Here is a 56,510-nt window from a genome sequence, read left to right on the forward strand (position 1 = left end):
GGCGGCTTTGAGATGCAGCGCGAGCTGCGTGAACAGATACTCCATCGCGTAGGGCGACGCGCCCGGCAGATGTCGCATGACGCCCACCGTCGCGTCGGTGTTCAGATCGGTCGTCATGAAGGTGACGAAGGCGAGCGGCGCGCCGTTCTGGCGCACCAGCAGCACGTTCTGCGCAGCGAGGTAATCGTCCTCGAAAGCGGCCACCGAAAAGCTCTTCTCGCGCGCTTCGCGGTCTTCGAGCCACGCGTCCGAAATCGCGCGCAGTACCGGCAGGCTGTCGGCCATCTGCGCCGGCTCGATGTTCTCGAACGAGAAGCCGTCGCGTTCGCCGCGCTTGAGCGCATAGCGCAGATGCGCGCGCTGCGGGCCCTTCAGATCGAATTCCTGCAGCATCACGCGCGCTTCCTCGCCGAGCTTCATCAGCGTGAGGCCCGCGTCGAGATAGAGCGGCAGGGCGTCGGCGCGCACCTGGTAGAACGCGGCGCGGCCGCCGTGCGTGTGCGCGAGCGAGACGAACTCGCGGATCAGCGCGGGCCATTCGTCGCGCGGGCCGACCGGATCGTGCAGCGCGGCCCACGTGCGGCCGCGTTTGGCGTACATCAGGAAGGCGTTGCGCGACTGCGAGAACAGGAAGCTCTTGTCGCCCATCAGCGCGAGGCCCGCGTCGCTGCGCTCCTGCGCGCGCACGATGCGCGCGGCTTCGGCCAGATCTTCGCTCGGCGGCATCACGAAGCGGCCCGCCGCCGGGCGCAGCAGCTGCCACGACGCCAGTGCCGCGGCGAACACGCCCGCGCCGAGCGTCGCGCGCAGCGCACGCGGCGCGCGTCCGTCGAAGGCAAACTGCCACCACAGATGCTGCGAGTATTCGACATCGCGAAACGCGAACAGCAGCACCCACACGGCCAGCGCGATCACGCAGCCGACCGAGGCGAGCCACGCGGGCGTGAAGCGTTCCGCGAACAGCGACGAATGGCGATTGAAGCGCCCGCGCGTGGCGATGAGCAGCGCGATCAGCACGCACAGCACGCCCGCTTCGACGAAGGCCAGGCCTTTGGTGAGCGAGAGCGCGAGATTGGCGACGGCGAGTATGAGCGCGAGCCACCAGGCAGCGTCGAGGCGGCGCAGCAGGCCGCGCGCGACGAACAGCAACAGCACGCCGAACAGGCTGCCGAGCAGTTGCGAGCTTTCCAGCACCCAGAGCGGCAGGAAGGTCTGCAAAAGCGCGATGCGCTTGGCGAACGCAGGCGTCGCGCCCGAAATCACGAGCATGCTGCCCGTCACGAAGGTGACGATGGCGAGGAACAGCGGCGCGAGTTGCGAGACGCCGTCGGCGCCGCGCCGGGCGAACGTGGTGTTGAGCGGATTCTTGAGCGCACGGCCTTCGAACGCGGCGAGCAGCGCGGCCGACAACGCGAGCGGCGCGCCGAAGTAGATCGCGCGATAGGCCAGCAGCGCGGCGAACACTTTCGAGCCGGGCACGCTTGCGCCGAGCGCGAATACCATCGCTGCCTCGAACACGCCGATGCCGCCGGGCGTATGGCCGATCAGGCCGAGCAGCATGGCGGCGGTGTAGACGGTCAGGAAATCGGCGAAATTCAGGTTGGCGTGCGGCATCACCGACCAGAGCGCGAGGCCCGCGCCCACCACGTCGAGCGCGGCGAGCAGCAACTGCGCGACGAGGTCGCGGCGCGCAGGCACCGTGAAGCTCAGCCAGGCGCGCTTGAAGGGCGCGATCTCGCGCGCGCGGGCGGGGCAGGCGGCGATCATCGCGGCGCCGAGCGCGAGCACACTGCCGCCGATCCAGCGCAGGGCGTCGGGCGTGAGGTGCAGCAGGCCCGAAAGCGTGTCGGCGGAAGCGACCATGCCGATCGCGGTCATCAGCGCAAGCGCGATGGCGAGCGTGACGCTCGTGAACACCGTCATGCGGCCGATCTGTGCGGGCGTGACGCCAGCGGGGCCGTACACGCGGCAGCGCACGGCGCCGCCAGTGAGTGCGCCGAAGCCCGTCACGTTGCCGAGCGCCGAGCCGGCGATCGCGCCCACCCACAGCGCGCCACGCGAGACGCGCGCGCCGAGATAGCGCAGGCCGACGGCGTCGCGCCCGACAAGCGCGACGAAGCTAAGCGCCGTGGCGCCGAGCGCGCCGGTCCATTGTCTTGGGGACAGATGCCAGAGCTGGCGGATGACCGAACGATAGTCCACCGACTTCGACAGGTGCTGGAACACGATCAGCAGCAGCGCGCAGATGCCGAGCGCCAGAGCCGGCGCCGCGAAACGCTGCAGGCGCAGGACGCGGGCACGGCGGCGCAGCGCCACGACGGCGGCGCGCGCGAGGCGCGATGGAGGCGATTGGAGCATGGGTCGGTCCGGCGATTCCCGGATGCCGCCCAGGCGCCGTGCTGGCGTCCCCGGGGGCGGCATCGCATGTTTGGACGTTACGTTCCGGGCGGCGGACCAGGCTGGCGGCCCGCTGCATCGAGCGAAAACGTAAACGTTTGGTAAATGACTGGTAAAGCAGCAAACGCGCGGGGCGTCCGGATGGTTGACTAAGTGGCTAAAGAAAACGCCCAACGGGTCGAATGAAAATTCGCCAGATTGGCGTGTTCGGACGGCATTTTACGCATTGACGTTCGTTGATCGGCGATTTCGGCGCAACTTATCGGAATTTCCTGGTTTGCAAACCCAATAGATATTGATCGCGAAAATCGGCGGCTAATAGCAAGGGCGAACAAGGGCGGGAGTCGGCCGCCATGCTACACGCGTCGCAATTAACGTGACGTTTCCAACAAAGGGCACCCTGGCTGCGGCGCATTGCTTCGTCGCGCGACTTAATGCATTACGGCAGGCGGCAACCCTTTCTGAATCCGCTGTTACCAAATCGAGACACGCTTTTTAATTCTTTTACTTCGCGTCGCGGTGGAGTTAGTCTGATTCAGTCAATTGATGTGAACTGCACCGGGATCTTGTGGCTTGAGATTCCGCATAGGGTCTTGCATCGGATCGGGGCGCCGCCTCCGGTCGACAAGGAGAATGACGTGAAGAGACTCGCGTTGACTTCGCTTTCGCTCGTCGCGCTCGGCGCCGCCGGCGCGGCGCAGGCCCAGACCAGTGTCACGCTCTACGGCACCATCGACACTTCGATTACCTATGTCAATCATGCCGACGGCAGCAAGAATCTCTGGACGCTCGGCAACAGCAGCTACGGGAATCTGTCCGGCTCGCGCTGGGGCCTGAAAGGCGCCGAGGATCTGGGCGGCGGCCTCAAGGCAATCTTCCAGTTGGAGAGCGGCTTCAATCCTTCGACGGGCTCCTCGGCGCAAGGCGGGCGGCTGTTTGGCCGCCAGGCTTACGTCGGCCTGACCGCCGAGCAATACGGCTCGCTCACGCTGGGCCGCCAGTACGATCCGCTGATCGATCTCGTGCAGGGCATCACCGAGGATAACTACTTCGGCTCGGTGTTCGCGACCGCTGGCGACGTCGACAACTACGACAACAGCTTCCGCGTGAATAACGCGGTCAAATACACCACGCCCGTCTGGAATGGATTGCAGGCCGCCGCCATGTATTCGTTCGGCGGGATCGCGGGCACGACCGGCTCCGAGCAGTCGTACTCGGCGGCCGTCGCCTACAACAACGGGCCGATCGCGCTCGCGGGCGGCTACTTCTACGCGGCCAACAGCCCGGCGGGTCTGGGCGTGCGCACGGACGGCTGGAGCAGCACCTCGGACGGCACCTTCGACGGCCCGATCAACACTGGGTATGCGAGCGCTCACTCACTTTCGATCGCACGCGTGGCGGCGCAGTACTCGCTGAACCTGTTTACCTTCGGGCTGGGTTACAGCAACGCGCAGTACGCTCCGGACGCGGCTTCGGTGTTCCGCGATACCGAGAAGTACAACACGGGCCAGGGCTTCATGAATTACCAGTTGAGCCCGGCGCTGCTGCTGGGCCTGGGCTACAGCTACACGCATGCCAATGGCGACACCAATGCGACTTACCATCAGGTGTCGATCGGCGCGGACTACAGCCTGTCCAAGCGTACCGATCTCTATATGACGGCGGCCTGGCAGCACGCGAGCGGCGATCAGGGCGACGGCTCGGGCGGGTCGATGCCGGCTGAGGCGTCGATTGGCTCTTATGGTTACAACGGGACGTCGTCGCAGACCATGATCAATCTGGGCCTGCGTCACAAGTTCTGACGACGGCGTGAGAAGTACCGACGCCGGGCGCGCCGATTCGAGGTGCGTCCGGCGTTTTTCCGTGGCTAGCGCACCCGGCGCGGCATCAGCGATGAGAGCCGGGCGATGCAGCGCTCGACGAATCGACGCGCACCGGCCAGCGGCGGCCGCCAGGCACTGGTGATCGTGATGCGCGCGGTGTGGAATTCGTTATCGAAGGCGAATCCGGCTGACGGATCGCTGCTCATCCAGAGCCGCTCGCCGCGCAGGACGCGCAGCGTGTCGCCGGGGTTCAGCCAGTGATCGTAGGGCGAGCGGGCGCGCGTGAGCCAGATGCGCGCGCCGTGGACGCGCACGATGCTGTCGGCGGCCACGCGCCAGGTCAGCGTCTGTCCGGCGGGCACGGCGAAGTGGATCGACTGCGCGGGCAACGCCGCGTCGGGCAGGATGCGGTCGAAAAGATCGCGACGGTCGAAACCATCGAGACTCAAGGCGGCAGGACAGGCGCCGGCGGCGTCCTGCTGTGAAGCTTGATCCATCGTGTTCTCCATTTCTAGAGCCGACGGACGGAGCGTTACTTCTGCCACCCACAAATCAAAAAGCCCCGTCGATTCGGCGGGGCTTGTGGTTTGCGTAACGACAGACTGCCTGGATTGCCTATACGCACACATTCCCCCGTGCCATGCCGTGTTTCGGCATATGCCACGGGCGATTAGTCGCGGTCGTGTGGGGAAGGGCGGCAAAGGTGTGCATGAATCGAATGTACGGGGACTTTATTTGCGCTGTCAACCGTATTTGCTCCGGCGTTGGTGGTTTTCAGGCAAGACGCCGAAGAGGGATCGCCACGAACCGGTATGACCCTCTTGCCGTGCCAGCGAGTTTGGTTCAGCATGATTTTTTGCCGCTTTGCGCCGGGTTGTATCGAAGAGACCACAAAGCGAATCTTTGTTTGTGATATATCACATACAGAATATTGATTTTTGTCGCGACGCAGCATATGATTCAGTCATTCGATGACTCAATTATGCGGAGCTTCAAATGGATTTCGTCTCTCTCGCTCTCTTCAGCGCGGCTGTGGTGGGTCTTGGCGCGGCTGCAACGGTTATGATCGCCAAATGGCTGCCGCAGTCGGTGATCGATCAGGCGGGCCAGCATGGCCGTTTCGCAGAATTGAGCGAAGCGTCACGCGTTCAGCCGGTTCGTCAGCAAGTCCGTTCGCACGTCGGCGCAAAGATCGGGCCGCAGGTAGGTCGCATTGGTTAAAGGGCATTGAATGTCGTCAGAACACACCGAAGCCGTCGCCACCCGGGACGCCGCGCCGCTTACGCTGGCGCTGCAACCCATCAATGCCTCGCTGAGCCTGCGCGATCAGGCCTACGCGATGTTGCGCCAGGCCATCGCCGACGCCGACATCTACCAGTCGCGTGAGGAAATCCGCCTGGACGAGCGTGTGCTGAGCGAAACACTCGGCGTGAGCCGCACGCCCGTGCGCGAGGCTATGACGCTGCTGGAGCAGGAAGGTTTTCTGCGCATGGTGCCGCGCCGCGGCATCTACATCGTGCGCAAGAACAAGCGCGAGATCGTCGAGATGATCCAGATGTGGGCCGCGCTCGAAAGCATGGCCGCGCGTCTCGCGACGCAGCACGCGAGCGACGAGGAAATCGCCCGGCTGCGCCATATGTTTGACGCCTTCCGCGACAGTACGCCGGCCGAGCATATCGCCGAGTACTCGGACGCCAATATCGCCTTCCATCAGGCGATCGTCGAGCTGTCGAAGTCGCAGATCATCCTCGACACCATCAAGAACATCTTCGTGCACGTGCGCGCGATTCGCCGCATGACGATCTCGCAGAGCGACCGCGCATCGCGCTCGATCGTCGATCACCTGCGTATCATCGAAGCGCTTGAAAAGCGCGACACCGAGCTTGCCGAGCGGCTCGTGCGCCAGCATTCGCTTGATCTTGCCGTTTTCGTCGAGAAGAATTGCGACTTTCTGGATTGAGCGGCGCGCGGCGGACTTTCCGCCAAGGCGTACAGCGTTGCCAGCGGGAGACCTTCGGGTCTCCCGTTTTCGTTGAGGCGCCGTCTGTGTACAGGCGGCTCCGACGCGATTCCATCAAAACTTTATGCGCATCAAGGCTCGGCCACAGTCCTTGCATCCCGCGCACCGAATCTGAAATATCTGCACGACAAGGCGTCGGGGTTTTCCCGTTCATGCGCCGCAGCAATTCCTCTATTTTCGCGACAAAGCCATACCGGAGAAGGCAGACAGCCGGATCGACGCGTTGTTCCGGCGGATAAACCCGCTCTTGCTTCGTTGTGATATATCACATACCGTATTGAAAACGGACACCCCGAAGGCTTCTCACCGATTTCGTTTCTCTCGCCCGGCCACGACTAATCAAGGAGACATGACATGGGCAAGGCACTGGATGGCGTGCGCATTCTCGACTTCACTCACGTGCAGTCAGGCCCGACCTGCACACAGCTGCTCGCATGGTTCGGCGCCGATGTCATCAAGGTGGAGCGCGCGGGCGCGGGCGATATCACGCGCGAGCAACTGCGCGATCTCCCGGACGCGGACAGCCTCTACTTCACGATGCTCAACGGCAACAAGCGCTCGCTCACGCTGGACACGAAGAATCCGCAGGGCAAGCGCGTGCTGGAGCGCATGATTCGCGAATGCGACGTGCTGGTCGAGAATTTCGCGCCTGGCGCGCTCGATCGCATGGGCTTTAGCTGGGAGCACATCCAGTCGCTCAATCCGCGCATGATCGTGGCCTCGGTGAAGGGCTTTGGTCCGGGGCCGTACGAGGACTGCAAGGTCTATGAAAACGTTGCGCAGTGCGTGGGCGGCGCGGCCTCCACGACCGGTTTCGATGATGGTCCGCCCGTGGTGTCGGGCGCGCAGATCGGCGATAGCGGCACGGGGTTGCACCTGGCGCTCGGCATCGTCACGGCGCTCTTTCAGCGCACGCATACGGGGCGCGGCCAGAAGGTGCTGGCGGCCATGCAGGACGGCGTGCTCAATCTCTGCCGCGTGAAGCTGCGAGACCAGCAGCGGCTGGAGCGTACCGGCGTCATGAAGGAGTACCCACAATTTCCCAATGCGCTCTTCGGCGATGCCGTGCCGCGTGCGGGCAATGCGTCGGGCGGCGGCCAACCGGGCTGGATCCTCAAATGCAAAGGCTGGGAGACCGACCCGAACGCGTACATCTATTTCATCGCCCAGGCGCCGGTCTGGGATCGCATCTGCAAGCTGATCGGCCGCGAGGAGTGGATCGATGATCCGCGCTACGCCACGCCGAGCGCGCGCCTGCCGCATCTGAAAGAGATCTTCGCGGAAATCGAGCACTGGACCATGCATCGCACCAAGTTCGAGGCGATGGCCGTGCTCAATCGCCACGACATTCCCTGCGGCCCGATTCTCTCGATGAAGGAAATTGCCAACGATGCGTCGCTGCGCGCGAGCGGCACGATCGTCGAAGTCGAGCATCCGGTGCGCGGCAAGTACCTCACGGTCGGCAATCCGATCAAGCTTTCGGATAGTCCCACCGACGTCACGCGCTCGCCGATGCTGGGCGAACACACCGACGAAGTGCTCGCCGAATTCGGCTATAGCGAAACCGAGATCCGTTCGCTGCGGGCTTCCGGCGCGATCTAGATGCACGCACAACGAATACACGAACCGATGGAGCAGAGCATGGATACATGGATGCGCTTGATGGCGAACGACGGCAGCATCGTGTTCGGTCGCGTCGAAAACGGTTATCTGCACGAATACGAAGGGCTGGATCAGCCGGTGCCGACGGGGGCGGTGCTCTCGCTGCGCGCGCTGACGCCGCTCGCGCCTTGTGCGCCTGGCAAGGTCGTTGCGCTCTGGAACAACTTCCACGCGCTCGCCCGCAAGCTTGAGAAGCCGGTGCCGGATCATCCGCTCTTTCTGATCAAGCCTGCGGAATCGGTGATCGGCTCGGGTGAAACGATTCTGAGGCCGGCCCACTATGCGGGAAAAATCGTCTTCGAAGGCGAACTCGGCATCGTGATCGGCAAGCGCTGCCGCAATGCGAGCCTGGAAGAGGCGCAGGCTGCGATCTTCGGCTACACCGTCGTCAACGATGTGACCGCTGCGGGACTGCTGGCCGAAAATCCGCACTTCCCGCAATGGTGCCGCGCAAAGGGATTCGATACGTTCTGCTGTCTGGGACCGGCCATTGTTTCGGGCTTCGACTGGCGTGATGCGAGCGTCGTGACCTTGCTCGATGGTGTCGAGCGACAGAACTATCCGCTCGATGACATGGTATTCACGCCCGCGCAGCAGGTCAGCCTGATTTCGCAGGATCTCACGCTGGAGGCGGGCGACGTGATCGCGTGCGGGACGTCGCTGGGCGTGGGCTCGATCGGCGAGGGCGCGACGGTGGAAGTCACGATCGAAGGCATCGGTACGCTTGCGAACACGCTGCACTCGCCCGTGGCCGCACGGCAGACGCAAAGCGAAGACGCGCGCGTGGTCTGAGCGCGGCGGCAGCGCCCACGACGTGACACACGAGGAGACGAGATGCCGGAGCACCTGGCCGACGCAGCGCTATCTCTGGGCGGTGCAATGCTGTTCGCCTGGTTTGCCTGTGCATTTGCACAATTGGCGGCGCTTGCGCCGGAATGGGCGCGACATGCACCGGTTCGTGTGAAGCCATGCTGCACACGCAAAGCCGAGCCGTCACGGCATGTATTGATCTCGATTTTATTCGGACTACTAGTGATTGTCGCGCCGGGCGTGCTGGCGGCGCTTTTTACCGGCAAAGCCGTTGCCGTAGCGGCGGCGGAATCGGGGGCGCTCGTTGGCCTCTGGCTGACTGCGCGCAGCGATCTGACGCGGCGATCACGTGCGATTCCTGCATTGGGTTGCGCGCTGGGCTTCGCGGCCACAAGCGCGAGCGTTACATGCAGGCTGCTGCCGCTACACGGCGATGGCACACGCATGGCGCTATATATGACCGCGATGCTGGGCGCGCTGGCGTTCGGCGCGGGCGTCACGGCTTTGCGCCAGGCGTGCAACACGCGAACGATTCCACGCAAGCGATTCCCGTTGAGTCGAGGCGAGCGCACATTGCATTTCACGGCGCTCGCGTTGATCGTCGTGCTTGGCGTGGGCATCGCTTCAGAGCCGGTTTCTATGGAGTTCACTGTTTCCGCGCTGGGGGCGTCATGCGTGCTAGCCGCAGCGCTGGGCGCGCGCGTGATGAACCGCGCGCGGCGCTATTCCAGCACACGCGTCGTACACGCCGCGCACGACGTATTGAAGCGATCCGCGCCAGAGCGCTTCGTCTGCGTGCCCGATGCGTGGCTGGTGGCCGCATCCGGCCCGGCCGCTTACGAACCGGCGGGCTTCGATGACTGGATTCCCATGTACGAGCCGCCCACGCAGACATTGCATAAAATCCACCACGCCTCGCGCGATTCTCCCCGCCGAAGGCGGCGATCACGCAGAATTGCGTCAATCATTAATCAAGCGTAAACGTTACGCCCGTAACCATAGTGCCTTACTTATGAAGTGAGGCCTGTGAGACTTGTGTAATGTTTTCGATCAGTTGCGCGCCTTCCTCCGTGAGGAAGCGCTTGAACGCGAGCGCAACGGGCGGCAGACGCTTGTTTTTGCGGTGCACGACATACCAGTTGAGCATGACGGGAAAGCCCTCGACATCGAGCACGGCGAGGTGGCCGACCTGCAGTTCCAGGCTGATCGTATGCGCCGATAGAAACGCGATGCCCATGCCTGCGATCACGGCCTGTTTGATCGTTTCCGTGCTGTGAATTTCCATCGCGATCTTCAGGTTCGTGAGCTTGCCCGCGAAACCTTCTTCCATCGAATTCCATGTATCCGAGCCGCGCTCGCGCACGATGAACGCCTCGTTGGCGAGCGTGCTGAGCTTGATGCCGCGTTTGTGCGCAAGCGGATGCGTAGGCGCGGCGACGATCACATAGGGATGAGGCGCAAACGTTTCGTTGACCGCGTCCGTCGCGTGCGGAGGCCGCACCATGATCGCGAGATCGGTTTGATTGGTCGAAAGCTGATGCAGCAATTGCTCACGGTTGTGCACGGAGAGATTGAGTTCGACGCCCTTGTAACGCCGCGTGAATTCGGCGAGCAGGCGCGGAAAGAAGTAGTCGCCCGCGCTGATCACCGCCACATTGAGCTTGCCGCCGGAGACGCCCTTTAGCTGACTCATGGCTTCGTCGACTTCATGGAACTGCTGCATGATCGCGCGGCTGTAATGAAGCATCTCCGTGCCAGCAGGCGTGAGGTAGATCTTCTTGCCGAGTTGTTCGAAGAGCGGCAGTCCAGCGTGCTCCTCAAGCTGCTTGACCTGGGTGGAAACGGCTGGCTGAGTGAGGTGCAACTCTTCCGCGGCACGCGAAAAACTGAGGTGGCGCGCCACGGTCTCGAAGACCTTCAACTGGCGCAGCGTGGCGTTCCGCATGGTCATGGCCGATCCATAAAGGATGGTGAATCCACATACTAACAAACTTTAATTGTGAGTAATTGAGCATTCACCCTAGCATGAGTTGAAAGGAGTCAGAATGCCTCGTGTATTGCTTGCGGGTTAACGCGTAAATCGACATTAAACCCGTGTTTATAGCGGGAAAACCCGGATCAGGCGACTGCCTTTTAAGCCATTTCACGCTTCAGGTGATAGCAGCGAATCAAAGCGGCCACACGCGTTTCCATTTGAATTGTCGTGTGACGAATTGAATAAGACCAGGGATCAGATTCAGAACCATAAGCTGAAGACTATACAGGCCGGCAGAAGCACCGGCTCCCATGAATGGATAGCGGAGACAAGCGAGATGAATGCAATCGGTCAGAGGAGCGAAGGCGGTCCGTTCTGGACGAACCGCTGGTGTCAACTGGTAGTCGGCATGCTATGCATGGCGCTCGTCGCCAATCTGCAATACGCGTGGACGTTGTTCGTCGCGCCGATGAATGCGCGCCATCACTGGGGCGAAGCCTCGATTCAACTGGCGTTCTCGATCTTCATCCTCACCGAAACCTGGCTCGTGCCGGTCGAAGGCTGGTTGGTCGACAAGTTCGGCCCGCGCCCGGTCGTTGCGGTTGGCGCGATCTGCGCGGGCCTTGCCTGGGTGCTCAATTCATACGCGACCACTTTGCCGATGCTCTACGCGTCGTCGGTGATCGCGGGTATTGGCGCGGGCGGCGTGTATGGCACCTGCGTGGGCAACGCGCTCAAGCTGTTTCCGGATCGGCGCGGGCTGGCGGCGGGTCTCACGGCGGCGGGTTTTGGCGCGGGGGCGGCTGTCACCGTGATTCCGATTGCCAACATGATCACGCGCTCGGGCTACGAGCACACGTTTCTTTTCTTCGGCATCCTGCAAGGCGCGTCCATTCTCGTGCTGGCCTTCCTGCTCGTGAAGCCGGTGCCGCGTGCTGCCGGCGCTGCGCGGCGGCTCGTTTCGCGCGTCGACTACACGCCTGCGCAGATGGTGCGGCAGCCCGTATTCTGGATTATCTATGTGTCGTTCGTGGCGGTTGCGGCCGGCGGTTTGATGGCGACGGCGCAGATCGGGCCGATTGCGAAGGACTGGGGGCTCGCGCGCATTCCCATGACCGTGTTCGGCGCGACGCTGCCGCTGCTCACGCTCACGTTGTCGATCGACAATATCTGCAACGGCTTCACGCGTCCGCTGTGCGGCTTCATCTCCGACAAGATCGGCCGCGAAAACACCATGTTCATCATCTTCGTGGGCGAGGGCCTCGCGCTGCTCGGCATGATGCAGTACGGCACGAACCCCTATGCGTTCATGACTTTCGCCGCGCTGATCTTCCTGTTCTGGGGCGAGATCTTTTCGATTTTCCCGGCCATTTGCGCCGATACTTTCGGCAGCAAGTTCGCCGCGGCCAACGCGGGCACGCTCTATACGGCCAAGGGCACGGCAGCGCTGCTTGTGCCGGTGGCCTCCGTGCTCTCGGCTACGGGCGGCTGGAGCGCGGTGTTTATCGTCGCGGCGATTGTCACGATTGCCGCGGGCGTAAGCGCGAAATTCATTCTCGCCCCAATGCGCCAACGTCTGATCGAGCAGAACGGCGAAAAGCAGAGCGGCGAAACGCCATCGACCACGCTCGCGACGAACTCCGGCGCGCTCCAGCACTGGCCCAATCAGACCGGCGAATAAAGCATTGAGAACGAACTGATCCGCCGATGTCGATGAACGTTTCGCTCCAGCAGCTCAAGGTCTTCGTCGCGGTCGCGCGTTCGCGCAGCTTCACGCGCGCGGCGCGCGAGTTCGGTCTCACGCAATCGGCGGTGAGCCGCTGCGTGCGCGAACTCGAAGAGGCCGTCGATCTTAAGCTCTTCGATCGCACTACACGACAGGTCGAACTCACGCTGGCGGGCAGCGGCTTCGAGCGGCGCATCGCACACCTGCTCGACGAAATCGACATGGCCTTGAGCGAGGGCCGAGATGCCCATCAGGCGTATCGCGGCGTCGTGACGGTGGCGAGCAATCCGGCCTTGTCGTCGGGCTGGGTGCCTGGCGCGATCGCACGTTGCACCGCGGCATTGCCGGCCGTCACGCTGCAGTTGCAGGACATGCCGCAGGAAGCGGTCTTGCAGGCCGTCGAGCAGGGCGAAGTGGACTTTGGTGTCATCGCTGAGGTTGTGCCTGCCGCGCGGCTCGCAGGCGGCCAGTTCGATGTGCAAACGATAGCGGCGACGCCTTTGTGCGCATTGTTGCGCGCACAACATCATATTGCATTATGTGGCCCGCTGCATTGGAGCGCACTCGCCGATGAAGCGCTCATCACGCTCAATCGCGACTCGGGTTATCGCAACGCGGTGATGCGTGTGCTCGATGAGGTGCGTGCGCCAGGGTATCGTGTGCAGGAACTCGCCCAAATAGCTGGGGTATCTCGCATGTCGGCGCTGGGAATGGGCGTCGGCATTCTGCCAGTGTGCAGCGATCCTGCCGATGATGAAGTCTGCCACTGGCCCGCGCCGGCGGGGTCGCTTGTCGTGCGTGTGCTGCATCCGGTCGTGCCGGTGAGCACGCTGATCGTGCGGCGGCGTCATCGCTCCTTGCGTCCGTGTGCCCAGGCCGCGTGGTCGGAGTTTATCGCCGCGAGGCGCGCCGATCATTCCGATACGCCAGAACGGCAACTCATCGATTCGATCGCGCAATGAATGCAATGGGCACAATAAAAAAGCCGCGCTTTCGCGCGGCCTTCTGATTTCAGCGCTGCATTTCAAGCCGCAAGTTTCATCATCTGTTCGCGCTGCTTGACGAGTGCGAGCACCGTATCGATAGCGGGCGTCGCCTCGCCCACCAGCATTCCCATTTCCTGCACGACGGTCAGCAGCGGATCGATCTCCATCGGTCTGCGCTGCTCCAGATCGACCAGCATCGACGTCTTATGCGCGCCCACCGCGCCGGCACCATCGATGCGCCGCTCGATATCCACACGAAAATGCACGCCGAAATGCTCGGCGATGCGCTGCGCCTCCAGCATCATCGTGCGCGCGACCGCACGCGTGGCCGGATCCTGCGTGATGACGTCGAGCGTCGCGTGCGTGAGCGCGCTGATCGGGTTGAAGCAGAGATTGCCCCACAGCTTGAGCCAGATTTCGTCGCGGATGTTGTCGCGGATCGGCGCGTCGAAGCCCGCCGCCGTCATGGCTTCCTGCAACTGCACGACGCGCGACGTCCGCTCGCCCGACGGCTCGCCGATGGGAAACTTCTTGCCGTACACGTGACGGATCACGCCCGGCGCATCGATCTCGGCGGCGGGATAGAGCACGCAGCCAATCGCGCGCTCGGGGCCGAGGCGCGTCCACTGCGCGCCATCGGGATCGATGCTTTCGAGCCGCGTACCTTCGAACTTGCCGCCGTGCCGATGGAAATACCAGTAGGGAATGCCGTTGGTGCCCGTGACGATGGCGGTATGTTTGCCGATCAGCGGCAGCATCGAGTCGATCACGCCCGCGACCGAATGCGCCTTGAGCGTGACGATCACGACATCCTGCACGCCCAGCTCACGCGGATCGTTCGTGCAACGAACCTTTGCGACGTATTCCTCGCCGTCCATCAAGAGGCGCGCGCCGTGTTCGCGCATGGCGGCCAGATGCGGACCGCGCGCGACGAAGCTCACGTCGGCGCCTGCGCGGGCAAGCTGCACGCCCATCATGCCGCCGATCGCGCCCGCTCCGAAGATGCAGATTTTCATGTGATTCCCCAATGACGTTGAAAACCGCTTGTCCGTTTGTCCAGTGCGTCGCGCAGACGGACGATGGTTCGAGCATAGGGGCAGCCATCGATTAACGACAGTTAAAGTTTATCCGCCGAATCATCAGGAATGACTTATGGGATTCGCGGCGCTTACTGGCTGTGCGGCACGCGCTTGCGTAAAAGAGGGCCACACGATTAAATACGGCAGGCGCGCACTTCTGTCAGACGAACGCGCGACGATGCGGAACGAATCACGGCATCCACGAACACCCTCAGAAACGGGAGCAGTTCATGAATGGAAGGACCGTTGCGGAACGCGAAGCGGCCGGACGCGCCGCGCGCGAGAAGGCGAAGCGTTCGAGCCACCGCATGGTGGGCGAGCTCAAGCGCGATCCGCTCGCGCTGCTCAAGCAAAGCGGCGAGGGCCGTGTGCCCAATCTCTTGCCGCTGCGTTACGGGCGCATGATTGTTTCGCCGTTCACGTTCTTTCGCGGCAGCGCCGTGTTGCAGGCGCACGACCTCGCTCAGGTGCCGAACACCGGCATGGCGATGCAGATTTGCGGCGACGGCCATCTGCTGAATTTCGGCGGCTTTGCGACGCCCGAGCGCCAGCTCGTGTTCGATCTCAACGATTTCGACGAAGTCGCGCCCGGTCCGTGGGAGTGGGATCTCAAGCGCCTGGTGGCGAGCTTCGTCGTGGCGGCGCGGCACATGCGCTACTCGCGCGGCGTGGCGGAGGATCTGGTCATGACGGTCGTGAATACCTATCGCGACCGCATGCGCCAGTACTCGGAATACGGCGCGCTCGAACTCTGGTACGACAAGATTACCTTCGACCGCATGGCGGAAAGCGCGCTCACGCCGGAGGGCCGCAGACTGATCCGGCGCGGCATGGAGAAGGCCGCGGGCCGCACGCACGAAAGCATGCTGGAAAAGCTGGCGTATCGCGATGGCACGCACTGGACCATTCGCGACGCGCCGCCCGCGCTCTTTCATGTCCACGGCCCGAATTCGCTTTATGAATCGGAGGACAACTGGCTCACGCTCGGCGACTGGCGCGCGCTCATCATGCCCACTTACGATGCCTATCTGAAGACGCTCGCGCCTGACCGCCGCGAACTGCTGGAGCACTTCGAGATTCAGGACCTCGTTTTCAAGGTGGTGGGCGTGGGCAGCGTGGGCACGCGCTGCCTCGTGATGCTGCTCGTCGATCATCATGACAAGCCGCTGTTCCTGCAGATCAAAGAGGCGCGCCGCTCCGTGATTTCGCAGTATTTCAAGTCGCCCGCGTTCAAGCACGAAGGCGCGCGCGTCGTGCAGGGGCAGCGTCTGCTGCAGGCGGCGAGCGATCTGTTTCTCGGCTGGTCGACGGGGCCGTCGGGGCGGCACTTCTATTTCCGCCAGTTGCGCGACATGAAGCTCTCGGTCGAACTCGATCTGCTCGACAGCACGCTGCTCGCGGGCTATGCGCGTCTTTGCGGCTGGGCGATGGCGCGCGCGCATGCGAAGTCGGGCAACTCGGCCATTGAAATCGCCGCGTATATTGGCCGCAGCGACCAGTTTGCGGAAGCGCTTAGCGGTTATGGCGCGGCGTACGCGGACCAGGTGGAGCGTGACTACGACGTGTTCCTGAAAGCGGCGCGCAACGGCGAGATCTCCGCGCGCGGCGACGAGGACATGGCCGCCGATTTCCGCGTCTGATTGCTGCGCGTGGCTTTTCGTGCTCCGGCGTATGCGTCGAACGACGTGAACGCGCTATCCTTGCGCTTTTGTTTCGCCGTATGCGGGCCGCGCTTGCGCGCCCGCTCGCATACGGCTCGCGCCTCATGCGTCTACGTCACATCGAAGTCTTCCACGCGATCATGCGCACGGGCTCGCTCTCGAAGGCCGCCGAGTTGTTGTGCGTTTCGCAGCCCGCCGTGAGCAAGGTGCTCGCGCATGCCGAGCGCAGCGCGGGCCTCAAGCTGTTTGCGCGCACGCACGGCCGCCTGCAACCGACACGCGAAGCCGAACTGCTGTTCGCCGAAACCCAAAAGCTGCAATCGAATCTCGATAGCATCCGCGATCTCGCGCGCAATCTTTCGTTGCGTCCGCAAGGATTGTTGCGTATCGGCTGCCTGCCGAGCCTCGGGATGAGCTTGATTCCGCAGGCCGTCGAGGCGTTTCGCGCGAGCTATCCGGATGTCTCGCTCAAGATCCAGACGCGCCACACGGCCGAGCTGCTCAACGCCTTGCTCACGCGCGAGCTGGACGTGGGCGTCGCGCTCAACCCGCCGGCGCGGCCCGGCATCGAAGCGTTCGAACTCGGGCGCACGGTCGTGGTGTGCGTGGCGCCGCCCGACGATCCCTCGCCGGAGGATAGGCCGCTCGCGCTTGCGGATTGCGTCGCGGGCGAATGGATCAGCATCGGCAATGTCGATCCGCTGGGCGAGGCCATCGGGCATCTGCTCGAAACGCAGGGCGTGGATGGACAGCTCGCCGCCGTCGAGGCGCAGACGTGGTATGTGGCGCGCTCGCTCGCGGCGCGTGGCGTCGGGCGCGTGCTGCTCGACGAGATCACGGCGCGCAGCGCGGGCGAGCCGGTGGCGATCCGTCGGGTGGAGCCGGAATTGACGGTCGGCGTGTTCGCGGTGTGGCGCGATGGCGGCATGGATTCGCAGGCGGGCAGGGCGTTCGTGGAAGTGTTGCGCGCGCGGCTCGCGGCATGAGCGAACGGATGATTTCGAACGGAGGCAAGGACGATGACTGAAGCGGAGCAAACCACGCGACAAACCACGCAAGCCGCGCGCAAGATCGCGCTCGTGACCGGCGCGGGAAGCGGGATTGGGCGTGCCTGTGCGCGCAAGCTGCTGGCGAACGGCTATGCGGTCGTGCTGGTGGGGCGGCGCGCGGAACCGCTCGAAACGCTTGCCGCCGAGGCACGCGCGGCAGGCCAGGAAGGGCTGGCCGCGCCTTGCGACGTGACGGACGCCGCCGCCGTCGAAGCGCTCTTCGAGACCGTGCGCGCGCGTTATGGCCGTCTCGATCTGCTGTTCAACAACGCAGGCCGCAACGCCAAGGCAGTGGAGATCGACGAACTGTCGGTCGAGGACTGGCGCGCGGTGGTCGATACCAATCTGACCGGCGTGTTCCTGTGCACGCGCGCGGCGTTTGCGCTGATGAAGCGCCAGAGCCCGATGGGCGGGCGCATCATCAACAACGGCTCGATTTCGGCGCATGCGCCGCGACCGTTCAGCATCGCGTATACGGCCACCAAGCACGCGATCACCGGCCTCACGAAATCGGTCTCGCTCGACGGGCGGCGCTACGACATCGCCTGCGGGCAGATCGACATCGGCAACGCGGCCACTGAAATGGCCGAGCGGATGGCGCGCGGCGTGCCGCAAGCGAACGGCGAGATCGCGGTCGAGCCGCTGATGGACGTCGAACTGGTCGCCGATGCGGTGCTGCACATGGCGCAATTGCCGCTCGCCGCCAACGTGCAGTTCATGACGATCATGGCAACGAAGATGCCGTTCGTGGGGCGGGGATAGTGTCGGGGCGCTGGGGCGTCATCGGGGCGCCCAACGCGCCTGCGCGCGCTCCCGTATACTGGAGCGCGTTCAGCCCCAAAACGCTTCTCCCCAATGTCTTTACCTTCGAGTCCCGAGGACGATCCGCGTCCGCAGCCGCCCGAACGGCCCGACGACAACGCCTGTTGCCAAAGCGGCTGCGACCCGTGCATCTTCGATCTGTACAACGACGAAGTGACCCGCTGGCGCGCCGAACTGGCGGCCTGGGAAAGGCGGCAAGCGGAACGCGAGGCAGCAAAGCCGCCCGCAAAAGCCACCGGCTGACACGCATCCCGATCCCCACGCCGAGCCGAGTCATGTCCGAAACCGATACCGCCCCGCTCATCGCCGTCAATCCCGCCGATCTCGACGCGCTGCAGGTCTTCGTCGAGCGTCATCCGCGCCTGTTCGTGCTGACTGGCGCGGGGATCAGCACCGACTCGGGCATCCCCGGCTATCGCGACGATAACGGTGCCTGGAAGCGTTCGCCGCCCATCACGCTGCAAGAATTCCTCGGTTCGGAAAGCTGGCGCCGCCGTTACTGGGCGCGCAGCATGATCGGCTGGCCGACCGTGGGCCTTGCCCAGCCCAACGGCGCGCATCGCGCGCTCGCGCAACTCGATGCGGCGCAGCGCGTGGGCGCGCTCGTTACCCAGAACGTCGATGGCCTGCATCAGCGCGCGGGCAGCCGCGACGTGATCGAACTGCACGGCAGCATCGGCCACGTGCATTGTCTCGATTGCGGCGCGCAGTACTCGCGCGCGTCGATCCAGCCGCAGCTCGTGGCGCGCAATCCCGCGATTGCGGGCGCATTCGCCGAACCGGCCGCCGACGGCGATGCCCATCTCGACTTCGACGGCGCCCACGCCTTCGACATTCCCGCGTGCGCGGCCTGCGGCGGCATGCTCAAGCCATCCGTGGTGTTTTTCGGCGAGAACGTGCCGCGCGAGCGCGTGGCCGCGGCGTCGGCGGCGCTCGACGCGGCGGACGCGGTGCTGGTGGTCGGCTCGTCGCTGATGGTGTATTCGGGCTATCGCTTCTGCGCGTGGGCGCAGCAGCGCGGCAAGCCCATCGCGGCCATCAACCTCGGCAAAACGCGCGCCGATCCGCTGCTTGCGCTCAAGGTGGCGGCGCCCTGCGCGGCCACGCTCGAAGCGCTGGTGGCGCGCCTCGCGGTCTGAGCCGCGTTTCACCTGCATCGTCTTACGGCCGCAAATCACGGCCGATCAGCGCCGATCAGCGCCAATCGATCCGCTCAATCCGCCAATCGACGAGGATGTGCTCCATGCTGAACACGACCGCCGCACTCGAAGCCCACTACGGCGCGCCGAACGAACGCTCGCTGCGCAAGGAAATCGACCACCTCAACGCCGACTATCGCCGTTTCATCGAGCTGTCGCCGTTCGTGGTGCTGGCCTCGGGCGGCCCCGACGGGCTCGACTGCTCGCCGCGCGGCGATGCGCCCGGCTTCGTGCGCATCCTCGATTCGCGCACGCTCGCGCTGCCCGACCGGCCCGGCAACAATCGCGTGGACAGCCTGCGCAACGTCGTGGCCGCGCCGCAGGTCGGCCTGCTGTTCATGGTGCCGGGCGTCGGCGAGACGCTGCGCGTGAATGGCCGCGCGCGCGTGAGCCTCGACGCCGCACTGCTCGAAAGCTGCGCCGTGGACGGCAAGGCGCCGCGCTCGGTGCTGCTGATCGAGGTCGAAAGCGTGTACTTTCACTGCGCCAAGGCGATCGCGCGCTCGAATCTCTGGGACCCGGCGCGTCATGTGGCGCGCTCGCAATTGCCGAGCGCGGGCGAGATGCTGCGCCGCGTGAGCGACGAGCAATACGGCGAGGGCTTCGACGTCGAGCGCTACGAAGCCGATCTCGCCGAGCGCATGAAAAAGAGCCTGTACTGAAACTCTCCGGAACACCATGAACGACCCTCAAGCCAGCCTGCGCCTCACCGCACCCGCCGCCGCGCGCAACGCCGCACCGATCCTCGACGTTCTGCGCACGGCGCTGCCCGCGCATGGCACGGTGCTGGAGATTGCGAGCGGCACGGGCCAGCACGCCGTGCATTTCGCGGCGGCGCTGCCCGGCCTCGACTGGCAGCCGAGCGACGCCGATCCGCGTGCCCGCGCCTCCATTGCCGCCTGGCGCGAGCACGCGGGCCTGGCGAATCTGCGCGCACCGCTCGACCTGGACGTACGCAACGAGCCTTGGCCGATCGACGCGGTCGATGCCATCGTCTGCATCAACATGATTCACATCGCGCCGTGGGAGGCGACGATTGCGCTGATGAAAGGCGCGGGCGCGCGCGTCGCGCCGGGCGGCGCGCTGGTGCTGTACGGACCGTACCGGCGCGACGGCGCGCATACGGCGCCGTCCAACGACGCCTTCGACGCCGATCTGCGTGCGCGCGACGCGGCATGGGGCGTGCGCGATCTCGAAGCCGTGGAGGCGCTCGCGCGCGCCGAAGGCTTCGTCTGCGAGGCCGTCGTGCCCATGCCGGCGAATAATTTCACGGTGGTTTTTCGCAAGGAGAAGGCGGCGGCGAGCGCGCATCGAGCGTCAACTGAGCGATAATCGCGGCCCCCGATAAGCGGCGCGCGCTCACGAAGCGCACGCCGGACGCGACAACGTATGCCAGGCGAAAGCGCAATCCAGCCCGTGCGCGCAATCACGCATCGTTGTAGCGTTTCCCTTATCCTTGCACGATCGACGTCTCTCGCAAGACCTGCGCGGGCGTCACCCCAATCGATCGAAGTGGAGAGTCAACATGAGCAAACAGGCAATCGGCGTGGTGGGTCTGGCCGTGATGGGGCGCAATCTTGCGCTCAACATCGAGAGCCGCGGCCATGCGGTGTCGGTGTTCAACCGCAGCCGCGAGAAAACCGATGAGCTGATCGCTGAGTTCCCCGAGCGCAAGCTGGTGCCGGCATTCACGCTCGAAGAGTTCGTGGAATCGCTCGAAAAGCCGCGCCGCATTCTGCTGATGGTCAAGGCGGGCGAGCCCACCGACGCCACCATCGAAGCCCTCAAGCCGCTGCTGGACAAAGGCGACATCCTGATCGACGGCGGCAACACGCATTTCACCGACACGATCCGCCGTAATCAGGAACTCGCCAAGGCGGGCCTGCATTTCATCGGCACGGGCGTGTCGGGCGGCGAGGAAGGCGCGCTCAAAGGCCCGTCGATCATGCCGGGCGGCCAGCGCGATGCTTACGATCTGGTTGCGCCGATCCTCACCGAGATCGCCGCGAAGGCGCCGGCGGACGGCGAGCCGTGCGTGGCCTACATGGGTCCGGACGGCGCGGGCCATTACGTGAAGATGGTGCATAACGGCATCGAGTACGGCGACATGCAGCTGATCGCCGAAAGCTACGCGGTGCTCAAGCAGGTGGTCGGCCTCTCGAACGAAGAACTGGGCAAGGTCTACACCGAGTGGAACCAGGGCGAGCTCGACAGTTACCTGATCGAAATCACCTCGAAGATCTTCGACAAGAAGGACGACGAGACGGGCCAGTACCTCGTGGACGTGATTCTCGACCGCGCCGCGCAGAAGGGCACCGGCAAGTGGACGAGCCAGAACGCGCTGGACCTTGGCGCGCCGCTGCCGCTCATCACCGAAGCCGTGTTCGCACGCGTGCTTTCGTCGCTCAAGACGCAGCGCGTCGCCGCGAGCAAGGTGCTCTCCGGACCGGATGCCAAGCCGTTCGCGGGCGACCGCACGGCCTTCATCGAGTCGGTGCGCCGCGCGCTGTACTTCTCGAAGGTGATTTCGTACGCGCAGGGCTTCGCGCAACTGCGTGCCGCCTCGGACGAGTACAAGTGGGATCTGCAATACGGCACCATTGCCAAGATCTTCCGCGCGGGCTGCATCATCCGCGCGCGCTTCCTGCAGAAGATCACGGACGCGTACGCCAAGGACGCGCAACTGGCCAACCTGCTGCTCGATCCGTACTTCAGCGATATCGCCGCGAACTACCAGGCAGCGCTGCGCGATGTGGTGATCGAAGCCGTGAAGGCGGGCGTGCCGGTGCCGGCGTTCTCGTCGGCGATTGCGTACTTTGACGCCTATCGCTCGGAGCGCGTGCCCGCGAACCTCGTGCAGGCGCAACGCGACTTCTTCGGCGCGCATACGTTCGAGCGCATCGACAAGCCGGGTAGCTTCCACGCCGACTGGTCGTAATCGGCGGGCCGCAGTGAGCGGGAGGTAAGTGCTCACTGCGGCTATTACCCGCATTGTCGTTGCGGGTATTTGTCGAATGAATGGGGGAACCTCGTGAGGTTCCCCTTTTTTATTACCGTTTTCGCAACAGTGTATTTTGTAATAAGGGTTTTCCCTAGAGCGGATAAGAGTCTAGACTTCAGTCAATCGCAGACGGACATGAACACCGGCCCGAAAGCGCTAATAAAACAGATGGAGGTCGAATCATGAAGAAGCTTATCCCCGCGGTCGTCGTGGCAGCCGCTCTTGTTGTTCCGGCGCTTTCGTTTGCCCAGTCGAGCCAGCAAGGCTTGACCCGCGCCCAGGTGCGCGCAGAGCTCGTCGAGCTTGAACAGGCTGGCTATAACCCGTCGGCTGATCGTGTGAATTACCCCGAAAATCTTCAAGCCGCCCAGGCTCGCGTGACCCAGGAAAAGCTGGCGAGCGGTGATACGAGCGGCTATGGCGCGCCGGCAGTCGGCACGTCGCAAGCGGGCGGCCCGGCTGTGCAACCGGCGCATGTCACGCCGTCGCAGGCAGTGTATTTCGGCCACTAAGCAGAATGTGGTCGTGAGTTGAAGCAGGCGGTTGGAAATGTAGTGCGAGAAGTTGAAGTGAGCAGTGCAGTAGTTGCAGGTCGTTGTGAACACAGAGGTGTGGTCAGCAATTGTAGTGAGCAGTTGTTGTTGTGTTGTTGCTTGAGTAGTTAGTCGTCGCTGTAAGTAGTTCGTAGTGGAAGTTGCGGTACGCAGTAGCAGGTCGAAGCAAGCACAGAGGTGTAGTACCCAGTTGAAGTTGCAGTGCGCAGTAAGCAGTTGCAGTACGCAGTAGATGTTGTAGTTGTTGCGTGAGAAAGAGGCAGTTGCAATAAGCAGTGCGTAGTAGAAGTGGCAGTAGCAGTAAGCAAAGAGGTTGCATGAGTTGTTGCAGCAGGCAGTACTCGCAGGTGTATGAAGCAGTAGAGGTAAAAAGTGAAGTACGAAGTAGCAGCATGCAGTCCAGCGCGGCCCGGTTCTTACCGGCCCGCGCTTTTCTTTTTTGGGGCGTCGGGTTCTGCTTCGCTCACCGTCCCGGCAAATGCGGCACGCCCTCGTTGCTCGTCACGCTCAACTGGTGAATCGTCCGGTGTGCCTTGTTCAACTGCGCCTGGGCGGAGATGCGTTGAGCCTCCAGTTGCGCCACGTCGCGGCGCACCTGATGCTGGCGTGCGCCCACCCGATGCTCCTGTTCCGCGTGACGTTGCAGGTTTACGCGCAGCCGCTCGGCATGCGCTTCCGATTCCTCGATCTGCTTCGTGAGCATCGCGTTTTGCGCGGCCAGTTGCGCAAGGCGCGTTTCACCGTCGGCGAGGCGCGTCGCCTGCTCTTCGAGGTGATGAAACACGGCGCCCGCCGAGTCAAGATCGGCGGCCCTGAAGACATACCAGAGCGTGTTGTCCTGGTGCATGGCGACGAAGTACGAGAGCGTGCCGGCGTGAAACAGCAGCGTCACCGAATAATCGAAACTGTGGAACACGCGGAAGGTGCTCAGTTCGTTCGCGGCGGCGAGCGCGGCGAACGACGCGCCGTCCGCGAGCTGGACCGGGCGATTGGCCAGGTGCGCGGGCACGGCTGGCACCGCATGGAGCGTGGAGACGGCGCGTGCCGTCGTGGGCAAATCGGCGGACGAATCTCCTGGCCCCGCCAGTTGGGCGCTCACTTCGGTATTGCCTGTGTCGGGCCCGCGGCTTGCTGACGGCGATCCGTCGGACGCGGCTTCGGCTTGCCGGGCATTCGCGCCATCCGGTGAAGGCTCGGCGCTCACGGCGACGAGGTGCGATGCGCCGCCCGACAGCACGGCATTACGGCGATGCAAAATGGATTTCACGGGCTGTCCCCTGAAAGATCCCGCCGGGCAGCCTGGCCATTCCATCAATCGGATGGCGGAGGGCGTCCGGCGGGCGGTCAGGCGCAGCGGGCGCTCGCGCTGCCCGCTTCGGCGTGGCCGATGATGGGCCTGTGCTCAGTGCAGCAGGCGCGGGCGGCGTGCGATATCGTCGAAGAGTGCGCGGCCGGGTTCGAGCGCGAAGAGCCACGTTTCGTCGTAGCCGCTCAGGGTGTCCAGCGCATCGCGCAGTCGTTCGAGGACGATGGCGGGTATTTCGACGGTCGCCTGCAGGCCTCCGGACAGGCGTGCGACGCTGGCATGCTGGACGAGTTCGTCGGCGGCTTCGGCCACGTCGGCGGCGAACACGAGGTGGTTGTTCAACAATTCGACGAGGCCCGGCGATGCCGCGACATCTTCGACGTTGATCTGCACGGAAAGAAAGGTGGCTTTGTTCATCCTTGGTTCCCTCAGGGACGTACGTTGCACCACGGCGAGAGGCGGGCGTCGATTTTTGTCTGATTATCGGCAGGCGGTAGAACCCAGTATAGGCGAGGGTGCGATCAGGGCCATCGAGTTTGCACGAGGAAGTCAGAACAACGTGCGCGCCGCAGCGCAGCGGCCGGACGCCAGAGCGTGCGCGTTAAAAAAGCCGCCACGCCCGGGACGATATAATGGGGGCCGTTCGCCAATTCCGGCTTGATCAACGGAGAGGGTTTCGCGGGCGAACGCCGGCGGCCCCACGCGCATCCAACAATACGTATTCCCGTCGTACGTAGCGAGGAACCAGCGAGGAACAGCAACATGAATCGACAACGGCGAATTCCAGGCGCGTATGCGGCGCTGGCCGCACTCACGCTTGCCTGCAGCGCCTGCACGCTCACGCCGTGGGAGAGCAGTCCGTCCGCGCCGCCCACCCCCACGTCCAACGGCGTGCCCGCTGGTTACTACCGCGTCAATCCGGGCGACACGCTTTCACGCATCGCGTCGGCCTACGGTCAGCGCACCCAGGACCTCGCGAGCTGGAACCAGTTGCCGCCGAACGCTCAGGTGCTGCCTGGCCAGGTGCTGCGTGTCGCGCCGCCGGCGGGCTATAGCTCAGGCGCCGCCGCGCCTCAGCCGCCCGCGTTCACGAGCAGCGCGCCCGCCGCGAACGGCGTCGCCGTGCCCAACCCGGTCGGCTCTTCGCTCACGCTCATGTGGCCGGCGCGCGGTCCTATTCTGCAGCGCTTCGTGCCGGGCAAGTCAACGGGCATCGTGATCGGCGGCGCGCCCGGCGAGCCGGTCAAGGCCGCCGCCGCGGGCCGCGTGGTCTATGCGGGCTCGGGCATCGAGGCCTATGGACCGCTCGTCATCATCAAGCACAACGATCAGACCGTGACGGCCTATGGCCATAACGGCCGCCTGCTCGTGAAGGAAGACGACGCCGTCTCGCAAGGCCAGCCGATCGCCGAAATGGGTGTCGACAACAATGGCGTCGCGGGCGTGCAGTTCGAGGTGCGCAGCGACGGCAAGCCGGTCGATCCGTTGCCGCTACTTTCGCGCTGATCCTTCGCGCTTCTCGCGCACCTGGCGATCGCCGCTTTTTCAGGGATTTGCCAGGGCGCGCCGTTTGAAAATACACTCGATGGTTTCCGCGCTGTGCCTGCTCGCCAGGCGCAGCGGTTAGCGCCGCGCATCGTCGTGGCGCGGCCCCTTTGAGGATTCCATCGGCATGATCGACCTGCGTAGCGACACCGTCACCCGTCCCAGCCAAGCCATGCTGGCCGCCATGACCCGCGCCGAAACCGGCGACGACGTCTGGGGCGACGATCCCACCGTGCTGAGCCTGCAGGCGCGCGTGGCCGGGGAGGCCGGCAAGGAAGCCGGCCTGTTCTTCCCGAGCGGCACGCAAAGCAACCTCGCCGCGCTGATGGCGCATTGCGGGCGCGGCGACGAATACATCGTCGGCCAGGCGGCCCACACCTATAAGTACGAGGGCGGCGGCGCGGCGGTGCTCGGCAGCATCCAGCCGCAGCCGCTCGACAATGCCGAAGACGGCTCGATCCCACTCGAACGTGTCGCGGCCGCGATCAAGCCAACCGACGACCACTTCGCGCGCACGCGCCTGTTCGCGCTCGAGAACACCATCGGCGGCAAGGTGCTGCCGGCGGCCTACGTCGCCGAGGCCACGCAGTTCGCGCATGGCCGCGGGCTCGCCACGCACCTCGACGGCGCGCGCGTGTTCAATGCGGCGGTGGCGTCGAATCAATCGCTCAAGGCGATGGCCGAGGGTTTCGATTCGATGTCGATCTGCTTTTCGAAGGGCCTGGGCGCGCCGGTCGGCTCGGTGCTGGTGGGCAGCCGGGCGCTGATCGAGGTGGCGCACCGCTGGCGCAAGGTGCTGGGCGGCGGCATGCGCCAGTCGGGCGTGCTGGCGGCGGCTTGCCTCCATGCGCTCGATCACAACGTCGCGCGTCTCGCCGACGATCACGCCAATGCCGCGCGCCTGGCCGAAGGGCTCGCGCAGATCGACGAGGTCAAGGTGATGTCGCACGCCACGAACATGGTGTTCGCGCAGTTCCCGCAGGCCGATTGCGCGGCGCTGGAGGCGTGGCTCAAGGAGCGCGGCATCCTCACGCAGATGCTGTACGCGTCGCGCTTCGTGACGCATCTGGACGTGAGCGCCGCCGATATCGACACCTTCGTCGCGGCCGTGAAGGCTTACTTCAAGCGTTGATCCAAAGACGCAGAAGCGCCAGGCGGCGCGTTTATTCGCGCGGCCGGGCGCTCAATGGCTGACCGTCCGATGCGACGGCGCGAACAGGCGCAAGCCGCTCACCACGCTGGCCGCTGCTGAAAACGCCGCGCCCAGGCCGAGCGCGAGCGTCGGGCCATGTTTGCCCGCGATCCCGAAACACAACGCCACCAGCGCCGCCCCCGTGGTCTGCCCGAGCAGCCGCGAGACGGCGATGGTGCCGCTCGCGCCGCCGCTGCGCTCCGGCGGGGCGGCCGCCATGATCGCGCGCAGATTGGGCGACTGGAAGAAGCCGAAGCCCGCGCCGCAGATCGCCATGCGGATCACGATGTCGATCACGTTCGGATGCACCGGCAGCATCGCCAGCGACGCCATCCCCACCGCGAGAATCGCCAGTCCGATCGCGCCGAGCAGGCCCGGCGGATAGCGATCCGAGAGCCGTCCCGCGATGGGCGCGGCGGCGGCCACGACCACGGGCCAAGGCGTCATCAGGAAGCCGGTTTCCACCTGGCTGCGCATCAGCACGGTTTCGAAATAGAACGGCAGCGACACGAACGCGAGGCCCTGGGCCGCGAACGAGCAGATGGCCGTCAGCGACGACAGCGCGAACACCGGGCGCTTGAACAGATCGACGGGCAGCATCGGCGCGGGGTGACCGGCTTCGCGGCGGATCAGCAGCGCGCCGAACACCAGCGCGATTGCCGCCGCCGTCGCCACTTCCTTGCCCGGCGCGCGCTGCGCCGCCTCGCCGAGCGCGAAGATCAGCGCGGCGAACGTGACGAGATTGAGCAGCGCCGCGAGCGGATCGAAGGTGTGCTTGCCGCGTGCCGTCTGTGGCAGCGCGGGCATGGCGAACACCAGCGCGATCACGCCGAGCGGCACATTGATCGCGAAAAGCCATGGCCAGGTGCCCGCCGACAGAATCAGCGACGCTATGGTCGGCCCGACGGCGAACGACACGCCCACGATCAGCGCATTCATGCCGAGGCCGCGCCCGAGCCGGTGCGGCGGGTAAAGGAAGCGGATCAGCGCCGTGTTGACGCTCATGATCGCGCTTGCGCCCAGACCCTGGAGCACGCGCGCGCCGGCCAGCGCCGTGAGCGTGGGCGCGAGCGCGCAGGCGAGCGACGCCACCGTGAAGATGGCGAGCCCGCTGATATAGATGCGCCGGTGGCCGAGGATATCGCCGAGCGCCGCGAGCGGCAGCAGCGTGGCGACCATCGCGAGCTGGTAGGCGTTGATGATCCACACCGAGGCGGCGGGCGCCGCGTGCAGATCGGCGGCGATGGCGGGCAGGGCCGTGTTGGCGATGGCGGTGTCGAGCGTCGCCAGCGCGACGGCGAGCATCACGGCGGCCATCGCGCGGCGGTTCTTCGCCGTCATGGGGGCGTCGGCGCGCCCGGTGTCTTTGGGCGCGGATACAGTTTCGGACAAGGCGGTCTCGGACGTGGTCGGGGCAGGGGCGAAGCGGAGCGTTCCGGCACGGGCGCCGTGCGAACGATTCCGCGATTGTTACAGAGGTCGCGCGATTCTGCAGCGCCTGCTCCAGAGCGTGGGCTTGCTGTAAGGAGAGGTTTTATTGGCCTTCTCTATCGCGCGGTCTCGCAACTAACAGCCATCCCGCACCGCAACCGCCAACGCGCCGCGCAGTGGCGCACTTATGCACGCAGCGCGTTTCGGCCAGTCCCTCAGAGCGCCGCAAATGATGCGTTATGCATTGTTTCCGCGACGCCGCACGTCTTGAAAATGTCCTACTCTGCAAACTGACCTGCGCCTGCCCGCCCGCGGATGTCCATGACGATCCGGCGGACGGAATGCACCGCGACGGTGCCCGAGCGTGTTGCCGCACGAGCGATGGGCATCCCACGCGGCACGCGACGTGCAAGCGCAGCCCGAACGCCCGCGCGCCGCGCCCGCCATCCTGGCATCGCGCAGCGCGCCGCTTTTTCCGGGAGGCATTCGATGACAGCCGTTGGTCTTGAATTCGACCAGTTGAAGAGCAGCGCCGATGCGTTGCGCCGTTCCATCTCGAACCGTCTGATGTACGGCGTCGGCAAGGACGCCGTGACCGCGCGCCCGCAGGACTGGCTGCACGCCGCCGCGCTCGCAGTGCGCGATCGCCTCGTCGAGCGCTGGATGGTGACCACGCGCCGTCAGTACGATCAGGACGTCAAACGGGTCTATTACCTGTCGATGGAGTTTCTGATCGGCCGCACCTTTTCGAACGCGCTGCTTGCGCTCGGCATCTACGAGCCGATGAAGGCGGCGCTCGCGGGCGTGGGCGTCGATATGGAAGCGCTGGTCGATCTCGAACCCGACGCCGCGCTTGGCAACGGCGGTTTAGGCCGGCTGGCGGCCTGCTTTCTCGACTCGATGGCGACGCTCGGCATTCCGGGTTTTGGCTACGGCATCCGCTACGACTACGGCATGTTTCGCCAGCAGATCATCAACGGCGAGCAGGTCGAGGCGCCCGATTACTGGCTGCGCTCCGGCAATCCGTGGGAATTCCCGCGCCCCGAGGTGCAGTATCCCGTGCGTTTCGGCGGCCGTACGGTGCAGCGCGACGGCCATGTGGAGTGGATCGACACCACTCACGTCAACGCGATGGCCTATGACACCGTGATTCCCGGCTACGCGACCAGCGCGACCAACACGCTGCGGCTATGGTCCGCGCGCGCCGACGAGGAACTGGATCTTTCGGCCTTCAATCAGGGCGATTATCAGCGCGCCGTGGAAGCAAGAAATATTTCGGAGGACGTATCGCGTCTGCTGTATCCCGACGATTCGACCATGGCGGGCCGCGAACTGCGCCTGCGCCAGGAGTATTTTTTCGTCTCCGCGACCATGCAGGACCTGATCCGCCGATACCTGCGTACGCACAGCACCTTTGGGCGCTTCTCCGACAAGGTCGCGGTGCACCTGAACGACACCCATCCCGTGCTGGCGATTCCCGAGTTGCTTCGCCTGCTCGTGGATGTCCACCACATGCCGTGGGACGAGGCGATGGGGCACATCAAGCGCGTGTTCTCGTACACGAATCACACGCTGATGCCCGAAGCGCTGGAAACCTGGGATGTCGAACTATTGGCGCGTCTCTTGCCGCGTCACCTCGAAATCATCTTCGACATTAACGCGGCTTTTCTGCGCGAGGCGAGCGACAAGGGCGCTCACGATCTCGACTTTATCCGCCGCATTTCGCTCGTCGATGAATACGGTCAGCGGCGCGTACGCATGGCCTATCTGGCGATCGTCGCGAGCCACAAGGTCAACGGCGTTTCGAAGCTGCACTCGCAGTTGATGACGCGCGATATCTTTGCCGATTTCGCGCGGCTCTTTCCCGATCGCTTCACCAACGTCACCAACGGCATCACGCCGCGCCGCTGGCTGGCGCAGGCGAGTCCGTCGCTGGCGCATCTGGTCGACGGGGCCATCGGGCCGAACTGGCGCAGCGATCTGTTCGCGCTGGACGGCTTGCGCAAGTTCAGCGGCGACGCGGCTTTCGGCGCGGCTTTTCGCGCCGCCAAGCGCGAGAACAAGGTGCGGCTCATCGAGCGCATGACGGCGCGCACGGGCCTCGCGTTCAACCCCGATGCGCTGTTCGACATGCAGGTCAAGCGCATCCACGAATACAAGCGACAGTTGCTCAACGTGCTGCACGTCATCACGCGCTACAACCGCATCGTGCTGGAGCCCGAACGGGACTGGGTGCCGCGCGTGGTGCTGTTCGCGGGCAAGGCGGCGTCGGCGTACCGGATGGCCAAGACCATCATTCGCCTCATCAACGACGTGGCCGACAAGATCAACCACGATCCCGTGGTAGGCGATCGCCTCAAGGTGGTATTCGTGCCGAACTACGGCGTGAGCGTGGCCGAGGTCGTGATTCCGGCCGCCGACCTGTCCGAGCAGATTTCGACGGCGGGCACGGAGGCGTCGGGCACCGGCAACATGAAGCTCGCGCTCAATGGCGCGCTGACGATGGGCACGCTCGACGGCGCGAACATCGAAATCTGCGACGCGGTGGGCAACGACCATATCTTCATCTTCGGCCACACGTCGGATCAGGTCGATGCGCTGCGTTGCTCGGGTTATCGGCCGCGCCAGGTGTACGAAGAGAATGTCGAGCTGCGCACCGTGCTCGACCAGATCCGCACGGGCTTTTTCTCGCCCGACGACCCCGCGCGCTATTCGGATATCTTCCACACCCTGGTGGACTGGGGCGATCACTACATGGTGCTGGCCGATTACGCCGCGTTCGTGCAGGCGCAGGAGGCGGCGGACGAACGCTTCGTCGATACGCCCAAATGGACCGCGAGCGCGATTTTGAACGTGGCCGGCATGGGCACGTTCTCGTCGGATCGTGCGATCGCCGAGTACGCGCGCGACATCTGGCACACCAGGCCGATCGAGCAGGTAGGCTGAAGCGAGCTGACGTGCTTCCGGCGACGGGGGCTTATTGTGCAGCGGGGCGCGGCGCCGGGGCGTCGGCGCTGGCCGCCTTGGCCGCGCGCACGGCTTGCTCGACGCGCTCGACGAAGCTGCGGTCGCTGCTCGAGACCGCTTCGCGGGTTTCGCCCTTCGTCACCACCAGCAAGCGGTGCGTGACCTCCTGCCAGATCCACGCGAGCCAGCCCACCACCACCATCATCACGCCGCAGCCGAGCGCGGCGCCCGAGCTGTACACGCCGCCAAAGGCCGCGAGCACCACGCCGAACAGCGAAAGCAGCACCGGAAACACGCGGTTGCGGTGGATCGTCACGACCCGCAGATCGTCGATGTCCCGGAGTGCGAAGATCTGCCCGGCGGCGGAAAGCGAGGTGCGTGTGACCGACACGCCGGCTTCGTTGAAAGGGAGTTCCATCGGTTCGAAAGCTGCGAAGGGAAAGGGCGCAGCGTACCAGAAGCGCGCGCGAGGCGGCAGATAGCGCGGCGCCGCAGGGCGCACGCAGCCAGTAAAAAGGCCTCCCGAAGGAGGCCTTGTGCCCGCCGCGCATGGCGCGGCAGGAGGCATGGCGATGCCACACGGCGCCTGCGCGAAGCAGGCGCTGCGTTCGCAATGCTTAGAACTTGTGGCGGATACCCACGCGCACCGCGACTTGTTCCTGCGAACCCGAACCCGACGGCGCGAAGATGCTCGACGTCGAATCGCCGATCTGTGCCTGAACCGGCGCGCCCTTGTACGTGCCCGACGCTTCTTCCCAGGCGACGAGACCGTAGACGTCCGTGCGCTTGCTCAGAGCGTAGTCGAGCGAACCGTTGACCTGGTTCCAGTGAGCGTTGAACAGACCCGACGCGCGCGAGTACGTGTAGCCGACAGCCGTCGTCAGAGCCGGCGTGAAGGCGTACTTGACGCCTGCTTCGTACGCGTTGTACAGCGTCGACGAACCCGTGATCGGTTCGAAACGCGTGTTCGTCCACAGCAGCCATGCCGTAGCCGGGCCGTAGACGTAGCGGCCGCCGAAGCCGAACGAGCGCAGGTCGCGGACCACGCTCGAACCTGCCGTGTTGACGTTGGCGAGCGACGTCGAGAACGTCGTCGTCGAAGCCGAAGCCGGGTACGTGATGTCCGTGTACGCGCCGCCGAGGCTGAACGGGCCGTACGCGTAGTTCGCGCCGAAGCTGAATGCGCGCGACGAAGCCGTTGCGCTCGTCGTCGGTGCGCCGGCGAACGAGGTCGTGTTCGAGAAGCCATAGAGGCCGCCGAACGTGAAGCCCGAGAAGTTCACGCTCTGGAACTTGACGGCGTTGTTGATACGGCTCGACGTGAGCTGGTCGACGTCGTTGACGTGGAAGGCCCAGTTGCCCGAAACCGTATTGCCGCCGGTCGAGTACAGCGAACCGAGGATGTCCGTGCTGAACGAGTATTGACGGCCGAACGTCAGCGAACCGATGTTGCTTTGCGTCAGACCGACATAGGCTTGACGGCCGAACATCGAGCTGCCTTGGCCTGCTGCGCCCGTGCCGCTGTTAAAACCGTTTTCGAGCACGAAGATCGCCTTCAGGCCGCCGCCCAGGTCTTCCGTGCCACGCAGGCCCCAACGGCTGCCTTGTGCGACGCCGTCACCGTACTGGAATGCCTTCGAGCTGCCCTTCGACGCGTTCTGGACGTGGTTGATGTAGCTCACGCCTGCGTCGATCAGGCCGTACAGCGTCACGCTGCTTTGTGCGTGAGCGGTACCGGCGATCAGGCCGAGGATAGCGGTGGTCAAAATTTTCTTTTTCAACTGTTTCTCCGGATGAAGGAAAGTGAGTCTCCGGTCTCGTGCGGGCCGGTTGATGTGTCGCGCTGCAATTTAAGGGTCGCTAGCGAAAGAAATGTGACAGTAAGGACATGTCGCTGAAATGTCGCTGTTATGTGGTGCGAATGCGACAGTGGGCTTGCGAGCCAGGGGCGCAGGCTTAAAGCCTTGATGGGATTGGGTTTTCTGGAAATTGACGGGTGCTTTCCAGCGTTGGCCGAGCGCTGGGCAAGCCTTATAAGATTTTCTGCTTTGTAAGGTTGGCTACGCGATTTGCATGAACGTTCTGATAATTTTGGGATGCAAATGCGCCGGGTAGAAACGGGGTCGAATACTTGAAAATCGGCGAATTATGCCGGTTTTTGCAATATTCGTTATGCGAAGGAGTGGGGCGGCCAGCCCGATTGAACGACGCCCCGGCTCATCTGCGAGCCGGGGCGCGTGCCGTGTCAGAGCGACAGCAGCGATCCGGAGCGGATCGGCGTATCGCCGGCGATGCGCGCGATTTCCATCCCGGCGGTCGCGAAGCGCGCGCTATGGCGCGCGTACATCACGCCGCTCACGCTGGCGTTGAGCGTGGTCACTTCGTCGGTGAGCGGATTGACGATATCGGCCACCGGCGTGCCGGCGTCGATCCATGCGCCGCAGTCCGCGCGGAACACGATCACGCCGCTGGCGGGCGCGACGATCGGTTCGGTGCCCGCGAGCGGCGTGGCCGGATGCGCGAGCGGCGGCAGCGGCGCAGCCGTGCCGTCAATCACGCCGCGCGTGATCAGATAGTCGACGATGGCTTGCGCGTCGTGCTCGGCGAACTCGTGCGAGACGTCGCGCTGGCTGCGCAGCTCGACGGTCACCGAAATCGAGCCGTACGGAATCGGGAAACGCTCACCGAAGCGCTCGCGCAGCTCCGTCCAGCAGAAGCTGTGAATCTCGTCGAACGGATTGCCGATCGAGTTCAGCGCGAGCAGCGACGCCTTGGAGTCCAGGTAGCGCGCGAGCGGCTCGACCTCGGGCCAGAGTTCGGGATTCGTGTAGATGTGCATCGCGGCTTCCCAGTCGCAATGCAGGTCCAGCACGATATCGGCGTCGTAGGACAGGCGTTGAAGCGCGAGGCGCTGCGAATCGAGCTCGGTCTTCCGCTGCACGGCGGCCAGCCCTTCGCCCATCAGGGCGCGGATCGCCTTGACATTGGCGTTGGCGTCGGGCCCCAGGCGCGACTCGATCTGCGGCAGCACGAGCGCCGTCAGCTCATGGAAGTTGCGGTTGAAGTTCTGCGCGGTGTTCGACTCGAAGCGCCCCACGAGATGACCGAGCCAATGCTGGTTCAGGCCGATCGGGTTCGCCACCGGCACGATCACGACTTCGCCGCGCATACGCCCAGCGTTTTCGAGCGCGGCGAGCTTGCGGCGCAGCGCCCAGGACACGAGCATGCCGGGCAATTCGTCCGCGTGCAGCGACGACTGCACATAGACCTTCGTGCCGCCGGGCTTGCCGTAGTGGAAACTCGTGATCTCTCGCGCGGTGCCCAGTGCGGGCGCAATCAACGGATGGTGGTGGGTTTGCATGATGGGTGCGCGCCTGGCGCTTGAGGCGCGAGGCGCGTGGTTCGGGCGTGAGCGGAGGAATGGCCCGCTGTCGGGCCGATGTCCATGATCTTAGCCGATCCGCGCAATCGACAGAACTTCGGACGGAATCGCGCCACCCAAAAGCGAGCCGCCCAAAAGCGAGCCTCAAAGCAAAAAGCCCGAACCGCAAGGGTCCGGGCTTTCCGGGTCGCCCGCAAAGCGCGGGCGGCGCGACAAAAACGCTTAGCTGCCGTACACGTCGAAGTCGAAGTACTTGGCTTCGATCTTCTTGTACGTGCCGTCCTTGATCATGTCGGCGATGGCCTTGTCGATCTTCGTCTTGAGATCGGCGTCTTCCTTGCGCAGGCCGATAGCGGCTGCGCCCGTCGGGATTTCCTTGCCGGCGAACTGGAAGCCAGCGCCGCGCGGCGTCTTCAGGAAGCCCAGGTCGGCTTGCACTTCGTCTTGCAGCGCTGCGTCCAGACGGCCCGAGATCAGGTCGGCGTAGACCTGGTCCTGGTTCTGGTAAGGAACGACGTTGACGCCCTTGGGCGCCCAGTTGTCCTTGGCGTAGGTTTCCTGGATCGTGCCTTGCTCGACGCCCACCGTCTTGCCCTTGAGCGAGTCGGCGGTCGGCTGGAAGCTGGTGCCCTTCTTGGCAACGAGGCGCGTCGGCGTGTTGAACAGCTTCGCCGAGAAAGCGATCTGCTCTTCGCGCTGCGGCGTGATCGTCATCGACGACAGCACGCCGTCGAACTTCTTGGCCTTCAGGCCCGGGATCATGCCGTCGAAATCCTGCTCGACCCACACGCACTTGGCGCTCATGCGCCTGCAGATCTCATTGCCGAGGTCGATGTCGAAACCGACCAGCTTGCCATCGGGGGCTTTCGATTCGAACGGAGCGTAGCTCGCGTCGACGCCGAAGCGCACGGTGGTCCAATCCTTTGCGTAGGCGGCACTGGCCGAAACGGCCAGCAGGGCAACCGACAGGGTGGCAAGCAGTTTCTTCACTCTTTGTACTCCTCTTATGGTTCATGGCGCGCCATGTGCGGTCGTGCCGCCACGGTGCATTTTTCCGGCGCGGCTCGCGCCGGAGATTCGGTTGTCCTCGCAAGCGTTGCTGCGAGCGGCGGCGCAAAGCTTACCCGGTCAAAAATGCTGCGTCGCTAGTGAAATACCGGATGGCAAGCGAACAAGCGCTCTAACGGACCTGCGCCGGTGTGTGACGACGGGCGAAAAGCCTTGTCCAGCAAGGCTTTCAGCGCCAAGGAGAGGTGCGGATAGAGGGCTGCGGAAAACGGATTGCGATGCTCTGCCGCAACAGTCGAAGGCGTGCGCCGGCGCCTGTCAGGTGCCAGGCGCGGCGCATGAAGGGAAGTTGAAATCGAAACGATGGCATGCCGTTGGTTTTGTTGTCGGCTTCGGCATGCCTTTGCCGCACTGCAGCAGGAAAAACGCGGGCGGATCAGACCGCGCTAGATCACGCGCTGGCCCGCGCGATACGTCGCGCGCGGCACCGGCAGCGTGTCGAGCATGGTCACGCGCACGAAGTCCGCGCGCAGGCCCGGTTCGATCGCGCCGCGATCGGCCAGACCCGCCTTGTGCGCCGGTTCCCACGACACCGTGGCGAGCGCGCGTGGCAGCGTCCAGTCGGCCTTCGTCACGAGATCGAACGCGGCGCTCAGGAGGCTCGACGGCACGTAGTCCGACGAGAGGATGTCGAGCAGATCCGCCTGCGCCAGTTCGAGCGCCGACACATTGCCCGAGTGCGAGCCGCCGCGCACGACGTTGGGCGCGCCCATGATCGTGGCGATGCCGCGTCTTTTCGCTTCCTCGGCGGCGGCGCGCGTGGTCGGGAATTCGGCGAGCACGATGCCTTCGGCGGCGGCCTGCTCGACGTGTTCGACGAGTGTGTCGTCGTGGCTCGCGAGCGGGATGTTGCGCGCCCGGCAGCGCTCGACGATCGCGCGGCGGTGCGCGTCCGCATAGCGTTCCTGCTCGGTTGCCATCTCGGTCAGCAGGTTGTCGGCGTGCTCGTCGGTCCACTTGCCATGGCGCTCCTGGTAGCGGCGCCACTGCGCGCGGTCGTGCCACTGGCGCTGGCCCGGCGTGTGGTCCATCACCGAGGCGAGACGCAGCAGCGGATGCACGCTCAGCGTGTCGAACAGCTCGATCACGTCCTCGGTGGCGATTTCGCAGCGCAGGTGCAGGAAATGGTCGGCACGCAGCAGCTTGCGCTCGGAGAAGCGCGAAAGGGCGGCGGCGCTCGCCAGTTGCACGTCGCGGCCACGCACGCCCACGGCCAGGCGCGTGCCGATGGCGAGCGCGTCGAACACCGTGGTGATGCCGGCGGCGGCGATCTGCGCGTCGTGGATCACGAAGGCGGCGTCGGTGTTCCAGTGCACGCCGGGGCGCGGCGCGAGGTGCTTTTCCAGGTTGTCGGTGTGCAGCTCGACGAGACCCGGCAGCAGGAAGTCGCCTTCCCAGTCCTCGGCCTCGGGCGCGGCGGTGGACCCGCGCGAAATGTCGCGGATGGTGTCGCCTTCGACCTGCAGCGTGCCGGTGAAAACGTCGTCTCGCGTCACGATGCGAGCGTTCTTGATCAACATCTTCAGGCTCCAGAAATCGGTTCTTGAGTCACTGTTAAGGGTACGTAAAGGTACGAAGCGCGGATTACGAAAACATGTTCAGGCGGCGATGGCTGCGCCCGTCTGCGCCACGCGCGGCGCACGCAGCGCCAGCACGCGGGTGGCGACGCGCTCGCGCGTGTCCTCGTCATGGAACACGCCGACGATCGCCGCGCCGCGCTCGCGCGCCTCGACGATCAAACCCGCGACCACTTCGCGGTTCTCCGCGTCGAGCGAGGCCGTGGGTTCGTCGAGCAACAGCACGCGATGCTGCGCGATCAGGCCGCGCGCGATGTTCACGCGCTGCTGCTCGCCGCCCGAAAACGTCGCGGGCGCGAGCGGCCACAGACGCTGCGGCACGTTCAGGCGTTCGAGCAGCGCGGCTGCGCGTGCGCGCGCGTCTTCTTCATCGATGCCGCGCGACACCAGCGGCGCGGCCACGATATCGAGCGCCGATACACGCGGAATCACGCGCAGAAACTGGCTCACATAACCGACCACGTTGCGGCGCAGACGCAGGACGTCGTGCGGCTCGGCGCCGGTGATTTCCAGATGCTGCGCGGGCGCCGCGTCGTCGCGGATCGCGATCGAGCCGCCGCTCGCCAGATAGTTGCCGTACAGGCAGCGCAAAAACGTGCTTTTGCCCGCGCCCGAGGGACCGACCAGCACAACGCACTCGCCGCGCTCGACGTCCAGCGAGACGCCCGCGAGCGCGTCGATGCCGATGCCGCCCTGACCGTGCAGCGTGAAGGTCTTGCGCACGTCTTCGGCGCGCAGCATGAGCGCGGGGCGCTCGGCGAACGCGCGCGCCGCCGGGGAAACCAGGGAATTCAGTGTCATGGCGTTCATCCTAGACCGGCAGCACGGAAGCTACCAGCGTCTGCGTATAGGGGTGTTGGGGATCGTCCAGCACCTGGTCGGTCAGACCCGATTCGACCACCGTGCCGCCCTGCATCACCATCAGCCGATGCGCGAGCAGACGCGCCACGCCGATGTCGTGCGTGACGATCAGCACCGAAAGATGCAGCGTGGTCGTGAGTGTTCGCAGCAGATCGAGCAGGCGTGCCTGCACGGATACATCGAGGCCGGCGGTCGGTTCGTCCATGAAAACCAGGCGCGGGCCGGTGACCAGATTGCGCGCGATCTGCAGGCGCTGCTGCATGCCGCCCGAAAACGCCGAAGGCAATTCGTCGATGCGGGTGTCGTCCAGCTCGACGCGGCGCATCCATTGCTGCGCGCTCTGCCGAATCCGCCCGTAATGGCGCGCGCCCACGGCCATCAGCGGCTCGCCGATATTGGCGCCCGCCGATACGCCCGCACGCAGCCCATCGCGCGGATTCTGCTGCACGAAGCCCCATTCGGTGCGGGCAAGCAAACGCCGGCGCGGCTCGGACAGCGTGCGCAGATCGAGCGCCTCGCCGTTCGCGCCGGTGTAGACGAGCGAGCCCGCATCGGCGTCGGTGCGCAGCGCGAGCGTGTTGAGCAAGGTGGTCTTGCCCGAGCCCGATTCGCCAACGATGCACAGCACTTCGCCAGGATAAAGATCGAAGCTCACGTCGCGGCAGCCGTTGCGCCCGCCATATTGCTTCGTGAGACCGCGTGCGCTCAAGAGCGGCGTCATGCTCGAATTCATACCTCCGCTCCTTTCGATTCGTGATCCTGATTTTCCTGTCGATCGTGGCAGTAATCGCTATCCGAGCACACGAACATGCGCTTGCCCGCATCGTCGACGATCATTTCGTCGAGGAAGCTCTCGCGCGACCCGCACAGCGCGCACGCGTGTTCCCAACGCTGGACTTCGAACGGGTGATCGTCGAAATCGAGCGATTTCACCGGCGTATAAGGCGGAATCGCGTAGATGCGCCGCTCGCGGCCCGCACCGAACAGTTGCAGCGCGGCGTTCATATGCAGCTTCGGATTGTCGAACTTGGGAATCGGCGAGGGCGAGGTGAGATAGCGCCCGTTTACCGTCACCGGATAGTCGTAGGTGGTGGCGATGCTGCCGTGCTGCACGATGTCCTCGTAGAGCTTCACGCTGATGAGACCGTAATCGGCGAGCGCGTGCAGCTTCTTGCATTCGGCCACGCGCGGTTCCAGCCGGTAAAGCGGTTCGGGCATCGGCACTTGATAGACGAGAATCTGCTTGTCCGTGAGCGGTGTTTCGGGAATGCGGTGGCGCGTCTGCACGATGGTCGCTTCGCTCGTGCGGCGCGTGGTGGCCACGCCCGTCGTGCGCGCGAAAAAGCGGCGGATGTTGACGGCGTTGGTCGTGTCGTCGGAGCCTTGATCGATGACCTTGAGCGTGTCGTTTGCGCCGATGATCGCCGCCGTCACCTGAATGCCGCCCGTGCCCCAGCCATACGGCAGCGGCATTTCGCGCGACGCGAACGGCACCTGATAGCCGGGCACCGCCACGGCCTTGAGCAGTGCGCGGCGGATCATGCGCTTGGTCTGCTCGTCCAGGTACGCGAAGTTGTAGCCGTCGGCGGCCTGGGTCTCGTGCGAGGCGAGCGTCGTGTCGAAAGTATCGGGCGCGTTCATGCGGCCTCCACGGTTTGCGGTTCGCCGCCCGACGGTTCGCCATGCTGCGCGCGCAGACGGCGCACCAGCTCCAGTTCGGCCTGGAAGTCGACGTAATGCGGCAGTTTCAGATGCTGCACGAAGCCCGACGCTTCCACGTTGTCGCTATGCGAGAGCATGAATTCGATGTCCTGGGTGGGCGAGGCGAGCGTTTCGCCCAGTTCTTCGGCACGCAGCGCGCGATCGACCAGCGCCATCGCCATGGCCTTGCGCTCGGCATGGCCGAAGGTAAGGCCATAGCCCTGCGTGAAGGCCGGCGGCATGTCCTTGCTGCCCGCGAACTGGTTGATCATCTGGCATTCGGTCAGTTCGATCTCGCCGATTTCGACGGCTTCGCCGAGTTCGTCCAGCACCATTTCCACCGCGACCGTGCCGAAGCGGATCTCGCCCGCGAACGGATGCGAGTGCGCGTAGCCGCGCTGCGTGGCGTAGCCCATTGCGAGCAGAAAGCCTTCGTCGCCACGCGCGAGGTTCTGCAGACGCACGCTGCGATCGGCGGGAAACGACAGCGGTTCGCGTGAGAGATCGCCCGGTTCGACGTCTTCCTCCGAGACCGTTTCCTGTTCGATGAGGCCCTCGTTGTTCAGCAGCGTGACGATGCGCGGCATCGGTTCGGCTTCATGCGATGCGGGGCGTGACACAATCGGTTCGGAGTCCGTTGCATCGTCGCCGTCGGCGAGCAGCGCGAAATCCAGCAGGCGCTGCGTGTAATCGTAGGTCGCGCCCAGCACCTGGCCGCCGGGCACGTCCTTGAAGGTCGCGGAAATGCGCCGCTCGACCGCCATGTGTTCCGTTTCCACCGGCACCGTGTAGCCGAAGCGCGGCAGCGTGGTGCGATAGGCGCGCAGCAGAAAGATCGCTTCGACGAGATCGCCTGCTGCCTGCTTGATCGCGAGCGCGGCGAGTTCCTCGTCGTAGACGGAGCCTTCGGCCATCACACGCGCCACGGCCAGGCGCATCTGTTCGCGGATCTGCGCGACGGACAGCTCGGGCACGCTCGTGTCGCCACGGCGGGCCTTGTCGAGCAGACGCCACGACGCCTCGATCGCGCGTTCTCCTCCTTTGACGGCGACATACATCAGTTCACCTCCACGCGGGTCGTGCGCGGCAGGCCCACGATCTGGGCACCGCAAACAAAATAGAAGTCGATGCCGCACGGAAAGAGCGGCGCGAGCGCGGCACGCTCCTGCCAGAAACGCGCGGGCAGGCCAGCGGGCGCGAACGCCTGGGTCGTTTCGATGCCGGGGCCGCTGAGCGTGAGCGCCGTGCCGCCCGTGAGCGAATCGACGCGCACGAAGACGGTGGCCGAATGCTCGGGCGATTCATCGGTCCCGCAGGCGAAGGCTTCGAGCGGCGGCAGCGTGGCGGCGTCGTGCACGTAGGCGAAGGCGGCTTCGCGTGGCGTGGCGGCCAGCGGCGCGTCGGCGTGAAAGCGCAGGGCGGCGGCCAGCGCGGCGTCGGGCTGCGCGAGCCAGACGGGCGTGGCGTAGTCGGCCAGCGCGAGCAGCGAGGCGAAGGCCGCGAGACCGGCGCGCGGCGTGCCGTCGGCGGCTGCCTCGGCAGCGGGCAACGGCGTTTCGATCGTATCGATCGTGCCGGGGCGCGAAAGTGCGTTCAAGAGCGTGCGGAACACGGCTTGCGTGTCGTGCACCGGGTCGGCGAAACCGGGCGCGAGCGCGTCGAGCGACAGGTGTACGGCGGTTCTGGCGATATCGGCAGTCATAACGCGTTCGTTCATGCGTCACCTCGAACCATCGTGAAGAACTCGACCTTGGTGCTGGCGGTGTCGTCGCGGCGGGCTGCGCGAATGCCTTCCAGGCGCGCGATCAGCGGCTCGATCAGTTGGGCGTGCAGGCGCTCGTGCCGCTCGGGCTGCTGCAGGAGGGCGTCGGCGAGCGCGGCCAGTTCGGCGCGGCGCTTGTCGCGGCCCAGATGGCAGGCGACGCCGACCGTGGCCGCCTGGCCGTGCGGCGCGCGCAGGCGCAGCGTGGCGCGCGTGACGGTGGCTTCGCCCAGGTTGAAGGCGTTGCCGGTGCCGCCGACGCGCCCGCGCACCATCGCGAGGCCGGTCTGAGGGGCGCGCAGCCAGTCGAAGGAAGGCGCCGGCTCGCCGCCGAGCGCTGCGGCGAAAGCCGCTTCCAGATCGGCGCGCGGCGTGCGCGCGAGAACCGCCATCCAGGCGCGGCGCGCGGCGGACCCGGCGGCGCTGGACGGGGCGGAGGATGCGTTCATCGGAGTTCCTGTGTCGTGAACGGAATTGAACTGTGGGGAAACGGTTGCTACGGTTGAATCGGGTTGCCGCATTGCAGGCGTCGCGAGGCGGCGCAAACGTCGAGATATTGAAGCATCTATTCATCTAAACGTCTAGATGTTTAATGCTACAGTGAATCCACGCCGGCATGAGGGACGTTTTCATATTTCCATCACGCCCTGGCCACTACAATGCGCAAAACGCTATTGAAACCGAGGGGAATGACAGCACCATGACATCGAACGACGACGCGTCCCACAGCACGCTCGAACGCGGCGCAGGGCTGGCGGTGTGGCGGCAGATCGAGCAGATCCTCGCGGCCGAGATCGCCGCGAAGGGCTTCGGCGACGATGGCCGCCTGCCGAGCGAAGGCGAACTGGCGAAGCGCTTCGACGTGAACCGCCATACGGTGCGGCGCGCGATGCTGGGCCTCGCGGCGCAGGGGCTGGTGAGCGTCGAGCAGGGGCGCGGCACCTTCGTGCAGCCCGGCGCGATCGACTACAGCATCGGCAAGCGCACGCGCTTTACGGAAAACCTGCAACGCCATCAGCATTCGGCGGTGGGCAGGCTGCTGGCGTCGTCGCGGGTGAAGGCGGACCCCGCCGTCGCGAAGGCGCTGGGGCTGCGCGCCGGTGCGCTGGTCTACCGGCTGGAGACGCTGCACGAATCGGACGGCGTGCCGCTCACCTACGCGCGCAGCTGGTATCCGGCCGCGCGTTTCACCGATCTGCCCACGGTCATGGAGCGTGTGGACAGCACTTCGAAGGCGCTCGCCGAATTCGGAGTGACCGACTATCTGCGCAAATGGAGCCGGATCGGCAGCGTGCTGCCCGAGCCCGAAGTGGCGCGGCGTCTGAACATCAACCGGCAGCAGCCGGTGCTGTGGGTCGAGAACGTCGACGTCGATCTGGAAGGCGTGGCGATCAAATATGGCGTGACGCACTTCGCCGCCGACCGCGTGCAACTGATGGTGGAACACGACATATGAGCACCGCGACGAGCACCGCGCCCGCGCACTGGAACGGGGCGACGCGCTTCGCGCTTTACTACGCGCCGCCGCGCGACTCGGCGTGGTGGCAGCGTGGCTGCGCGTGGCTGGGGCGCGACCCGGAAAGCGGTGACGCGCTTGCGCCGCCGCAGCCCGTCGAGCTTGAAAGGCCGCTCGCGGCGCTCACCGTGGCGCCCGCGCGCTACGGCTGGCACGGCACGCTCGTGCCGCCGTTTCGCCTCGCCGACGGCGTGACGCCGCAGGCGCTCGTCGCCGCCACGCAGGCCTGGGCCGCGCGGCGCGCGCGCTTTGACGTGGCGGCGGAGGCGGCGACGCTGGGCCGCTTCGTCGCCGTGCGCGCCGCCGACGACGCAGGTGCGCAGGCGCTCCAGCAACTGGCCGGCGACGCCTTGCGCGCGCTCGGATCGTTGCGCGCGGCGCAGACGCCCGCCGAACTGGCAAAGCGCCTCGACGCGCCGCTCACGCCGCTCACGCCGCGCCAGCGCGACTACGTCGAGACCTGGGGTTATCCGTACGTATTCGATGAATTCCGCTTCCATATGACGCTTTCCGATTCGCTCGCCGACGCGCCGACGCGCGCCGCGCTCATGCACGCCTGGAACGCGCAGATGCGCGACGCCGGCCCGCTGCCGGTGCACGGCGTCGCGATCTATGTCGAGCCGCAGCCCGGCGCGCCGTTCGAGTTATGGCAGCGCGTGGATTTCCCGACGGAGGGCTGCGCATGACGGCCCGGCTGATTTACGTGATGGGTCCGTCGGGGGCGGGCAAGGACACGCTGCTCGGCTACGCGCGCAAGCGGCTCGCGGCGGAGGGCGTGGTGTTCGCGCATCGCTATATCACGCGCGCGGAAGGCGGTGGCGAGAACCACATCGCGCTTACCGATACCGAATTCGAAGCGCGCGCACGCATGGGCCTGTTCGCGCTGCACTGGCGCAGCCACGCGCTGAGCTATGGCATCGGCGTGGAAATCGAGCAGTGGCTCAAGCTGGGTTGCACCGTCGTGGTGAACGGCTCGCGCGCCTACGTGAGCGAAGCGCTGGCGCGCTATCCGCGCATGACGCTCGTGCACGTGAACGCCGCGCAGCACGTGCTGGCCGCGCGGCTCGCTTCGCGCGCGCGGGAGACGCCGGAACAGGTCGCCGAGCGGCTCGCGCGGCGCGCGCCCTTTGTCGTGCCGGAAGGCGCGACTTTCGTGCAGATCGACAATTCCGGACGGATCGAAGACGCCGGCGCGGCCTTTGTCGCGGCGGTGCAGCGGGTGGCGCTGACGGGCTGAATGGCGCGCGGGCGCTCGCTTCATGCGTGCCGCCGGTTCCTGGGCATTCCTGGGCATTCCAGGGTTCCTGGGTATTTTGGCCATGCCATCGGCTCATGAGAAGATGACGCCGCCCCCCAAGACCACACGAGACCCTAGCGAGACCGCCCTTGGACCGTTTCCAGGAGATGCAGATTTTCACGCGCATCGTCGACCGCCGCAGCTTCACGCAGGCCGCCGAGGACCTCAACCTGCCGCGCGCCACCGTCACGAATTCGATCAAGCGTCTTGAGACGCGCCTTGGCGTGCGCCTGCTGGAGCGCACCACGCGCCAGGTGAAGCCCACGCCCGACGGCGACGCTTACTATCAGCGTTGCACGCGTCTGCTCGCCGATCTCGAAGAAACCGAAGAAGCGTTCCGCGACACCGATCCGCAAGGGCGCCTGCGCGTGAACATGCAGGGCACGCTCGCGCAGTATTTCGTGATGCCGCGCCTGGCGCAATTTCTCGCGCGCTATCCGCGCATCGAACTCTTTATCGGCTCGGGCGATCATTTCGTCGATCTCGTGCGCGAGGGCATCGATTGCGTGCTGCGCGCGGGCGAACTCAGCGATTCGTCGATGATCGCGCGGCGCGTCGCGCTGCTCGAACAGGTCACCGTCGCGAGCCCCGGCTATCTCGAACGGCATGGCGATCCCACGTCGATCGACGCGCTCATGGATGGGCATTTCGCCGTCAACTATCTCTCGCCGGCCACGGGCCGGGCGCATCCGCTCGAATTCGCGCTGGCCGATGGCGTACGCAACGTCACGCTGCCGGGACCGGTGGCCGTCAATGGCGCGGAGCTGTATACGGCGGGCGCGGTCGCGGGACTGGGGCTGGTGCAGGTGCCGCGCTACAGGGTGCGCGAGCAACTGGCCAACGGCGAACTGTGCATCGTGCTGGGCGACCAGCCGCCGCCGCCCATGCCGGTGTCCGTGATGTTTCCGCAGGCGCGCCAGCTTTCGCTGCGCGTGCGCGCTTTCACGGACTGGCTCGTGCAGGTTTTCGCCGACGTGGGCTGAATCGGCTGTTCGCCTTCAGGCAGCGTTTTTGGCCGCCTGGGGCATCTTCCAGCCATTCCCGGCCGGATCGCGGAACCCGCGTCGATGCGGTCCCGGTCGCGCAGCAGGGCTGGGGTCTTGCGGAGCGGCAGAGGTTCCGATGGTGCGTCGAACCTGGCGGGCTGCGGAGCCTTCGGGGCGGTGCGAAGTGCCATGCGTTCCTGTATCGGTTCGACCGACACGTTAAAAAGGGCTGACGGCGCGGGACGCTTGACTTAGAGTGCACTCGAAGTCCTAACCTGAGATCCGTCATGTCAAAAGCCCTGACTATCGGTCAGGTGGCTGCGGCCACCGGCGTCACCACCCATACGCTACGTTACTACGAGCGGGCTGGGCTGCTGCGTGCCATCGGTCGCACGCAGGCCGGACACCGGCTGTATTCGCCAGCGGACAGGGATTGGCTGCAATTCGTCATGCGCCTGAAGGCGACCGGGATGCCGATCGCTTCCATCCAGGCGTTTTCCGCACTGCGCTCGCAGGGCGATGCGACCTACGATGCCCGGCGCGAAATGCTGGCGGCGCATCGGAACGAGGTGCTGGCACGCATCGAGGATTTGCAGGCCAACCTTGCGGCGATCACGGACAAAATTGCCTGGTACGAAACGGCGGCGCGGGACGCGACTCGACATGACGAAGAAGCTCAAACCCATCAACAGGAAGAGGATTCGCCATGGATATCGGGATCGACGCAGCGCCTACGAAGCACGACCGCTACGCGCAGGGCTGGCAAAAACTGAAGCAGATCGACGGCGAGGCCGGCGAGAAAGTCGTGGCGGCGCTGGCGCCCATCGCACCGGATTTCGGCCGCCTGTTGATCGAGTTCGGTTTCGGCGACATCTATAGCCGCTCCCAACTTGATCTGCGCGCCCGCGAGATCGCGACGATTGCCGCCCTAGCCGCGCTTGGCAACGCGCAACCACAGTTGAAGATCCATATCGAGGCCGCGCTGAATGTCGGCTGCACTCGCGATGAAATCGTCGAGGTGTTCATGCAGATGGCGCTCTACGCGGGCTTTCCGGCAGCGCTCAATGCACTGTTCGCCGCACGCGAGGTGTTTGCGGCAAACGAGGTGACGGCGTCAGTCGGCTGACAAGTCCTTGGTGAGAAACACCCTATACGTGCCCGGAGGATCACACGGAATCTTGCCGAATTCAGTCCATCCATGGCGCTTGTAGAACTCGGGCGCCTGGAAGCTGATCGTGTAGACCACGGCAGAACGGCAACCACGGCGGCGACCCTCGTCTTCGAATCGACGTAGAACGTCGCTGCCTACGCCTTGTCCGCGCGCGGACGTCGGGAGAAAGAACAGATCGAGAAAAAGCAGGCCGAGCGATGACCGGCCGCTCGCGCCGCCGACAATTTCCCTCGTGAGCGGATCTCGGACCAGGACAGCCAGCGGTTGGCGGTCTGCGTAGCCAACGTGTTCGTCGTTGAACCGGTTCAGACCGCCGCCAATGATCCTCTCAATGGTCTCGTCCACGGTGTCGGTGACGATGATTTCGGGGGCAGGCATAGCGTCTCCTTGATGGCGGCGGCGTGCCGCGAATACCATTTATCGATTCCTTGAGCGCTGATCGCCCCTCAAGTCCGCCGCGAAACCATCCCCGAAACGCGCTGGGCCGCCTGTTGCAGCGGCTCCAGGAAGGTCTTCACCATCTGTTTGGCGGAAGTGCGCTGCGCGTTGCCGCTGATGTTCATCGCGGCGATCACGCGGCCCTGGCGGTTGCGGATGGGCGCCGAAATCGAAATCAGCCCGCCTTCCAGTTCCTGATCGACGATGGCCCAGCCCTGCTGGCGGACCTGGGCGATGATTTTCTTCAGCTCGTCCTTGTCGGTCACGGTGCGCGGCGTGTGCGCGTAGAGCGGCGACGCGCCGAGCGTGGCATCGAGCGTGTCCTCGTCGAGCGCGGCCAGCAGCACGCGCCCCATCGACGTGCAGTAGGCCGGCAGGCGGCTGCCGATCGACAGGTTGATCGTCATGATCTTGTGCGTGGGCACGCGCAGCACATAGACGATCTCGGTGCGGTCGAGCACGGCCGCCGAACAGCTTTCGTGCACCTCGCCGGACAGGGCCTCCATGACCGGTTCGGCCAGATTCCAGAACGGCATCGACGTGAGATAGGCGAAGCCGAGGTCGAGAATCTTGGGCGTGAGCCGGAACAGGCGCCCTTCGGCCTCGACGTAGCCGAGCGTCTGCAGCGTGAGCAGGATGCGCCGGGCGCCGGCACGCGTGAGGCCGGTGGCCGCGGCGACGTCGGTGAGCGTCTGTTCGGGATGCTCGGCGTTGAACGCGCGGATCACGGAAAGCCCGCGCGCGAACGACTGCACGTAGGAGTCGCCCGGCTTTTCGGGGATGTCCGTCTGCTCGTCGGAATGGGCGGGCGAGGCGCGGGTAGCGGGATTCATGGCGTCGTGGCGTCGGATCAAGGGCTGGAGGCGGCGCGAAAGGAACCCATGACGATAGCGCAAGCGCCTGGTTTCGCCAACCGGCGCGCGGTGGCGGGCACGCGTCGACGGGAAAACGCAAGCGCGTCGTCACGTTAATCCGGATACGTTACTTGATTTTTCGCAAGTGAAGCGCGGCTTAATGGAGTTGACGAAGCGATTGAATATCGGTAAGGGATTTAATTTTCCGATTTTAATGTCGATCTGGTTTTAAGCGATTAACCAAAAAATAACCAGCGGCGGTCATTTTCTTCGTCGATTGAGATCGTGAGTACCGCTCCCATTCACACGATTTTTCACTTGGCAAGCGCTTGATACCGGCTGCGACGCCTTGCCGCGCAGGGCGCGTCGCCGCATAGAAAGGCATATGAAAGATATCTGTGTCGTTCCGTCGCGCTGTCGTCCACGGGCTGTGACGCCCTCGATAAACCTTAGCCTAAATCAAATTTTTGAATAAGTCGTTTCCGTAGAATTTCGCTAAAAACGGTACGGGTGCATTTTGCATGGCGGATTTTGCAATGCGAGTGCGTGATGACGTTCAAGGCAGCGTTCAAAGTGGTTAAACGGAAAAGCAGGCAAACATGAAGAGAAAAGCCTTCAAAAGGTGGTTAATCCCCCTCGGCGGCGGGCTCGTCGCCACGCTCGCGGGATGTAGCGGCAACCTGACGGTGCTCGATCCCAAGGGCAGCGTCGGGATGGCCGAAAAATCCCTCATCGCCACGGCCACGTGGGCCATGCTGCTCGTCGTGGTGCCGGTGATCCTGCTCACGCTCTATTTCGCCTGGCGCTACCGCGCGTCCAACCGCAACGCCACCTACGCGCCCAAGTGGGCGCACTCGACGGCAATCGAAGTGGTGGTCTGGACCATTCCGGCCGTCATCATCCTCTTCCTCGCCGTGCTCACCTGGAAGACCACGCACGAACTCGATCCCTACAAGCCGCTCGAATCGAACGTGAAGCCCATCAACGTCGAAGTCGTCGCGCTCGACTGGAAGTGGCTCTTCATCTATCCGGACCTGGGCATTGCCACGGTGAACCAGCTTGCGGTGCCGGTGGGCACGCCGGTCAACTTCCGCATCACGTCGGATTCGGTGATGAACTCGTTCTTCATCCCGCAACTGGGCACCCAGGTCTATGCGATGGCAGGCATGCAGACGCGCCTGCACCTCGTCGCCGACGAAGCCGGCAACTACGAAGGCATTTCGGCCAACTACAGCGGCAAGGGCTTCTCCGACATGAAGTTCCGCACGCTCGCCACCAGCCAGCAGGATTTCGACGCGTGGGTGCAGAAGGTCAAGGCTTCGCGCGACGGCCTGTCGATGGACGAATACGCGGGCGTCGCGCAGCCGACCGAGAAGGCGCCGGTGCAGTACTTCTCGACCGTCGATCCGAAGCTCTTCAACAACATCATCGCGAAGTACAACAACGGCCACGTCACGGACTTCAATGACCCGTCGTGCGTGACCAAGGGGTAAGCAGTCATGTTCGGAAAACTCACCTTAGAGGCGATCCCGTTCGATCAGCCGATCATCATGGGCGCCGCGGCGTTCATGGCGCTGATCGTGGTCGCCGTGCTCGGTCTCGTGACCGTGGCCGGCAAGTGGAAGTACATCTGGTCCGAATGGCTCACGAGCGTGGACCATAAGCGCATCGGCCTGATGTACATCATCGTGGCGGTGCTGATGCTCGTGCGCGGTTTCGCCGACGCCGTCATGATGCGCGTCCAGCAGGCCATCGCCTTCGACGCGCCGGGCTATCTGCCGGCGCATCACTATGACCAGATCTTCTCGGCGCACGGCGTCATCATGATCTTCTTCATGGCGATGGCGCTCATGGTCGGGCTGTTCAACCTCGTCGTGCCGCTGCAGATCGGCGCGCGCGACGTGGCGTTCCCGTTCCTGAACTCGCTCTCGTTCTGGATGACGGCGATCAGCGCGATTCTCATCAACCTGTCGCTGGTGGTCGGCGAGTTCGCACAAACGGGCTGGCTCGCGTATCCGCCGCTTTCGGAACTGCAGTTCAGTCCGGGCGTGGGCGTCGACTACTACATCTGGTCGCTGCAGCTGTCGGGCGTGGGCACGCTCATTACCGGCATCAACTTCTTCGTCACCATTCTGAAGATGCGCGCGCCGGGCATGAGCCTCATGAAGATGCCGGTGTTTACGTGGACGGCGCTGTGCTCGAACGTGCTCATCATGGCCACGTTCCCGATTCTCACGATCGCGCTCGCACTGCTGGGCTTCGACCGTTACGTCGGTACGCACTTCTTCACGAACGACGGCGGCGGCAACGTCATGCTGTATCTGAACCTGATCTGGGCGTGGGGCCACCCCGAGGTGTATATCCTCGTGCTGCCTGCGTTCGGCATCTATTCGGAAGTCATGGCCACGTTCGCGAAGAAGCCGCTGTTCGGCTACAAGACGATGGTGTACGCCTCGTGCGCGATCATGGTGCTGGCCTTCCTGGTGTGGCTGCATCACTTCTTCACGATGGGCTCGGGCGCCGACGTCAACGCGTTCTTCGGCATCATGACCATGGTCATCGCCATCCCCACGGGCGTGAAGATTTTCAACTGGCTGTTCACGATGTATCGCGGCCGCATCCACTTCACCGCGCCGGTGCTCTGGACGATCGGCTTCATGGTCACGTTCTCGATCGGCGGCATGACCGGCGTGATGATGGCGATCCCGGGCGCGGACTTCGTGCTGCACAACTCGCTGTTCCTGATCGCCCACTTCCACAATGCCATTATCGGCGGCGTGGTGTTCGGCTACCTCGCGGGCCTGCACTACTGGTTCCCGAAGGTGTTCGGCCTCAAGCCCAATGAAAAGCTCGGCAAGGCGTCGTTCTGGTGCTGGTTCGTCGGCTTCTATGTGGCGTTCGTGCCGATCTACGTGCTGGGCTTCATGGGCGCGACGCGTCGCCTGAATCACTACGACAACCCCGCATGGCAGCCGTATTTCGTCGTGGCCGCGATTGGCGTGGCGATCATCGCGCTGGGCGTCGTGTTTCAGATCCTTCAATGGGTGATGGCGTTCGTCAATCGCAACAAGGCGGAATGCCAGGACGTCACGGGCGACCCGTGGGACGGCCGCACGCTCGAATGGGCGACCTCGTCGCCGCCGCCGGTCTATAACTTCGCGGTCATCCCGCAGGTGCAGGAGATCGACGCCTTTGCTCACATGAAGGAAACGGGCCGCGGTCTGGGTCTCGCGGCGAAGTACAGCGACATTCATATGCCGTCGAACACGTCGGCGGGCTTCTTCGTCGGTATGTTCAGCCTGGCGCTGGGTTTCGCGGGCGTGTGGCACATCGTGTGGCTGGGCGTGCTGGCGTTTGCCGCCATTGTCGTGACGATTGCCGTGCGCAGCTTCAGCGACGATGACGGCTATTACATTCCGGCCGCGAAGGTTCGCGAGATCGAAGAGAAGCGCCATCGCGCGACGGTTGCCGTCGAGCGCGAACTGGCGGAACTGGAGGCCTAAGCCATGCTACAGAAAACCCATACGGCAACGCTTGCCGACTTCGATCATCACGATCATCCGCCGTCGAACTCGGTGTTCGGCTTCTGGGTGTACCTGATGACGGACTGCGTCCTGTTCGCCTCGCTGTTCGCGACTTTCGGCGTGCTCGCACACCAGTACGCTGGTGGCCCGACGGGCAAGGATCTGTTCGATATCGGCGGCGTGGCGATCGAAACCGCCGTGCTGCTGCTTTCGAGCATCACCTACGGCTTTGCGATGCTCGGCGCACAGCAACGCAAGAGCGGCGCGGTGCTCGGGTGGCTAGGCGTCACCTTTATTCTGGGCGTGCTGTTCCTCGTGCTCGAACTGCACGAGTTCTCGCACCTGATCGCCGATGGCGCGGGTCCGCAGCGCAGCGCGTTTCTTTCGTCGTTCTTCGTGCTGGTCAGCACGCACGGCCTGCACGTGTTCTTCGGTCTCGTCTGGATGATCGTGCTGATGATCCAGGTGCTGCGCCGCCCGCAACTCGACGAGCGCGAAGTGCGCCGCCTGACGTGCCTGAGCCTCTTCTGGCACTTTCTGGACGTGGTGTGGATCTGCGTGTTTACTTTTGTCTATCTCGGGAGCGTGCTCTAAATGGCTCATTCTCATAGCGAAGCCCATGGCTCCCTCGGCAGCTATGCCGCGGGCTTCATCCTCTCCGTGCTGCTGACCGCCGGCGCATTCGGCATCGTCCTGCATGGCACGCTCGGGCCGGGTACGGGCATGGCCATCCTCGCGGTGCTTGCCTTCGTGCAGGTCGTCGTCCATCTGGTGTTCTTCCTGCATCTGAACGCATCGCCGGGGCAGGGCTGGAACGTGCTGTCGCTTGCCTATACTGTGCTGGCCGCCGCGTTCCTGATCTTCGGCACGATCTGGGTCATGCACAACGTCAGTATGAATATGATGTCGCGTTAAGTCCTACGGTTCGATTGGACAAGCCAGCGGCCGCACGAGATCACCGTCTCGCGCGGCCGTTGTCATTTCTGCTGCTGTTTCCGCCGCTGGCCTACGGTTACCCCTGCTTGACACTCGCGCGCCGCGACGCCTATCATGGGCGCCAAATGTTCGATTATCGACCATGAGTTCGTAAGTCGAACAAAACGCACGAGGACGTGCGCGTTCGATACCTCATTCTTCGCCCGCGCAGTCCGTCGATCCCAACCGGTTTAGCATGGGATTGCGTCCGACTGTCACACAGCGCGCGCAATCGACAGGAGACTCTGATGACGGAAGCATTCATCTGCGACGCAATTCGCACACCGATCGGCCGCTACGCAGGCGCCCTCGCGCAGGTTCGCGCTGACGACCTGGGCGCGGTGCCGCTCAAGGCGCTCATGGAGCGCAACAAGGACGTGGACTGGGCGGCGATCGACGACGTCATCTACGGTTGTGCGAACCAGGCTGGCGAAGACAACCGTAACGTCGCGCGCATGTCGTCGCTGCTGGCGGGGCTGCCGCAGGCCGTGCCGGGCTCGACCGTCAACCGTCTGTGCGGCTCGGGTATGGACGCAGTGGGTATTGCCGCCCGCGCGCTCAAGTCGGGCGAAACCGATCTGATGATCGCAGGCGGCGTGGAAAGCATGAGCCGCGCGCCTTTCGTGATGGGCAAGGCGAACACGGCCTTCGCGCGCGACGCCGCCATCTATGACACGACGATCGGCTGGCGCTTCGTCAACAAGCTGATGAAGCAGCAATATGGCGTCGATTCGATGCCGGAAACGGCTGAAAACGTCGCGATCGACTACAACGTGAGCCGCGCGGATCAGGACGCGTTCGCGGTGCGCAGCCAGCAGAAGGCGGCGCGCGCCATCGCCGACGGCACGTTGGCGCAGGAAATCGTGTCGGTCAGCATCGCACAGAAGAAGGGCGATCCGCTGGTGGTGTCGCGCGACGAACATCCGCGTGAGACCTCGCTCGAAGCGCTGGCCAGGCTCAAGGGCGTGGTGGGTCCGGATGGTTCGGTCACGGCCGGTAACGCATCGGGTGTGAACGACGGCGCTTGTGCGCTGCTGCTAGCCAACGAAGAAAATGCGAAGCGCTTTGGCTTGACGCCGCGTGCGCGCGTGATCGGCATGGCAACGGCAGGCGTTGCGCCGCGCGTCATGGGCATTGGCCCGGGACCGGCTACGCAGAAGCTGCTCGCGCGTCTGGGCATGACGATCGATCAGTTCGATGTGATCGAGCTCAATGAGGCGTTTGCTTCGCAAGGTCTGGCGGTGCTGCGCATGCTGGGTGTCGCGGACGACGATCCCCGTGTCAACCCGAACGGTGGCGCGATTGCGCTGGGGCACCCGCTGGGCATGAGCGGCGCGCGTCTCGTGACGACCGCGATGTATCAGCTGCACCGCACCGGCGGGCGTTATGCGCTCTGCACGATGTGTATCGGCGTCGGTCAAGGCATTGCTATCGCGATCGAGCGCGTCTAATACGTATTGATCGATTCAATCAAGCCGCGGGGTCTGTTTCGGACCCGCGGTTTTTTTACTTTTTGCTTCCGGTTGCATCGACAGATTTAATGATTGGCAACAATCGAGGCGTTAATTTCATTAACAATCGCCAAACAATTTCAAACAAAATCTATCAAATTCAAGACAAATAATCTCGATCAAACTCAGCGGCATCCAGCAGCCTTCGCTTCGTACTCCCGCGTAGAATCGCTCGCACGTCGGTCCTGCACCGATCTGATTAGTTAAGCGAATCGAATTCACCGAAATGAGGGAGACGGAAATGAAGAGGGTATCGGTTTTGATAGCAGCACTGACGATGGGTATCGGCTTTTCGCAGGCGTCGTTTGCGCAGAACAATCAGCCGGCTTCCGCGCCTCAACCGTCAGCACTCGCAAGCGCGGCGCAATCGGTGATCGCCATGGCTCCGCCTGTCCACGTAAAGGCCAAAATCGTCGCCATCGACCGCGGTTCCCGTGTCGTCACGCTGCGGGGTCCGCGCGGCAACGACATCGATATCGCGTTGAGCCAGCAGGTCGGCAACTTCGATCAGCTCAACGTCGGCGATACCGTTGACGTGCTTTACAAGAACGCGCTGCTGGTGACTGCCGACAAGGTCACGGGCAAGGATAAGGGCATTCGCAAGCGCGTCGATACCAGCGTGTATCTGCCGGCTTCGTCGGGCTATGACGCGGCGCGTCAGGTCGAGGTGCAGGCCACCGTGCAGCACATCAACGCGAAGAAGCGCGAGGTCACGTTGCGCGGCGCATATCAGACCGTCACCGTTCAGGCTACGCCCGACGTCGATCTCAAGGCGCTCAAGGTCGGCGACACGATTCATGCGGTGTTCGTCTCGGCATACGCCACGCAGGTCACGCCGGTCGGCGCGACGCAGTAAGCGCGGCCCGCACGCAATTCGCATACGCAAAAGCAAACCGGCGCGTAGCGAATCCATCGCCACGCGCCGGTTTGTCCGACCATCCGCACGGGCGCCTTTAGCGGCGCCCGTCTTTCGTCTGGCGGCTTACATGCCTGCCATGCACAGGTACTTGATGACGACGTAGTCGTCGATACCGTAGTGCGAGCCTTCGCGGCCCAGACCCGATTGCTTCACGCCGCCGAACGGCGCGACTTCGTTCGAGATCAGGCCGGTGTTGATGCCCACCATGCCGTATTCGAGCGCTTCCGCCACGCGCCAGACGCGGCCGATATCGCGGCTGTAGAAGTAGGCGGCCAGACCGAATTCGGTATCGTTCGCCATCTTGATCACTTCTTCATCCGACGAGAAGCGGAACAGCGGCGCGAGCGGGCCGAACGTTTCGTCGCGCGCGACCTTCATCGCGGGCGTGACGCCCGTGAGGATGGTCGGCTCGAAGAAGCCATGGCCGAGCGCGTGGCGTTTGCCGCCCGTCAGCACCTGAGCACCCTTGCCGAGCGCGTCTTCGATGTGCGATTCCACCTTCAGCACGGCGGCTTCGTTGATGAGCGGGCCTTGCGTCACGCCGGCCTCGGTGCCCAGGCCCACCTTGAGCTTTTCCACCGCATCGCGCAGCTTCGCGGCGAACGCGTCGTACACGGCCTCGTGCACGTAGAAGCGGTTCGTGCACACGCAGGTCTGGCCGCTGTTGCGGTACTTCGAGGCAATCGCGCCCGCGACCGCGGCGTCCAGATCGGCATCGTCGAACACGATGAACGGCGCGTTGCCGCCCAGTTCGAGCGAGACTTTCTTGACGGTCGCGGCGCACTGGCTCATCAGCAGACGGCCCACCGGCGTCGAGCCGGTGAACGAGAGCTTGCGCACGATCGGGTTGCTCGTCAGTTCGCCGCCGATGGCCTTCGGGTCGCCGGTGACGACGCTGAACACGCCCGCCGGCACGCCCGCGCGTTCGGCCAGCACGGCCAGCGCGAGCGCCGAAAACGGCGTCGCTTCAGCGGGTTTCAGCACGATCGGGCAGCCTGCGGCGAGCGCCGGGCCGACCTTGCGCGTGATCATCGCGGCGGGGAAATTCCAGGGCGTGATCGCGGCGCACACGCCGATCGCTTCCTTCGTCACGACGATGCGCTTGTCGTTGGCGGGCGTCGGGATCGTGTCGCCGTAGACGCGCTTGCCTTCCTCGGCGAACCATTCGAGGAACGAAGCGGCGTAGCCGATTTCGCCCTTGGCTTCGGCGAGCGGCTTGCCTTGCTCGGTCGTGAGGATCAGCGCGAGGTCGTCGGCGTTTTCGATCATCAGGTCGTGCCACTTGCGCAGGATCACGCTGCGCTCCTTCGCCGTTTTGGCGCGCCAGGCAGGCCAGGCGGCGTTCGCGGTGGAGATCGCGCGGCGCGTTTCGGCGGCGCCCATGCGCGGCACCGTGCCGATCAGCGCGCCGGTGGCGGGGTTGACCACGTCGAGCGTGGCGCCGTCTTCGGCGCCTTGCCATTCACCGTTGATATAGGCGGCGTTCTTGAGCAGCGATGCGTCTTTCAGGTTCATGTGTGAACTCCGGACAGGCTTCGAATGGATTCGTTTTCGGTGAGTCGTCGCCGCGCGATGTACGGCGGCGCGGCACAACGACGAACGGCACAGCGGCCAGCGCCGGTGTGCCGTTTCGGGATGGCCCGCGCTCGGCGGGCCAAGGTGTGTTTCGTAAGTGGCTTAGGCCGGCACGCCCACGGCTTCCTTGATCGACTCTTCGAGGATCGCGAGGGCTTCGTCGAAGACGTTTTCCTGGATCGTCAGCG

54 protein-coding genes (2 of these 54 only partly in view) are annotated in these 56,510 nt (G+C 64.5%); 32 read left to right on the forward strand and 22 right to left on the reverse strand.

Annotated features, from left to right (window positions below; genetic code table 11):
- Positions 1-2,358, reverse strand: partial view of a bifunctional lysylphosphatidylglycerol flippase/synthetase MprF gene (gene mprF, locus B0G62_RS04675; protein ID WP_103703024.1) — the 5' portion only. It extends 255 nt beyond the left edge of the window; only the first 2,358 of its 2,613 coding nucleotides appear in the window; its start codon is at positions 2,356-2,358; its stop codon lies beyond the left edge, outside the window.
- A 677-nt stretch (positions 2,359-3,035) separates the two neighbouring features.
- On the opposite strand from mprF, the gene B0G62_RS04680 reads away from it, so the two are divergent.
- Positions 3,036-4,199: a porin gene (locus B0G62_RS04680; protein WP_103703025.1), complete on the forward strand. Its 1,164-nt coding sequence runs from the start codon at positions 3,036-3,038 to the stop codon at positions 4,197-4,199.
- Positions 4,200-4,264: 65 nt separating this feature from the next.
- On the opposite strand, the gene B0G62_RS04685 is transcribed toward B0G62_RS04680, so the two are convergent.
- Positions 4,265-4,717: a DUF2917 domain-containing protein gene (locus tag B0G62_RS04685; RefSeq protein ID WP_103703026.1), complete on the reverse strand. Its 453-nt coding sequence runs from the start codon at positions 4,715-4,717 to the stop codon at positions 4,265-4,267.
- A gap of 499 nt (positions 4,718-5,216) precedes the next feature.
- Between B0G62_RS04685 and B0G62_RS04690 the strand changes: the two genes are divergently transcribed.
- The 5 genes from B0G62_RS04690 to B0G62_RS04710 all read left to right on the forward strand — a co-directional run bounded on the left by B0G62_RS04690 (position 5,217) and on the right by B0G62_RS04710 (position 9,693).
- Positions 5,217-5,441 carry a hypothetical protein gene (locus tag B0G62_RS04690; protein ID WP_103703027.1) on the forward strand — a complete coding sequence of 75 codons (225 nt, stop codon included), beginning with the start codon at positions 5,217-5,219 and terminating at the stop codon, positions 5,439-5,441.
- A 10-nt stretch (positions 5,442-5,451) separates the two neighbouring features.
- Positions 5,452-6,180: a GntR family transcriptional regulator gene (locus B0G62_RS04695; RefSeq protein ID WP_103703028.1), complete on the forward strand. Its 729-nt coding sequence runs from the start codon at positions 5,452-5,454 to the stop codon at positions 6,178-6,180.
- Between the two features lie 414 nt (positions 6,181-6,594).
- Entirely contained in the window at positions 6,595-7,842 is a 1,248-nt protein-coding gene (gene frc, locus B0G62_RS04700; protein ID WP_103703029.1) for a formyl-CoA transferase, read from the forward strand.
- Between the two features lie 39 nt (positions 7,843-7,881).
- On the forward strand, positions 7,882-8,694 hold the full coding sequence (locus B0G62_RS04705) for a fumarylacetoacetate hydrolase family protein (RefSeq protein WP_103703621.1): 813 nt from the start codon (positions 7,882-7,884) through the stop codon (positions 8,692-8,694).
- A 42-nt stretch (positions 8,695-8,736) separates the two neighbouring features.
- Complete coding sequence (locus B0G62_RS04710; protein ID WP_146055198.1) at positions 8,737-9,693, forward strand: hypothetical protein; 957 nt, start codon at positions 8,737-8,739, stop codon at positions 9,691-9,693.
- A 25-nt stretch (positions 9,694-9,718) separates the two neighbouring features.
- Here B0G62_RS04710 and B0G62_RS04715 read toward each other — a convergent pair whose 3' ends face one another.
- On the reverse strand, positions 9,719-10,663 hold the full coding sequence (locus B0G62_RS04715; protein ID WP_103703031.1) for a LysR family transcriptional regulator: 945 nt from the start codon (positions 10,661-10,663) through the stop codon (positions 9,719-9,721).
- Between the two features lie 361 nt (positions 10,664-11,024).
- Between B0G62_RS04715 and oxlT the strand changes: the two genes are divergently transcribed.
- Positions 11,025-12,368: an oxalate/formate MFS antiporter gene (gene oxlT, locus B0G62_RS04720; RefSeq protein WP_103703032.1), complete on the forward strand. Its 1,344-nt coding sequence runs from the start codon at positions 11,025-11,027 to the stop codon at positions 12,366-12,368.
- Positions 12,369-12,400: 32 nt separating this feature from the next.
- Complete coding sequence (locus B0G62_RS04725) at positions 12,401-13,375, forward strand: LysR family transcriptional regulator (RefSeq protein ID WP_103703622.1); 975 nt, start codon at positions 12,401-12,403, stop codon at positions 13,373-13,375.
- Between the two features lie 62 nt (positions 13,376-13,437).
- Here the strand turns inward: B0G62_RS04725 and B0G62_RS04730 are convergent, their stop codons facing one another.
- Positions 13,438-14,415 carry a 2-dehydropantoate 2-reductase gene (locus B0G62_RS04730; RefSeq protein ID WP_103703033.1) on the reverse strand — a complete coding sequence of 326 codons (978 nt, stop codon included), beginning with the start codon at positions 14,413-14,415 and terminating at the stop codon, positions 13,438-13,440.
- 293 nt (positions 14,416-14,708) lie between these two features.
- Here B0G62_RS04730 and B0G62_RS04735 point away from each other — a divergent pair, with 293 nt between their 5' ends.
- The 9 genes from B0G62_RS04735 to B0G62_RS04775 all read left to right on the forward strand — a co-directional run bounded on the left by B0G62_RS04735 (position 14,709) and on the right by B0G62_RS04775 (position 22,722).
- Positions 14,709-16,118, forward strand: a complete 1,410-nt coding sequence (locus B0G62_RS04735) for a DUF2252 domain-containing protein (RefSeq protein ID WP_103703034.1) — start codon at positions 14,709-14,711, stop codon at positions 16,116-16,118.
- A 125-nt stretch (positions 16,119-16,243) separates the two neighbouring features.
- The gene (locus B0G62_RS04740) at positions 16,244-17,125 is read left to right on the forward strand and encodes a LysR family transcriptional regulator (RefSeq protein WP_103703623.1); all 882 of its coding nucleotides are present in this window, start codon (positions 16,244-16,246) and stop codon (positions 17,123-17,125) included.
- Positions 17,126-17,158: 33 nt separating this feature from the next.
- A complete protein-coding gene (locus B0G62_RS04745) occupies positions 17,159-17,950 on the forward strand; it encodes an SDR family oxidoreductase (RefSeq protein WP_103703035.1) in 792 nt (263 codons plus the stop codon).
- 93 nt (positions 17,951-18,043) lie between these two features.
- Complete coding sequence (locus B0G62_RS04750) at positions 18,044-18,253, forward strand: oxidoreductase-like domain-containing protein (RefSeq protein ID WP_103703036.1); 210 nt, start codon at positions 18,044-18,046, stop codon at positions 18,251-18,253.
- 32 nt (positions 18,254-18,285) lie between these two features.
- Entirely contained in the window at positions 18,286-19,149 is an 864-nt protein-coding gene (locus B0G62_RS04755) for an NAD-dependent protein deacetylase (RefSeq protein ID WP_103703037.1), read from the forward strand.
- 104 nt (positions 19,150-19,253) lie between these two features.
- The gene (locus B0G62_RS04760) at positions 19,254-19,871 is read left to right on the forward strand and encodes a pyridoxamine 5'-phosphate oxidase family protein (RefSeq protein ID WP_103703038.1); all 618 of its coding nucleotides are present in this window, start codon (positions 19,254-19,256) and stop codon (positions 19,869-19,871) included.
- Between the two features lie 16 nt (positions 19,872-19,887).
- A complete protein-coding gene (locus B0G62_RS04765; RefSeq protein WP_103703039.1) occupies positions 19,888-20,541 on the forward strand; it encodes a DUF938 domain-containing protein in 654 nt (217 codons plus the stop codon).
- 193 nt (positions 20,542-20,734) lie between these two features.
- Positions 20,735-22,147 (forward strand): NADP-dependent phosphogluconate dehydrogenase, encoded by a 1,413-nt coding sequence (gene gndA / locus B0G62_RS04770; RefSeq protein WP_103703040.1) that lies wholly within the window; start codon positions 20,735-20,737, stop codon positions 22,145-22,147.
- Positions 22,148-22,392: 245 nt separating this feature from the next.
- A complete protein-coding gene (locus B0G62_RS04775; RefSeq protein ID WP_103703041.1) occupies positions 22,393-22,722 on the forward strand; it encodes a DUF4148 domain-containing protein in 330 nt (109 codons plus the stop codon).
- Positions 22,723-23,227: 505 nt separating this feature from the next.
- On the opposite strand, the gene B0G62_RS04780 is transcribed toward B0G62_RS04775, so the two are convergent.
- The gene (locus B0G62_RS04780; RefSeq protein WP_103703042.1) at positions 23,228-24,031 is read right to left on the reverse strand and encodes a DUF2968 domain-containing protein; all 804 of its coding nucleotides are present in this window, start codon (positions 24,029-24,031) and stop codon (positions 23,228-23,230) included.
- Between the two features lie 135 nt (positions 24,032-24,166).
- A complete protein-coding gene (locus tag B0G62_RS04785) occupies positions 24,167-24,487 on the reverse strand; it encodes a hypothetical protein (RefSeq protein ID WP_103703043.1) in 321 nt (106 codons plus the stop codon).
- Positions 24,488-24,832: 345 nt separating this feature from the next.
- Here B0G62_RS04785 and B0G62_RS04790 point away from each other — a divergent pair, with 345 nt between their 5' ends.
- Positions 24,833-25,576 (forward strand): peptidoglycan DD-metalloendopeptidase family protein, encoded by a 744-nt coding sequence (locus tag B0G62_RS04790; protein ID WP_103703044.1) that lies wholly within the window; start codon positions 24,833-24,835, stop codon positions 25,574-25,576.
- A gap of 166 nt (positions 25,577-25,742) precedes the next feature.
- Positions 25,743-26,747 carry a low-specificity L-threonine aldolase gene (gene ltaE / locus B0G62_RS04795; protein ID WP_103703045.1) on the forward strand — a complete coding sequence of 335 codons (1,005 nt, stop codon included), beginning with the start codon at positions 25,743-25,745 and terminating at the stop codon, positions 26,745-26,747.
- A 51-nt stretch (positions 26,748-26,798) separates the two neighbouring features.
- Here the strand turns inward: ltaE and B0G62_RS04800 are convergent, their stop codons facing one another.
- Complete coding sequence (locus B0G62_RS04800) at positions 26,799-28,148, reverse strand: MFS transporter (protein WP_103703046.1); 1,350 nt, start codon at positions 28,146-28,148, stop codon at positions 26,799-26,801.
- A 579-nt stretch (positions 28,149-28,727) separates the two neighbouring features.
- Between B0G62_RS04800 and B0G62_RS04805 the strand changes: the two genes are divergently transcribed.
- Positions 28,728-31,184, forward strand: coding sequence for a glycogen/starch/alpha-glucan phosphorylase (locus tag B0G62_RS04805; protein WP_103703047.1), 2,457 nt, complete (start codon positions 28,728-28,730; stop codon positions 31,182-31,184).
- A gap of 31 nt (positions 31,185-31,215) precedes the next feature.
- Here B0G62_RS04805 and B0G62_RS04810 read toward each other — a convergent pair whose 3' ends face one another.
- From B0G62_RS04810 to phnG, 11 genes are all read right to left on the reverse strand, one after another.
- The gene (locus B0G62_RS04810; RefSeq protein WP_103703624.1) at positions 31,216-31,623 is read right to left on the reverse strand and encodes a DUF6232 family protein; all 408 of its coding nucleotides are present in this window, start codon (positions 31,621-31,623) and stop codon (positions 31,216-31,218) included.
- A gap of 199 nt (positions 31,624-31,822) precedes the next feature.
- Positions 31,823-32,986, reverse strand: a complete 1,164-nt coding sequence (locus tag B0G62_RS04815; protein ID WP_103703048.1) for a porin — start codon at positions 32,984-32,986, stop codon at positions 31,823-31,825.
- A gap of 464 nt (positions 32,987-33,450) precedes the next feature.
- Positions 33,451-34,566: a succinylglutamate desuccinylase/aspartoacylase family protein gene (locus tag B0G62_RS04820; RefSeq protein ID WP_103703049.1), complete on the reverse strand. Its 1,116-nt coding sequence runs from the start codon at positions 34,564-34,566 to the stop codon at positions 33,451-33,453.
- Between the two features lie 243 nt (positions 34,567-34,809).
- A complete protein-coding gene (locus B0G62_RS04825; protein ID WP_103703050.1) occupies positions 34,810-35,577 on the reverse strand; it encodes an ABC transporter substrate-binding protein in 768 nt (255 codons plus the stop codon).
- A gap of 464 nt (positions 35,578-36,041) precedes the next feature.
- Positions 36,042-37,175, reverse strand: a complete 1,134-nt coding sequence (locus tag B0G62_RS04830; protein ID WP_103703051.1) for an alpha-D-ribose 1-methylphosphonate 5-triphosphate diphosphatase — start codon at positions 37,173-37,175, stop codon at positions 36,042-36,044.
- Positions 37,176-37,253: 78 nt separating this feature from the next.
- A complete protein-coding gene (gene phnL / locus B0G62_RS04835) occupies positions 37,254-38,033 on the reverse strand; it encodes a phosphonate C-P lyase system protein PhnL (protein ID WP_103703625.1) in 780 nt (259 codons plus the stop codon).
- Positions 38,034-38,043: 10 nt separating this feature from the next.
- Positions 38,044-38,814 (reverse strand): phosphonate C-P lyase system protein PhnK, encoded by a 771-nt coding sequence (gene phnK, locus B0G62_RS04840; RefSeq protein ID WP_103703626.1) that lies wholly within the window; start codon positions 38,812-38,814, stop codon positions 38,044-38,046.
- A gap of 8 nt (positions 38,815-38,822) precedes the next feature.
- Complete coding sequence (locus tag B0G62_RS04845) at positions 38,823-39,734, reverse strand: alpha-D-ribose 1-methylphosphonate 5-phosphate C-P-lyase PhnJ (RefSeq protein WP_103703052.1); 912 nt, start codon at positions 39,732-39,734, stop codon at positions 38,823-38,825.
- Positions 39,731-40,852, reverse strand: a complete 1,122-nt coding sequence (locus tag B0G62_RS04850; protein WP_103703053.1) for a carbon-phosphorus lyase complex subunit — start codon at positions 40,850-40,852, stop codon at positions 39,731-39,733. Before B0G62_RS04850 ends, B0G62_RS04845 begins: the two co-directional genes overlap by 4 nt.
- Positions 40,852-41,511, reverse strand: coding sequence for a phosphonate C-P lyase system protein PhnH (gene phnH / locus B0G62_RS04855; RefSeq protein WP_244193117.1), 660 nt, complete (start codon positions 41,509-41,511; stop codon positions 40,852-40,854). The genes B0G62_RS04850 and phnH overlap by 1 nt, the downstream gene beginning before the upstream one ends.
- The gene (gene phnG / locus B0G62_RS04860; protein ID WP_103703055.1) at positions 41,508-42,005 is read right to left on the reverse strand and encodes a phosphonate C-P lyase system protein PhnG; all 498 of its coding nucleotides are present in this window, start codon (positions 42,003-42,005) and stop codon (positions 41,508-41,510) included. The genes phnH and phnG overlap by 4 nt, the downstream gene beginning before the upstream one ends.
- Before the next feature lie 251 nt (positions 42,006-42,256).
- Between phnG and phnF the strand changes: the two genes are divergently transcribed.
- From phnF to B0G62_RS04890, 6 genes are all read left to right on the forward strand, one after another.
- Entirely contained in the window at positions 42,257-43,012 is a 756-nt protein-coding gene (gene phnF, locus B0G62_RS04865) for a phosphonate metabolism transcriptional regulator PhnF (protein WP_103703056.1), read from the forward strand.
- Complete coding sequence (locus B0G62_RS04870; RefSeq protein WP_103703057.1) at positions 43,009-43,758, forward strand: DUF1045 domain-containing protein; 750 nt, start codon at positions 43,009-43,011, stop codon at positions 43,756-43,758. The genes phnF and B0G62_RS04870 overlap by 4 nt, the downstream gene beginning before the upstream one ends.
- Positions 43,755-44,309, forward strand: coding sequence for a phosphonate metabolism protein/1,5-bisphosphokinase (PRPP-forming) PhnN (phnN, locus tag B0G62_RS04875; protein ID WP_103703058.1), 555 nt, complete (start codon positions 43,755-43,757; stop codon positions 44,307-44,309). The genes B0G62_RS04870 and phnN overlap by 4 nt, the downstream gene beginning before the upstream one ends.
- A gap of 149 nt (positions 44,310-44,458) precedes the next feature.
- The gene (locus B0G62_RS04880) at positions 44,459-45,352 is read left to right on the forward strand and encodes a LysR family transcriptional regulator (protein WP_103703059.1); all 894 of its coding nucleotides are present in this window, start codon (positions 44,459-44,461) and stop codon (positions 45,350-45,352) included.
- A gap of 290 nt (positions 45,353-45,642) precedes the next feature.
- Positions 45,643-46,128, forward strand: coding sequence for a MerR family transcriptional regulator (locus tag B0G62_RS04885; protein WP_103703060.1), 486 nt, complete (start codon positions 45,643-45,645; stop codon positions 46,126-46,128).
- Complete coding sequence (locus B0G62_RS04890; protein WP_103703061.1) at positions 46,062-46,481, forward strand: carboxymuconolactone decarboxylase family protein; 420 nt, start codon at positions 46,062-46,064, stop codon at positions 46,479-46,481. Before B0G62_RS04885 ends, B0G62_RS04890 begins: the two co-directional genes overlap by 67 nt.
- Here B0G62_RS04890 and B0G62_RS04895 read toward each other — a convergent pair.
- A complete protein-coding gene (locus B0G62_RS04895) occupies positions 46,470-46,904 on the reverse strand; it encodes a GNAT family N-acetyltransferase (RefSeq protein WP_103703062.1) in 435 nt (144 codons plus the stop codon). The two genes, B0G62_RS04890 and B0G62_RS04895, sit on opposite strands and share 12 nt — an antisense overlap.
- A gap of 68 nt (positions 46,905-46,972) precedes the next feature.
- Positions 46,973-47,797 carry an IclR family transcriptional regulator gene (locus B0G62_RS04900; RefSeq protein ID WP_103703063.1) on the reverse strand — a complete coding sequence of 275 codons (825 nt, stop codon included), beginning with the start codon at positions 47,795-47,797 and terminating at the stop codon, positions 46,973-46,975.
- A gap of 620 nt (positions 47,798-48,417) precedes the next feature.
- Here B0G62_RS04900 and cyoA point away from each other — a divergent pair.
- The 6 genes from cyoA to B0G62_RS04930 all read left to right on the forward strand — a co-directional run bounded on the left by cyoA (position 48,418) and on the right by B0G62_RS04930 (position 54,684).
- Positions 48,418-49,311 carry a ubiquinol oxidase subunit II gene (gene cyoA / locus B0G62_RS04905; RefSeq protein ID WP_103703064.1) on the forward strand — a complete coding sequence of 298 codons (894 nt, stop codon included), beginning with the start codon at positions 48,418-48,420 and terminating at the stop codon, positions 49,309-49,311.
- Between the two features lie 6 nt (positions 49,312-49,317).
- Complete coding sequence (cyoB, locus tag B0G62_RS04910) at positions 49,318-51,321, forward strand: cytochrome o ubiquinol oxidase subunit I (RefSeq protein WP_103703065.1); 2,004 nt, start codon at positions 49,318-49,320, stop codon at positions 51,319-51,321.
- 3 nt (positions 51,322-51,324) lie between these two features.
- Positions 51,325-51,936: a cytochrome o ubiquinol oxidase subunit III gene (gene cyoC, locus B0G62_RS04915; RefSeq protein ID WP_103703066.1), complete on the forward strand. Its 612-nt coding sequence runs from the start codon at positions 51,325-51,327 to the stop codon at positions 51,934-51,936.
- Positions 51,937-52,257 (forward strand): cytochrome o ubiquinol oxidase subunit IV, encoded by a 321-nt coding sequence (gene cyoD, locus B0G62_RS04920; RefSeq protein ID WP_103703067.1) that lies wholly within the window; start codon positions 51,937-51,939, stop codon positions 52,255-52,257.
- Positions 52,258-52,565: 308 nt separating this feature from the next.
- Positions 52,566-53,768 carry a 3-oxoadipyl-CoA thiolase gene (gene pcaF, locus B0G62_RS04925; RefSeq protein ID WP_103703068.1) on the forward strand — a complete coding sequence of 401 codons (1,203 nt, stop codon included), beginning with the start codon at positions 52,566-52,568 and terminating at the stop codon, positions 53,766-53,768.
- Positions 53,769-54,069: 301 nt separating this feature from the next.
- On the forward strand, positions 54,070-54,684 hold the full coding sequence (locus tag B0G62_RS04930) for a hypothetical protein (RefSeq protein ID WP_244193118.1): 615 nt from the start codon (positions 54,070-54,072) through the stop codon (positions 54,682-54,684).
- Positions 54,685-54,810: 126 nt separating this feature from the next.
- On the opposite strand, the gene gabD is transcribed toward B0G62_RS04930, so the two are convergent.
- Positions 54,811-56,262 carry an NADP-dependent succinate-semialdehyde dehydrogenase gene (gabD, locus tag B0G62_RS04935; RefSeq protein WP_103703070.1) on the reverse strand — a complete coding sequence of 484 codons (1,452 nt, stop codon included), beginning with the start codon at positions 56,260-56,262 and terminating at the stop codon, positions 54,811-54,813.
- A gap of 162 nt (positions 56,263-56,424) precedes the next feature.
- Positions 56,425-56,510, reverse strand: the final stretch of a protein-coding gene (gabT, locus tag B0G62_RS04940) for a 4-aminobutyrate--2-oxoglutarate transaminase (protein ID WP_103703071.1). 1,207 nt of this gene lie beyond the right edge of the window; the window shows 86 of its 1,293 coding nt (coding positions 1,208-1,293); its start codon lies beyond the right edge, outside the window; the stop codon is at positions 56,425-56,427.

This window comes from Paraburkholderia eburnea (assembly GCF_002917095.1).
Taxonomy (GTDB): domain Bacteria; phylum Pseudomonadota; class Gammaproteobacteria; order Burkholderiales; family Burkholderiaceae; genus Paraburkholderia; species Paraburkholderia eburnea.

Excerpts from the sequence above, each read along its gene's own strand:
- B0G62_RS04685 (WP_103703026.1), bottom strand. The coding sequence starts at position 4,717 with ATGGATCAAGCTTCACAGCAGGACGCCGCCGGCGCCTGTCCTGCCGCC.
- B0G62_RS04690 (WP_103703027.1), top strand. The coding sequence starts at position 5,217 with ATGGATTTCGTCTCTCTCGCTCTCTTCAGCGCGGCTGTGGTGGGTCTT.
- B0G62_RS04695 (WP_103703028.1), top strand. The coding sequence starts at position 5,452 with ATGTCGTCAGAACACACCGAAGCCGTCGCCACCCGGGACGCCGCGCCG.
- frc (WP_103703029.1), top strand. The coding sequence starts at position 6,595 with ATGGGCAAGGCACTGGATGGCGTGCGCATTCTCGACTTCACTCACGTG.
- B0G62_RS04705 (WP_103703621.1), top strand. The coding sequence starts at position 7,882 with ATGGATACATGGATGCGCTTGATGGCGAACGACGGCAGCATCGTGTTC.
- B0G62_RS04710 (WP_146055198.1), top strand. The coding sequence starts at position 8,737 with ATGCCGGAGCACCTGGCCGACGCAGCGCTATCTCTGGGCGGTGCAATG.
- B0G62_RS04715 (WP_103703031.1), bottom strand. The coding sequence starts at position 10,663 with ATGACCATGCGGAACGCCACGCTGCGCCAGTTGAAGGTCTTCGAGACC.
- oxlT (WP_103703032.1), top strand. The coding sequence starts at position 11,025 with ATGAATGCAATCGGTCAGAGGAGCGAAGGCGGTCCGTTCTGGACGAAC.
- B0G62_RS04725 (WP_103703622.1), top strand. The coding sequence starts at position 12,401 with ATGAACGTTTCGCTCCAGCAGCTCAAGGTCTTCGTCGCGGTCGCGCGT.
- B0G62_RS04730 (WP_103703033.1), bottom strand. The coding sequence starts at position 14,415 with ATGAAAATCTGCATCTTCGGAGCGGGCGCGATCGGCGGCATGATGGGC.
- B0G62_RS04735 (WP_103703034.1), top strand. The coding sequence starts at position 14,709 with ATGAATGGAAGGACCGTTGCGGAACGCGAAGCGGCCGGACGCGCCGCG.
- B0G62_RS04740 (WP_103703623.1), top strand. The coding sequence starts at position 16,244 with ATGCGTCTACGTCACATCGAAGTCTTCCACGCGATCATGCGCACGGGC.
- B0G62_RS04745 (WP_103703035.1), top strand. The coding sequence starts at position 17,159 with ATGACTGAAGCGGAGCAAACCACGCGACAAACCACGCAAGCCGCGCGC.
- B0G62_RS04750 (WP_103703036.1), top strand. The coding sequence starts at position 18,044 with ATGTCTTTACCTTCGAGTCCCGAGGACGATCCGCGTCCGCAGCCGCCC.
- B0G62_RS04755 (WP_103703037.1), top strand. The coding sequence starts at position 18,286 with ATGTCCGAAACCGATACCGCCCCGCTCATCGCCGTCAATCCCGCCGAT.
- B0G62_RS04760 (WP_103703038.1), top strand. The coding sequence starts at position 19,254 with ATGCTGAACACGACCGCCGCACTCGAAGCCCACTACGGCGCGCCGAAC.
- B0G62_RS04765 (WP_103703039.1), top strand. The coding sequence starts at position 19,888 with ATGAACGACCCTCAAGCCAGCCTGCGCCTCACCGCACCCGCCGCCGCG.
- gndA (WP_103703040.1), top strand. The coding sequence starts at position 20,735 with ATGAGCAAACAGGCAATCGGCGTGGTGGGTCTGGCCGTGATGGGGCGC.
- B0G62_RS04775 (WP_103703041.1), top strand. The coding sequence starts at position 22,393 with ATGAAGAAGCTTATCCCCGCGGTCGTCGTGGCAGCCGCTCTTGTTGTT.
- B0G62_RS04785 (WP_103703043.1), bottom strand. The coding sequence starts at position 24,487 with ATGAACAAAGCCACCTTTCTTTCCGTGCAGATCAACGTCGAAGATGTC.
- B0G62_RS04790 (WP_103703044.1), top strand. The coding sequence starts at position 24,833 with ATGAATCGACAACGGCGAATTCCAGGCGCGTATGCGGCGCTGGCCGCA.
- ltaE (WP_103703045.1), top strand. The coding sequence starts at position 25,743 with ATGATCGACCTGCGTAGCGACACCGTCACCCGTCCCAGCCAAGCCATG.
- B0G62_RS04800 (WP_103703046.1), bottom strand. The coding sequence starts at position 28,148 with ATGACGGCGAAGAACCGCCGCGCGATGGCCGCCGTGATGCTCGCCGTC.
- B0G62_RS04805 (WP_103703047.1), top strand. The coding sequence starts at position 28,728 with ATGACAGCCGTTGGTCTTGAATTCGACCAGTTGAAGAGCAGCGCCGAT.
- B0G62_RS04810 (WP_103703624.1), bottom strand. The coding sequence starts at position 31,623 with ATGGAACTCCCTTTCAACGAAGCCGGCGTGTCGGTCACACGCACCTCG.
- B0G62_RS04820 (WP_103703049.1), bottom strand. The coding sequence starts at position 34,566 with ATGCAAACCCACCACCATCCGTTGATTGCGCCCGCACTGGGCACCGCG.
- B0G62_RS04830 (WP_103703051.1), bottom strand. The coding sequence starts at position 37,175 with ATGTTGATCAAGAACGCTCGCATCGTGACGCGAGACGACGTTTTCACC.
- phnL (WP_103703625.1), bottom strand. The coding sequence starts at position 38,033 with ATGACACTGAATTCCCTGGTTTCCCCGGCGGCGCGCGCGTTCGCCGAG.
- phnK (WP_103703626.1), bottom strand. The coding sequence starts at position 38,814 with ATGACGCCGCTCTTGAGCGCACGCGGTCTCACGAAGCAATATGGCGGG.
- B0G62_RS04845 (WP_103703052.1), bottom strand. The coding sequence starts at position 39,734 with ATGAACGCGCCCGATACTTTCGACACGACGCTCGCCTCGCACGAGACC.
- B0G62_RS04850 (WP_103703053.1), bottom strand. The coding sequence starts at position 40,852 with ATGTATGTCGCCGTCAAAGGAGGAGAACGCGCGATCGAGGCGTCGTGG.
- phnH (WP_244193117.1), bottom strand. The coding sequence starts at position 41,511 with ATGAACGAACGCGTTATGACTGCCGATATCGCCAGAACCGCCGTACAC.
- phnG (WP_103703055.1), bottom strand. The coding sequence starts at position 42,005 with ATGAACGCATCCTCCGCCCCGTCCAGCGCCGCCGGGTCCGCCGCGCGC.
- phnF (WP_103703056.1), top strand. The coding sequence starts at position 42,257 with ATGACATCGAACGACGACGCGTCCCACAGCACGCTCGAACGCGGCGCA.
- B0G62_RS04870 (WP_103703057.1), top strand. The coding sequence starts at position 43,009 with ATGAGCACCGCGACGAGCACCGCGCCCGCGCACTGGAACGGGGCGACG.
- phnN (WP_103703058.1), top strand. The coding sequence starts at position 43,755 with ATGACGGCCCGGCTGATTTACGTGATGGGTCCGTCGGGGGCGGGCAAG.
- B0G62_RS04885 (WP_103703060.1), top strand. The coding sequence starts at position 45,643 with ATGTCAAAAGCCCTGACTATCGGTCAGGTGGCTGCGGCCACCGGCGTC.
- B0G62_RS04890 (WP_103703061.1), top strand. The coding sequence starts at position 46,062 with ATGGATATCGGGATCGACGCAGCGCCTACGAAGCACGACCGCTACGCG.
- B0G62_RS04895 (WP_103703062.1), bottom strand. The coding sequence starts at position 46,904 with ATGCCTGCCCCCGAAATCATCGTCACCGACACCGTGGACGAGACCATT.
- B0G62_RS04900 (WP_103703063.1), bottom strand. The coding sequence starts at position 47,797 with ATGAATCCCGCTACCCGCGCCTCGCCCGCCCATTCCGACGAGCAGACG.
- cyoA (WP_103703064.1), top strand. The coding sequence starts at position 48,418 with ATGAAGAGAAAAGCCTTCAAAAGGTGGTTAATCCCCCTCGGCGGCGGG.
- cyoB (WP_103703065.1), top strand. The coding sequence starts at position 49,318 with ATGTTCGGAAAACTCACCTTAGAGGCGATCCCGTTCGATCAGCCGATC.
- cyoC (WP_103703066.1), top strand. The coding sequence starts at position 51,325 with ATGCTACAGAAAACCCATACGGCAACGCTTGCCGACTTCGATCATCAC.
- cyoD (WP_103703067.1), top strand. The coding sequence starts at position 51,937 with ATGGCTCATTCTCATAGCGAAGCCCATGGCTCCCTCGGCAGCTATGCC.
- pcaF (WP_103703068.1), top strand. The coding sequence starts at position 52,566 with ATGACGGAAGCATTCATCTGCGACGCAATTCGCACACCGATCGGCCGC.
- B0G62_RS04930 (WP_244193118.1), top strand. The coding sequence starts at position 54,070 with ATGAAGAGGGTATCGGTTTTGATAGCAGCACTGACGATGGGTATCGGC.
- gabD (WP_103703070.1), bottom strand. The coding sequence starts at position 56,262 with ATGAACCTGAAAGACGCATCGCTGCTCAAGAACGCCGCCTATATCAAC.